The organism is Kitasatospora sp. NPDC058444 (genome assembly GCF_042721415.1).
Classification (GTDB): domain Bacteria; phylum Actinomycetota; class Actinomycetes; order Streptomycetales; family Streptomycetaceae; genus Kitasatospora.
The window spans coordinates 240,002-296,368 of sequence record NZ_JBHXLL010000001.1 but is presented as its reverse complement, the minus strand read 5'-3'; the positions used below and the strand labels follow the sequence as shown (position 1 = coordinate 296,368).

Annotated in this window: 46 protein-coding genes (2 of these 46 only partly in view); 21 read left to right on the top strand and 25 right to left on the bottom strand. The window is 73.5% G+C overall.

Annotated features, from left to right (window positions below; translation table 11 throughout):
* Nucleotides 1–485, bottom strand: partial view of a hypothetical protein gene (locus tag ACFWP2_RS01370; protein ID WP_380447066.1) — the 5' portion only. Its footprint begins 478 nt before the window's first position; 485 of the gene's 963 nt are visible here — the first part of the coding sequence; it begins with the start codon at nt 483–485; its stop codon lies beyond the left edge, outside the window.
* Nucleotides 486–675: 190 nt separating this feature from the next.
* Here ACFWP2_RS01370 and ACFWP2_RS01365 point away from each other — a divergent pair, with 190 nt between their 5' ends.
* Both ACFWP2_RS01365 and ACFWP2_RS01360 read left to right on the top strand, forming a co-directional pair.
* Nucleotides 676–2,088 (top strand): hypothetical protein, encoded by a 1,413-nt coding sequence (locus tag ACFWP2_RS01365; RefSeq protein WP_380447064.1) that lies wholly within the window; start codon nt 676–678, stop codon nt 2,086–2,088.
* Between the two features lie 201 nt (nt 2,089–2,289).
* Nucleotides 2,290–2,517 (top strand): hypothetical protein, encoded by a 228-nt coding sequence (locus ACFWP2_RS01360; RefSeq protein ID WP_380447062.1) that lies wholly within the window; start codon nt 2,290–2,292, stop codon nt 2,515–2,517.
* Nucleotides 2,518–2,686: 169 nt separating this feature from the next.
* Here the strand turns inward: ACFWP2_RS01360 and ACFWP2_RS01355 are convergent, their stop codons facing one another.
* Complete coding sequence (locus ACFWP2_RS01355; RefSeq protein ID WP_380447060.1) at nt 2,687–3,298, bottom strand: phosphatase PAP2 family protein; 612 nt, start codon at nt 3,296–3,298, stop codon at nt 2,687–2,689.
* Nucleotides 3,295–4,647 (bottom strand): diacylglycerol/lipid kinase family protein, encoded by a 1,353-nt coding sequence (locus ACFWP2_RS01350; protein ID WP_380447482.1) that lies wholly within the window; start codon nt 4,645–4,647, stop codon nt 3,295–3,297. The genes ACFWP2_RS01355 and ACFWP2_RS01350 overlap by 4 nt, the downstream gene beginning before the upstream one ends.
* A 234-nt stretch (nt 4,648–4,881) precedes the next feature.
* Here ACFWP2_RS01350 and ACFWP2_RS01345 point away from each other — a divergent pair, with 234 nt between their 5' ends.
* The gene (locus ACFWP2_RS01345) at nt 4,882–5,517 is read left to right on the top strand and encodes an exonuclease (protein ID WP_380447058.1); all 636 of its coding nucleotides are present in this window, start codon (nt 4,882–4,884) and stop codon (nt 5,515–5,517) included.
* On the opposite strand, the gene ACFWP2_RS01340 is transcribed toward ACFWP2_RS01345, so the two are convergent.
* Together ACFWP2_RS01340 and ACFWP2_RS01335 are read right to left on the bottom strand one after the other, a co-directional pair.
* The gene (locus tag ACFWP2_RS01340; protein ID WP_380447056.1) at nt 5,498–6,595 is read right to left on the bottom strand and encodes a PP2C family protein-serine/threonine phosphatase; all 1,098 of its coding nucleotides are present in this window, start codon (nt 6,593–6,595) and stop codon (nt 5,498–5,500) included. The two genes, ACFWP2_RS01345 and ACFWP2_RS01340, sit on opposite strands and share 20 nt — an antisense overlap.
* 157 nt (nt 6,596–6,752) lie before the next feature.
* Nucleotides 6,753–7,970, bottom strand: a complete 1,218-nt coding sequence (locus tag ACFWP2_RS01335) for a cytochrome P450 (RefSeq protein WP_380447054.1) — start codon at nt 7,968–7,970, stop codon at nt 6,753–6,755.
* A gap of 202 nt (nt 7,971–8,172) precedes the next feature.
* Here ACFWP2_RS01335 and ACFWP2_RS01330 point away from each other — a divergent pair, with 202 nt between their 5' ends.
* A complete protein-coding gene (locus tag ACFWP2_RS01330; RefSeq protein ID WP_380447052.1) occupies nt 8,173–8,529 on the top strand; it encodes an arsenate reductase family protein in 357 nt (118 codons plus the stop codon).
* Between the two features lie 24 nt (nt 8,530–8,553).
* Here ACFWP2_RS01330 and ACFWP2_RS01325 read toward each other — a convergent pair whose 3' ends face one another.
* Nucleotides 8,554–9,027, bottom strand: coding sequence for a pyridoxamine 5'-phosphate oxidase family protein (locus ACFWP2_RS01325; protein WP_380447050.1), 474 nt, complete (start codon nt 9,025–9,027; stop codon nt 8,554–8,556).
* Nucleotides 9,028–9,200: 173 nt separating this feature from the next.
* On the opposite strand from ACFWP2_RS01325, the gene ACFWP2_RS01320 reads away from it, so the two are divergent.
* Nucleotides 9,201–9,749, top strand: a complete 549-nt coding sequence (locus ACFWP2_RS01320; RefSeq protein WP_380447048.1) for a DUF1697 domain-containing protein — start codon at nt 9,201–9,203, stop codon at nt 9,747–9,749.
* A gap of 226 nt (nt 9,750–9,975) precedes the next feature.
* Complete coding sequence (locus ACFWP2_RS01315; protein WP_380447046.1) at nt 9,976–10,539, top strand: FHA domain-containing protein; 564 nt, start codon at nt 9,976–9,978, stop codon at nt 10,537–10,539.
* Between the two features lie 26 nt (nt 10,540–10,565).
* Here ACFWP2_RS01315 and ACFWP2_RS01310 read toward each other — a convergent pair whose 3' ends face one another.
* From ACFWP2_RS01310 to ACFWP2_RS01295, 4 genes are all read right to left on the bottom strand, one after another.
* Complete coding sequence (locus ACFWP2_RS01310; protein ID WP_380447044.1) at nt 10,566–11,528, bottom strand: DUF1152 domain-containing protein; 963 nt, start codon at nt 11,526–11,528, stop codon at nt 10,566–10,568.
* A gap of 128 nt (nt 11,529–11,656) precedes the next feature.
* Nucleotides 11,657–12,058 (bottom strand): hypothetical protein, encoded by a 402-nt coding sequence (locus tag ACFWP2_RS01305; protein ID WP_380447042.1) that lies wholly within the window; start codon nt 12,056–12,058, stop codon nt 11,657–11,659.
* A 240-nt stretch (nt 12,059–12,298) separates the two neighbouring features.
* The gene (locus ACFWP2_RS01300; protein ID WP_380447040.1) at nt 12,299–13,117 is read right to left on the bottom strand and encodes a hemerythrin domain-containing protein; all 819 of its coding nucleotides are present in this window, start codon (nt 13,115–13,117) and stop codon (nt 12,299–12,301) included.
* Between the two features lie 319 nt (nt 13,118–13,436).
* A complete protein-coding gene (locus ACFWP2_RS01295) occupies nt 13,437–14,492 on the bottom strand; it encodes an alpha/beta hydrolase (protein WP_380447038.1) in 1,056 nt (351 codons plus the stop codon).
* A gap of 397 nt (nt 14,493–14,889) precedes the next feature.
* On the opposite strand from ACFWP2_RS01295, the gene ACFWP2_RS01290 reads away from it, so the two are divergent.
* Complete coding sequence (locus ACFWP2_RS01290; RefSeq protein WP_380447036.1) at nt 14,890–15,633, top strand: SDR family oxidoreductase; 744 nt, start codon at nt 14,890–14,892, stop codon at nt 15,631–15,633.
* A 151-nt stretch (nt 15,634–15,784) separates the two neighbouring features.
* On the opposite strand, the gene ACFWP2_RS01285 is transcribed toward ACFWP2_RS01290, so the two are convergent.
* From ACFWP2_RS01285 to pulA, 3 genes are all read right to left on the bottom strand, one after another.
* The gene (locus ACFWP2_RS01285; protein WP_380447034.1) at nt 15,785–17,548 is read right to left on the bottom strand and encodes a carbohydrate-binding module family 20 domain-containing protein; all 1,764 of its coding nucleotides are present in this window, start codon (nt 17,546–17,548) and stop codon (nt 15,785–15,787) included.
* A gap of 205 nt (nt 17,549–17,753) precedes the next feature.
* Nucleotides 17,754–20,081, bottom strand: coding sequence for a M4 family metallopeptidase (locus tag ACFWP2_RS01280; RefSeq protein WP_380447032.1), 2,328 nt, complete (start codon nt 20,079–20,081; stop codon nt 17,754–17,756).
* A 580-nt stretch (nt 20,082–20,661) separates the two neighbouring features.
* Nucleotides 20,662–26,208, bottom strand: a complete 5,547-nt coding sequence (gene pulA / locus ACFWP2_RS01275) for a pullulanase-type alpha-1,6-glucosidase (protein ID WP_380447030.1) — start codon at nt 26,206–26,208, stop codon at nt 20,662–20,664.
* A 318-nt stretch (nt 26,209–26,526) separates the two neighbouring features.
* Between pulA and ACFWP2_RS01270 the strand changes: the two genes are divergently transcribed.
* A complete protein-coding gene (locus ACFWP2_RS01270; RefSeq protein ID WP_380447028.1) occupies nt 26,527–27,495 on the top strand; it encodes a phosphatase PAP2 family protein in 969 nt (322 codons plus the stop codon).
* Nucleotides 27,496–27,570: 75 nt separating this feature from the next.
* Here the strand turns inward: ACFWP2_RS01270 and ACFWP2_RS01265 are convergent, their stop codons facing one another.
* Nucleotides 27,571–30,612, bottom strand: a complete 3,042-nt coding sequence (locus tag ACFWP2_RS01265; protein ID WP_380447026.1) for a bifunctional [glutamine synthetase] adenylyltransferase/[glutamine synthetase]-adenylyl-L-tyrosine phosphorylase — start codon at nt 30,610–30,612, stop codon at nt 27,571–27,573.
* Nucleotides 30,613–30,913: 301 nt separating this feature from the next.
* On the opposite strand from ACFWP2_RS01265, the gene ACFWP2_RS01260 reads away from it, so the two are divergent.
* Nucleotides 30,914–32,113, top strand: a complete 1,200-nt coding sequence (locus ACFWP2_RS01260; RefSeq protein ID WP_380447024.1) for an acyltransferase family protein — start codon at nt 30,914–30,916, stop codon at nt 32,111–32,113.
* Here ACFWP2_RS01260 and ACFWP2_RS01255 read toward each other — a convergent pair.
* On the bottom strand, nt 32,080–33,324 hold the full coding sequence (locus ACFWP2_RS01255) for a hypothetical protein (RefSeq protein WP_380447021.1): 1,245 nt from the start codon (nt 33,322–33,324) through the stop codon (nt 32,080–32,082). The genes ACFWP2_RS01260 and ACFWP2_RS01255 overlap by 34 nt on opposite strands.
* A gap of 180 nt (nt 33,325–33,504) precedes the next feature.
* On the bottom strand, nt 33,505–34,866 hold the full coding sequence (locus ACFWP2_RS01250) for a glutamine synthetase family protein (protein ID WP_359829604.1): 1,362 nt from the start codon (nt 34,864–34,866) through the stop codon (nt 33,505–33,507).
* Nucleotides 34,867–35,088: 222 nt separating this feature from the next.
* Between ACFWP2_RS01250 and ACFWP2_RS01245 the strand changes: the two genes are divergently transcribed.
* Nucleotides 35,089–36,870, top strand: coding sequence for an NAD+ synthase (locus tag ACFWP2_RS01245; RefSeq protein ID WP_380447017.1), 1,782 nt, complete (start codon nt 35,089–35,091; stop codon nt 36,868–36,870).
* 44 nt (nt 36,871–36,914) lie between these two features.
* On the opposite strand, the gene ACFWP2_RS01240 is transcribed toward ACFWP2_RS01245, so the two are convergent.
* From ACFWP2_RS01240 to ACFWP2_RS01230, 3 genes are all read right to left on the bottom strand, one after another.
* A complete protein-coding gene (locus ACFWP2_RS01240; RefSeq protein WP_380447015.1) occupies nt 36,915–37,976 on the bottom strand; it encodes an endonuclease/exonuclease/phosphatase family protein in 1,062 nt (353 codons plus the stop codon).
* 237 nt (nt 37,977–38,213) lie between these two features.
* Nucleotides 38,214–38,843: a TetR/AcrR family transcriptional regulator gene (locus ACFWP2_RS01235; protein WP_380447013.1), complete on the bottom strand. Its 630-nt coding sequence runs from the start codon at nt 38,841–38,843 to the stop codon at nt 38,214–38,216.
* A 162-nt stretch (nt 38,844–39,005) separates the two neighbouring features.
* Nucleotides 39,006–40,622 (bottom strand): MFS transporter, encoded by a 1,617-nt coding sequence (locus ACFWP2_RS01230; RefSeq protein WP_380447011.1) that lies wholly within the window; start codon nt 40,620–40,622, stop codon nt 39,006–39,008.
* 322 nt (nt 40,623–40,944) lie between these two features.
* On the opposite strand from ACFWP2_RS01230, the gene panB reads away from it, so the two are divergent.
* From panB to ACFWP2_RS01215, 3 genes are all read left to right on the top strand, one after another.
* The gene (gene panB, locus ACFWP2_RS01225) at nt 40,945–41,814 is read left to right on the top strand and encodes a 3-methyl-2-oxobutanoate hydroxymethyltransferase (RefSeq protein ID WP_380447008.1); all 870 of its coding nucleotides are present in this window, start codon (nt 40,945–40,947) and stop codon (nt 41,812–41,814) included.
* A gap of 178 nt (nt 41,815–41,992) precedes the next feature.
* A complete protein-coding gene (locus ACFWP2_RS01220; protein ID WP_380447005.1) occupies nt 41,993–43,015 on the top strand; it encodes an ATP-binding cassette domain-containing protein in 1,023 nt (340 codons plus the stop codon).
* On the top strand, nt 43,012–43,845 hold the full coding sequence (locus ACFWP2_RS01215) for an ABC transporter permease (RefSeq protein WP_380447003.1): 834 nt from the start codon (nt 43,012–43,014) through the stop codon (nt 43,843–43,845). The genes ACFWP2_RS01220 and ACFWP2_RS01215 overlap by 4 nt, the downstream gene beginning before the upstream one ends.
* Nucleotides 43,846–44,037: 192 nt before the next feature.
* On the opposite strand, the gene ACFWP2_RS01210 is transcribed toward ACFWP2_RS01215, so the two are convergent.
* Nucleotides 44,038–47,445, bottom strand: coding sequence for a BTAD domain-containing putative transcriptional regulator (locus ACFWP2_RS01210; protein WP_380447000.1), 3,408 nt, complete (start codon nt 47,443–47,445; stop codon nt 44,038–44,040).
* Between the two features lie 230 nt (nt 47,446–47,675).
* Between ACFWP2_RS01210 and ACFWP2_RS01205 the strand changes: the two genes are divergently transcribed.
* On the top strand, nt 47,676–48,491 hold the full coding sequence (locus tag ACFWP2_RS01205; protein WP_380446998.1) for a site-2 protease family protein: 816 nt from the start codon (nt 47,676–47,678) through the stop codon (nt 48,489–48,491).
* Between the two features lie 22 nt (nt 48,492–48,513).
* On the opposite strand, the gene ACFWP2_RS01200 is transcribed toward ACFWP2_RS01205, so the two are convergent.
* The gene (locus tag ACFWP2_RS01200; RefSeq protein WP_360344282.1) at nt 48,514–48,699 is read right to left on the bottom strand and encodes a hypothetical protein; all 186 of its coding nucleotides are present in this window, start codon (nt 48,697–48,699) and stop codon (nt 48,514–48,516) included.
* A gap of 147 nt (nt 48,700–48,846) precedes the next feature.
* Nucleotides 48,847–49,539 (bottom strand): NADPH-dependent F420 reductase, encoded by a 693-nt coding sequence (npdG, locus tag ACFWP2_RS01195; RefSeq protein ID WP_380446995.1) that lies wholly within the window; start codon nt 49,537–49,539, stop codon nt 48,847–48,849.
* Nucleotides 49,540–49,586: 47 nt separating this feature from the next.
* Here npdG and ACFWP2_RS01190 point away from each other — a divergent pair, with 47 nt between their 5' ends.
* Together ACFWP2_RS01190 and ACFWP2_RS01185 are read left to right on the top strand one after the other, a co-directional pair.
* Nucleotides 49,587–50,282 (top strand): hypothetical protein, encoded by a 696-nt coding sequence (locus ACFWP2_RS01190; protein ID WP_380446993.1) that lies wholly within the window; start codon nt 49,587–49,589, stop codon nt 50,280–50,282.
* Nucleotides 50,283–50,378: 96 nt separating this feature from the next.
* Nucleotides 50,379–51,716 carry an MFS transporter gene (locus tag ACFWP2_RS01185; RefSeq protein WP_380446990.1) on the top strand — a complete coding sequence of 446 codons (1,338 nt, stop codon included), beginning with the start codon at nt 50,379–50,381 and terminating at the stop codon, nt 51,714–51,716.
* 34 nt (nt 51,717–51,750) lie between these two features.
* On the opposite strand, the gene ACFWP2_RS01180 is transcribed toward ACFWP2_RS01185, so the two are convergent.
* Nucleotides 51,751–51,978 (bottom strand): hypothetical protein, encoded by a 228-nt coding sequence (locus tag ACFWP2_RS01180; RefSeq protein WP_359896920.1) that lies wholly within the window; start codon nt 51,976–51,978, stop codon nt 51,751–51,753.
* Nucleotides 51,979–52,090: 112 nt separating this feature from the next.
* Here ACFWP2_RS01180 and map point away from each other — a divergent pair, with 112 nt between their 5' ends.
* Nucleotides 52,091–52,936 (top strand): type I methionyl aminopeptidase, encoded by an 846-nt coding sequence (gene map, locus ACFWP2_RS01175; RefSeq protein WP_380446988.1) that lies wholly within the window; start codon nt 52,091–52,093, stop codon nt 52,934–52,936.
* 45 nt (nt 52,937–52,981) lie between these two features.
* Here the strand turns inward: map and ACFWP2_RS01170 are convergent, their stop codons facing one another.
* Complete coding sequence (locus ACFWP2_RS01170) at nt 52,982–53,677, bottom strand: bifunctional DNA primase/polymerase (protein WP_360344261.1); 696 nt, start codon at nt 53,675–53,677, stop codon at nt 52,982–52,984.
* A gap of 509 nt (nt 53,678–54,186) precedes the next feature.
* Between ACFWP2_RS01170 and ACFWP2_RS01165 the strand changes: the two genes are divergently transcribed.
* Nucleotides 54,187–54,417 carry a hypothetical protein gene (locus ACFWP2_RS01165; protein ID WP_380446985.1) on the top strand — a complete coding sequence of 77 codons (231 nt, stop codon included), beginning with the start codon at nt 54,187–54,189 and terminating at the stop codon, nt 54,415–54,417.
* An 81-nt stretch (nt 54,418–54,498) separates the two neighbouring features.
* A complete protein-coding gene (locus ACFWP2_RS01160) occupies nt 54,499–54,696 on the top strand; it encodes a hypothetical protein (RefSeq protein WP_380446983.1) in 198 nt (65 codons plus the stop codon).
* Between the two features lie 78 nt (nt 54,697–54,774).
* Here the strand turns inward: ACFWP2_RS01160 and ACFWP2_RS01155 are convergent, their stop codons facing one another.
* Nucleotides 54,775–55,473, bottom strand: coding sequence for a PadR family transcriptional regulator (locus ACFWP2_RS01155; RefSeq protein ID WP_380446981.1), 699 nt, complete (start codon nt 55,471–55,473; stop codon nt 54,775–54,777).
* Between the two features lie 168 nt (nt 55,474–55,641).
* On the opposite strand from ACFWP2_RS01155, the gene ACFWP2_RS01150 reads away from it, so the two are divergent.
* On the top strand, nt 55,642–56,040 hold the full coding sequence (locus ACFWP2_RS01150) for an ACT domain-containing protein (RefSeq protein ID WP_224273954.1): 399 nt from the start codon (nt 55,642–55,644) through the stop codon (nt 56,038–56,040).
* A 95-nt stretch (nt 56,041–56,135) separates the two neighbouring features.
* Nucleotides 56,136–56,367: the 5' portion of a Prokaryotic metallothionein gene (locus ACFWP2_RS01145; RefSeq protein ID WP_380446978.1), read on the top strand. Its footprint extends 26 nt past the window's final position; the window shows 232 of its 258 coding nt (coding positions 1–232); its start codon is at nt 56,136–56,138; its stop codon lies beyond the right edge, outside the window.

Below are 56,367 nucleotides of genomic sequence, written 5' to 3'. Positions count from 1 at the left end.
CACACGTCCTCGGAGATGATCGGTTCGTGCGGGGCGGTGAGCCCGGGGGCGATCTGGATGGCGCTGAACGGGTTGACCAGGATGCCCATGACCATCTCGGGTGTCCACTTGCCGTCCTCACCACCCCAGCCGCTGTTGGCCAGTTCCTGGAACGACTTCCGGGCGCCCTTCTCTCCTTCGCGGGCCGCCCGCCACAGAAGCAGGAATCTCCCGACCTCGACTTCCTCGTCCCGAGGGGGGCTGCACAGCCCCGCCAGCACCCTGACGATGTCGTGCACCGTCTCCCAGCGCGGCATCTGCTTTCCGATGATCGCGGACCGCACTGTCTCGTGGCTGGGGCCGGACAACGGGTCCTCCCGCTCGCGGATCAGCGTGCTCACCTTGCGGGAACTCAGCTGACCTGCCGCCCGGTGCAATTCCTGCAACGCATCGACCAGTTCCTGGTGCCAGCCCTCCGGCCGGGACTCGTCCGGGGTGTCTACCACTTGGATCCTCCTGTTTCGGGGCCGGCGAACGGGCTCCGGCTGGGGTGTCAAGTTTCGCTGCCGCGGCGTACGACGCCGTCAGCTTCCGTCAAGTTCGGTGCCCAGTCTTCCGCTTGGTGACTAACGGCTGAACGCCCAGGTGAGCATGGTGAGGACACCAGCGGAGCACGACACCCGAGGAGTTCGCCCCGTGCACATCCCTGCCTACGCACACGGCACGATCCGTGCCGCCCTACCCGCCGTGCCAACGGGCCGGCAGATGGCGAGCGTGGACTGCTGCGTGTGCGGCGCCCCGTTCGGCCGGGATCTCGGGGCGGTGCCGCTCGGCCCCGCGCCGGAGGCCGGTCTGTCCGGGTGCCGCCCGTGTCTGAGCCGATTGGTCACCCGAGCGCGGACCACTCGGGATGCCGCCCTGTCACGGAACGCCGAGCAGGTCCGCAAGGATTCCGAGGCCTGGGAATCGCTCCGTGACCAGCACTTGGCCCAGCTCGACGCGGTCGGGCGAGCCGCGGAGGAAGTCGCCGAACTGGCCGGGAACGAGGAGATCCCGCCGTTGCGGGTCGCCTGGCTGTTGATATCGCTGGAGTCGGCCTACACCTGGATCCCTGACGCACCGGAGCCGCCGCCTGCGATCGATCAGGAGGACCACCTGCTGACGAGCGCAGAAATACGGTTGGGGAGCGCCATGATCACGGCCCGCGGAGCTGCGGCCGGCCGGCTCGCCTACCACCTGATCAACGAGGCGCAGTCCGACGAGCCGGAGATGTGTGAGGAGTTGGAGTGCCCCGAGGACTGTCCAGGACGACACGACGTGTCGAACATCGACTGCGGGCCGGAGGCCATCTTTGAAGGCCTCCAGCAGCACGGCGTCACCATCGAGGAGCCCGGTCCGCCTCCCCTGCCGTCGCGACTCGCCGCACTCCTCCCGCCACAGCCCGAGGAGCAACCCCCGCTGTTCCCGGGGCTGGAGGAGCAGGCCTCTACCGCACTCGCCCATCTCGGAATCGACGCCGACGACCCGGAGGTCCTGCTGAGCGCGGCGGCGGCCGGGCTAGCCGCCGAGGCCTTGTTGAATGAACCACTCGAAGCGATCCGCGCGGCACCCGGCGGGCCGAACGCCGGCGATGTCTTCGCGCAGGGCGTCGACTTGTACCGTCGGGCCCGCAAGGCGCTCATTGCCGCCCGCAACGACGGGCCTGAACGACTGGGCGCGTTCACGGCCGTCGCCACGGACCTGGACCTCCCGTGGGCAGGCGGCTCCCGTTTCACACTGCGAGCCGCGTCCGGTCCGGTGGCCGACTTCATCCGAAACATCGAGGAACAGGTCTGGATCACCGAGGAGTTGATGCGCCGACAGGGCTGGCGCGACGCCCTCCTGCACCGGGCTTTCACAGCTGTCTTCAAGGCTACGCACCACTTCGGCATGCCCGGCTGGCCCACCGTTGTCGACGCCGCGATGAAGCGTCTCGCCTCACTGGACCGGCTGTCCGCACCCCCGGAGCTCGTCGATCTCCGTGCTGTGGAGACCGCGCTGCTCCAGGAGCCGGACCGGTTGGGAGCGAACGCCCTCGAGTGGCTCGTCCGTCATGCCCTCCTCGGTTAGCGGCCGACGGCCTCACCGACCGCGAAACCAGCCGTGCCGGCAAGAGATGCGGAGTGTCGACATGTCCAGAGCCATTGCCGGATTCCTCCGCCTCACCTGGCCTGGCCCTTGTGGCGGGGAGTCGGCCGTATTCCTGCTCACGTCACGCCCAAGTGGGTCGGGTGCCTGGGGAGCGGGGGTGGCACGGTGAGCTGGGATCGGGTGACCCTGCTCGTTCTCGCGTCGTTCGGCTGCGTCACCTTGCTGCTGACGCAGATCAGCGAAGTGCTGTCGAAAGTGCCTCCGATCATCCGTGCTTGGCGGCGGGTCCAGGACGAGCTGCGCCGCGGCGGCCACGACCGCTCGGCCGCCGACCGGCCGGGCCTGGAGGAACCCGTGGAGGAGGGGGAAGAAGAGAGGGAAGCCGTGGCACGACGGCATGGGGGCTGAGGCGAGCGGTAGCCGGTGCCCCGCCCCGGCCGAGCAGTAACCGGTGCCCGCCCCGGCTCGGCTCGGCTCGGCTCGGCTCGGTAAGTCTGCTGGTTGCCGGGGCGGGGGTGCGGCGGCTGGGGAGGGGAATGTCCAGGGCGGGGGCTGGTCAGTTGCCCGTGCGGTCCGCTCAGGCGGGGAGGCGGGGGGGCAGGGTGCGGACGACGGCCAGGGATGTCACTGCGGCCGCGTAGCCGAGGAGTGCGCCGGCCGCGACGTCGCCCGGGTAGTGCACGCCGGTGTGGACGCGGGAGTAGCCGACCGCGACCGCCAGCGCGCCGAGCGGTAGCGCCAGTGGCGGCAGCAGCACGCCGACCGCGGTGGCGAAGGCCGTCGCCGAGGCCGTGTGCCCGGACGGGAAGGAGGCCGACTCGGGCATCGACACCTGCCGGCCGACGGCCACCCGTGCCAGCTCCCGGTCGGGCCGGGCCCGGTGGACCAGTTGCTTCCCGACCAGGTTCGCCGCCACCGAGGCCAGCGCCACGGCGCCGACCCCGGCCACCGCCGCCTGCCGGGGCCTGCCGGGCCGCAGGGCGAGCAGGGCGGCGACGGCCAGCGAGATCTTCGAGTGGTCGGCGGCCCGGGAGAGCCGGCGCAGCGCGGTGTCCAGGGTCGGGGTGGGGGTGGCGGCGACGGCCGCGTAGACGGCTCCGTCGAGCGCCCGCAGGTCGGTGAGGACGGCCTCGACCGGTGAGAGAGCGGGAGGGGGTGCGGGAGGGGGTGTGGAGGTGGGGTCAGTCACGGGGCGGCCCCTCGGTCGGGGTCGGTGCGGCCGAGTGCGAGGGCGGCCAGCCGGCGCCAGTTCACGGACGGCACCGGGGCGGGGACGCCGGGGCGGTCGCGCGGCACCAGGACCCGCAGGGCCCGCGGGCGCAGCGTGCACACGACCGGGACGGGCATCCGCAGCGTCTCGCCGTCGACCGCCACCGGGATCTCCTCCTCGTCCGCGGTCACCTCCACCCGCCGTGCGGTCAGCGCGCTCAGCCCCGTGGACTGGGTGCCCCGCACGGCCAGGTCCGCGGCCTGCGCCGCGCCCTCCACCCGGATGCCCAGGACACCGAGCAGGCCGCCGTCGAGCCGGGGCCGGCGGCCGCCGATGCCGAGGTCGTCGGTCGAGCCGTACGGGTTGTTGCTGACCAGCAGCGCCTGCTGGGCGGTGAGCACGGTGGTGTCGGCCCTGACGTCGATCCGCCGTACGCCCTCGCCGACCAGCAGGTCCGGCAGCAGGCTGAGCGCGGTACCGGCCTTGGCGTCGCGGTACTCGGGGCGCTGCACGACGTCGGCGTACACCCCGAAGGAGACGGTGTTGACGAAGGCCCGGCCCGCGACCTCGCCGAGGTCGACCCGCAGTTCCTCGCCGTCGGTGAGGGCGTCCAGGCAGCGGGAGGGGTCGTTGCGGTCGAGGCCGAGGTCCATGGCGAAGTGGTTGCGGGTGCCGGCGGAGACCACCAGGAACGGCAGGTCGTGCTCGGCGGCGACGGCCGCGACCAGCGCCTGGGTGCCGTCGCCGCCCGCCACGCCGAGCAGGTCCGCGCCCTCGGCCACGGCCGTGCGGGCCAGTTCGGCGACGTCGGCGGGGGCGCCGGGGTCGAGCAGGACCACCCGGGCGCCGAGGCCCTCCGCCCGCTCGACCAGCCCGAAGCGGCCGACCTTCCCGCCGCCGGACTTCGGGTTCATGATCAGGACCGGTCGCCGCGGCCGGGCCGCGGCATGCGCCCGCATCGCCGGCTCCGGGCGGGCCCGGCGCAACGCGGCGCGGGCGAGGGCCAGCGCGGCGACCCAGACCAGGACGAGGACCAGGGCCGTCAGCCACAGCCGGTGGTGGGCGAAGATCACCAGCACCGCGACCGGCGCCGCGATCGCGACGAGCAGCCCGAAGAACCGGACCGCGCCCCGGTAGGCCAGGAACCACCAGACGCCGGCGGCCCCGACGACCAGTCCGAGCAGCCCGGCCGCGAGCACCAGCAGCCCGCCCTCCCCCAGCGCGAACAGCAGCACCCCCACGGCCCCCGCGGCCGCCAGCAGGGCGCAGCGTGCGAGCAGCGGCGCGCTCGCGCCGCCGTCGGTGCCGGTGGTCCGTGTCCCGTCGATCTCGTCCTCCCGTGCCGCGCCCTCGGGGCCGTCCGCCCCCGGGCCCGGTCGGGCCCGGTCGGGCCCGGTCGTTGCCTGCAGCCTGCGCACTCCCGTGCCCGGAGGCATCCCGGCAGGCCCGTCCGGGTGACCGGGCGGCGGCGGGGCGACAGGAAGTGGCAGGCGGAAGACAGCGGGCGGCGGCAGCGGGCGGGAGCGCGGAAAAGCGGTTGCCGGGCCCGGTTGGATGGGGCCATGGGACAGCGGGCGAAGGTCACCCCGACGGTGTACGTGTCGGTGGACGTGGAGGCGGACGGTCCGATCCCGGGGCCGTACTCGATGGTGAGTTTCGGGGCCGTGGTGGCCGGGTGGCACGACGGGGAGGGGTTCCGGCGGCCGGCCGCGGGGGCGGCGGCGTTCTACCGGGAGCTGCGGCCGATCAGCGCGGAGTACGACCCGCGGGCGCTGGCGGTGTCCGGGCTGGACCGGGCGGCGCTGGAGGCGGGCGGGGCCGATCCGGCGGCGGCGATGCGGGAGTTCGGCCGCTGGGTGGAGGGGGTGCGGCGGGGGCCGGGCGGAGCGCGGTACCGGCCGGTGATGGTGGCCTACCCGGCCGTGTACGACTGGCAGTTCCTCTACTGGTACCTGGTGCGGTTCACCGGCTCCAGCCCGTTCGGGCACTCCGGCTGCCTGGACCTGAAGACGCTGTACGCGGCGCGGGCCGGCGTGCCGTTCGCGGGGATCGGGAAGCGGTCGATGCCGCCCGACCTGCTGCCCGACCTGCCGCACACTCACCACTCGCTGGACGACGCCCGGGAGCAGGCGGAGCTGTTCGCGAACCTCTGGGAGTGGGCCGGGCCCCGGCCAGGCCCTACGGAACGTCCGGAGTGAGGGCGAGGACGGCGAGGTCGTCGGCGAGCAGGCCGGCGTACCGGTGGACGTCCTGGGCCAGGAAGGAGACCACCCGGTCGGGGGCGGTGGTGCCGAGGGCGGCGAGGCGGACGGCCAGCGGGTAGAAGGCGCCGCCGGCGTCGCGGGCCTCGCTGACGCCGTCGGTGTAGAGCAGCACGGTGTGGCCCGGGGGCAGTGCCACGGCGATCGCCTTGCTGCGCTCGCCGACGGGGCCGAGGTGGCCGAGGCCGAGCGGGAGCTCGTCGGCTCCGGACATCGGGGTTATGCCGCCCCCGCCGAGGAGCAGCGGGGTGGTGTGACCGCGGTTGACGATCTCCACGCAGTCCGAGCCGGGCCGGTACTGGAGCAGGACGGCGGTGACGAACAACTCGTCGTCGCCGCGGTCGGCGGCGTCGCGCAGCACCGCGCGGTCCAGCTGGTCGGCGAGTTCGACCAGCCCGGGGGTGTCGTACGCGGCCGCGCGGAACGCGCCGAGGACGTCGGCGACGGTGCGGACCGCGCCCAGGCCCTTGCCCCGGACGTCGCCGAGCAGCACCCGCACGCCGAAGCGGGTGTCGCACACCTCGTACAGGTCGCCGCCGACCAGCACGTCGGCCTGGGCCGGGCGGTAGAGCCCGGCCACCCGCAGCCCGCCGGCCCGCTCGGGCACCGGGCGCAGCACGGTGCGCTGGAGGGTCTCGGCGACCGTACGGGCCTGGAGCAGGTTGCGGTTCTGCCGGGTGCGCTGCCAGGACAGCGCGGTGCCCATGACGCCGGAGAGCAGGGTGGCGATGTAGACCCAGACGTGGTGCTGCTCGTCGACGTGGCCCGCGCGCAGCGCCAGGACGAGCTGGAGCGCCAGCGAGCCGACCGTGGTGACGGCGGTCAGCACCGGGCCGTAGCTGAACGCGGCGACCACGGGCAGCGCGGTGAGCAGGAAGCCGGCGGCGACGGCGTCCGGGACGACGGCCTCGGCGACCAGGTCCAGCACCAGCAGGACCACCGGCAGCCAGGGCACCCACCGCGGCACCTTGGGCTCCAGCGCCGCGGGGCGCGGCGGGCGGGGTGCTGTGGGCACGGTGGGACCTCCTGGCAGGTGGCCGCCCCGGATGATCGGTCCGGATTGGCCGCTTTCGTCCCTCCATGCTCTCCCACGGACGGCCCGGCCACGAACGGCCGAACGTCCCGGTCCCCCGGGCCGGAGGAGCCATTCCCCCCGCCCCGGGGGCGGCGCGTCAGCGGACGATCACCGGCAGGGTCTCGTAGCCGCGCAGCACCAGGCGGTCCCGGCGGGTCGGGACGCCGCCGGGGGCGAGCCGGGGGAAGCGGTCGAGCAGGGCGGGCATCGCGACCTCGGCCTCCAGCCGGGCCAGCTGGGAGCCCAGGCAGAAGTGGGTGCCGCCGCCGAAGCTGAGCGGCTGGCTGTCGGTACGGGCGGGGTCGAACACCTCGGGGCGCTCGTACCGCGCCGGGTCGTGGTTGGCCGAACCGATCAGCAGGGTCACCGCGTGGCCGGGCGGGATCGGCAGGCCCTCGACGGTCAGACCCTCCTCCAGTGCGACCCGGCCGGTGGCCTGGACCGGGGAGTCGAAGCGCAGCACCTCGTCGGTGAACCCGGCCGGGGTGATCGCGCCGCTGCGCAGGCCGGCGGCCGCCTCGGGGTGGCGGAACAGCAGGGCCAGGCCGTTGCCGAGCAGGTTGGTGGTGGTCTCGAAGCCGGCCACCAGCAGCAGGACCAGGTTGGCCAGCAGCTCCTCGGCGGAGAGCCGCTCGTCGTCCGCGGCGGCGATCCGGGCCAGGTCGGTGACCAGGTCGTCCTGCGGACGGGCCAGGCGCTCGGCGGCCAGCTCGGTGAAGTAGCGGGCCAGCTCGTCCGCGGCCTCGTCGGCGGCGGCCAGCTCGTCCAGGTCCTGGATGATCTCCAGCGCGACGGTCAGGTCGGAGGCGAGGTCGCGGAAGCGGTAGCGGTCCCGCTCGGGGACGCCGAGCAGCTCGCAGATCACCCCGACGGGCAGCCGGAAGGCGAAGGCGTCCATGAAGTCCACCGGCGAGCCGTCGGCGCCCTGCTCGGCCATCCCGTCCAGCAGTCGGTGGACCGCCGCCTCCACGGCCGGGCGCAGCGCGGCGACCCGGCGGGCGGTGAACACCGAGGCGATCAGCGAGCGGACCCGGGGCTGGTCGGGGGCGTTGCGCTGGAGGATCGAGCGGCCGAACAGGGCGAGCGAGGAGTGCACGGCGTACTCGGGGGCCAGGCCGGCCATCATGTCGGCGGTCGCCACGCCGAAGGCGGGCGTGCGCAGCACCTTGTTGACCGCCGCGTAGCCGCTCACCACGAACATGCCGTCCCCGGCCGGGGCCACCGGACCCAGCTCGCGGGCCCTGGCGTACAGCGGGTACGGATCGGTCCTGACCTCCGTGGTCATCAGCTGTTCGATGATCTTCGCGCCGTCCATCCGGTGCTCCCCTCCCGAGATCACGCTTCCTGTCCGGTCAACCGCCCGTGGGCGCGGCGGAGTTCCCGCGCGGGCCGAACCGCGCCGCGAAGCCGCCCGAACCGCGCTGCGGGGCGGTTCGGGGGCCGGGCGGTTCGGGGCGGGCCGGGCGCGGCGGCGGGGCGGGCCGAGCGGGCGCGGACGCCTCGGTAGGGTGACGGGCATGGAGATCTGGATCAACCCGCGGTGCGGCAAGTGCCGGACCGCGCTCGGCGAGCTGGACGCCGCCGGGGTCGAGTACACCGTGCGGCGCTACCTGGAGGAGCCGCCGACCGCCGCCGAGCTGGTGCGGGTGCTGGAGCGCCTGGGCCTGGAGCCGTGGGACATCACCCGCACCGACGAGCAGGCCGCGAAGGACCTGGGGATGAAGAGCTGGCCCCGGGAGGCGGGTGAGCGGGACCGCTGGATCGCGGCGATGGCCGAGCACCCGATCCTGATCCAGCGCCCGATCATCACCGCGGACGACGGCCACGCCGTCGTGGCCCGTACCCCCGAGGCCCTCAAGTCCGTTCTGCCGTAGGCCGGTTGCGGCCGAATCGGCCGGTCAGTGGACCTGGATCCGCTCGACCGGCCGACCGGGGTGCCAGTTGAACACCAGCAGGTGGTCGCCCTCCACGGTGGTGTGCACCACCTGGTCGAGCTCCAACCGGAAGGCGTGGAACGGGCCGGGCGGCGGCGGCTCCGGCAGATCGGCGGCGAAGGCGGCGAGTTCGGTCTCGTCGGTGATCTCCACCGCCCGGCCGGAGACCTTGGAGTCCCCGCCGGTCATGGTCTCGTCCCCCGGGTGCGCGTGCAGCGCGTAGCGGGCGTCGCGCTGGAGGTCACGCGCCTTGACCGCGCCGTACATCGACCCGATCCAGAGGTCGGCACCGACGAACTCGACCTCCGTACCGCTCACCCGGGGCGATCCGTCCTTGCGCAGCGTCGCCAGGACGTGGTGCTTGTTCGCCTCGAACCGGGCCCGGACCAGGGGCGCCAGGTCGGGGGCCTCGTGCTCGAAATCCTGCCAGGTAGCCATGGCGCCAGTCTGGCACCCGGCACCGACAACCGCCGTGCGCGGACGACCGGACGGAGGGACGACCGGACGGAGGGACGACCGGACGGAGGGACGACCGGACGGAAGCGCGCGGGCCCGCCCCTGCGGGCCAGGGGTGCCGGGCCGTTGTCGGTGGCCGGTGCCAGACTGGCGGGGTGACCACCACGACCACGTACATCGCCTTCCTGCGGGCCGTCAACGTCGGCGGCCGGACGGTGAAGATGGAGCGGCTGCGGGCGCTCTTCGCCGAGCTCGGCCTGGGCGGCGTCCGCTCCTACATCCAGAGCGGCAACGTCTTCTTCACCACCGACGAGCCGGACCGCACGGCGCTGACCGGGCGGATCGAGGAGCACCTGGAGCAGGCGCTCGGGTACCCGGTGCCGGTGCTGCTGCGGACGGTGGACGAGGTGGCCGCCCTGCTCGCCGCCGAGCCCTTCCGGGACGTCGAGGTGACACCGGACGTCCGGCTGGTCGTCGCCTTCCTCTCCGAGCCGCTGCCGGCCGGGTTCGCCCTCCCCTACCGCTCGCCGAAGGGCGACGTCGAGGTGATCGGCGCCGACCCGGGGGCGGCGTACGCGGTGATCCACCTCCAGGACGGCAAGTGGGTCACCAAGGACATGTTCGGCAAGGCCTACCGGGGCGTCGCCACCTCCCGCTTCCTGCACACCACGGAGAAGATCCTGGCCGCCGCCCGCAAGGCCTGACGGCCCGCACGGCGCCCGGAGCGGGGTCCGTACGACGCCCGGAACGGGCCCGGCGGCACTGCCGGAGCGAGCCCGGAGGCGCCGCCGGAACGGCCGGCCCGGGCAGCCCGGAAGCCACGGAACCACCCGGCCGGAAAGGGCGTCTGGACTGCCGTGACGTACGAACCCCGCGCCCGCGCACGGCGCGACCTGGACAGCCGGAGCCGGCCGCGCCGACAATTCGGTCATGACGCCTCCTGAGCTGCCCACCGGCGCGGCCGGTCCGACCGGCGCGGTCCGACCCTCCGACGCCGAGCGGGACCAGGCGCTCGGGGTGCTGCGGGACGGCGCGGGCAGCGGGCGGCTCTCGCACGACACCTTCCTCGGCCGGATGGACATCGTCCTGCAGGCCACCAGCCGCGGCGAGTTGGACGCGGCCGTGGCCGGGCTGCCGACCGGCGGGCCGGTCGAGCGCCTGGTGCTGCGCACGGTCGGCCGGGTGTCCGCCTTCGGCGACCGGCTGGGCCGGGCCTGGCGCACCGAGCGGCTGCCGGGGCTGAGCCTGCCGCAGGCCGGGGCGGGGCAGTTGACGATCGGCCGGCTGCCCGGTTCGGGGCTTCGGCTGCACGACGCCTCGGTGTCCCGACACCACGCCGAACTGCGGCACGAGCAGGGCGGCTGGGTGCTGTACGACCTCGGCTCGACCAACGGCACCCATGTGAACGGGCGCCGGATAGCGGGCGGCGTGCGGGTCCGGCCGGGCGACCAGGTGCGGTTCGGGAACCTGGAGTTCCGGCTCGCCGCGTTCTGACCGGCGCCGCACCCGTGGCCCCCGGGTCAGTGCGGGAACTGCCGGGGCGGCCGCAGGTGCGGCAGTTCGTCCTGGAACTCCGCGATGACGGTGGCGATCTGACGTGTCATCTCCGTCCGCTCCAGCCGGTCCAGGTACCGGTGCTCGGCCGCCAGCGCCTCGACGGTGACGCCGAAGTAGAGCGTCATCAGCGGGTTGATGAAGAGCTGCTCGCCCTTGGTCCGCTCGGTGAAGCGGACGTCGCCGAACTCGCCGCGCAGCGCCGCCGCGACCGAGCCGTTGACGATGCTGGGGTGCTCCGGGAAGGCGGCCCTGGCGTGCTCGACGGCGTCCAGGTAGAGCACCCCTTCCCGGCTGTCGCGCGGCACGGAGAAGGCGCCGAGGTAGCCCCCGGCCCGGTCGATCGCGGCGAGGTTCTCCAGCACCAGGGAGTGGTTGACGCCGTGGTGGGCGTCGATGCCGAAGCCGAGGCAGGCGACCAGCCGCTCGGGCACCTCCGACAGGCCGGCCACCGCGGCCAGGCTCGCCATGTCCTCCTCCGGGGTGCCGAGTCCGGCCTCGTCGCCGCGCATCAGGATGTCGGTGCCGCCGTCCACCAGCAGGATCGCGTCCACCCCCAGGCGGGCGACCAGCCTGCGGTAGGCCTTGCGCAGCGGCCGCACGCCCACCGCCGGAAAGGCCCACACGGTGTCGGGCATCCGGTGCAGGTTCAGCCAGCGGGCCAGGGTGCGCTCCGGGAAGTAGCCCTCGGGGGCGGCGGTGTCCGGCCCGATCCGGGCCACGCCGGGCTCCGCCCAGACGTCGCCGGGCAGGCCGTAGAGGTGGGTGAAGGAGAGGTTGGCCAGGTGCACCTCCTTGCCCGCGGCCCGCAGGGCGAGGGCGATCGGCAGCCCCGCGTAGACGTCGAAGCCGCCGCCGGCTCCGGCGATCAGGATGCGCTCGGCGGCCAGCAGCCGGGTGATCAGCGGTGGTTGCAGCAGAGAGGTCACCGGCGGACGGTAGCAGGACGGCCCGGCGGGACGGCGGCGGTGGGACAGCGGCGGTGGGACAGCGGCGCCGGGGAGCGCGGTCACCGTCGGAGCGGGCGCCGGGAGCGCTTCGTCGCACCTGGGGACGGTCAGTCCCGCTCGACGCGCAACTCGGCGTAGTGGTCGGCCTTGTTCGCCTTGCGCAGGGTGACCCTGACGCCGCCGACGGAGGTCTCGGCGTCCTTGGTGGCGGTCTTCCGGACGTCGCCGATGGTCACCTCGGCCGAGCTGTCGCCGATGTGGCCGACGGTCAGCTTCATCGGGTTGTCGCCGCCGAAGACCTTGACGGTCTTGGTGCCGTCGGCCTCCTCGGTCGTGATGCCGACGGTGCACTTGTGGTCGTCCAGGCAGAGGGCCACGCCGCCCTCGCAGGCGGTCAGTCCGGCGCCGAGCACCAGGACGGCGCCGGCGGCGAGGAGCGCGGGGCCGCGCCGGAGGCGGGTCCCGGGGCGGGTGCGGTACGGGCGGGGAGTGCTGCGCGCTGCGGTCATGCGGTCGACGGTACGGCGGCGGGAACGGCCCGCCATCGACCGTCGGCGTGACGCCTTACCTGGTCCGGCCCGGAGCGGCCGGGACGGCTCGACCCCGAGAGCGATGGGTCGAATCCCCTAGGGGGCATGGGGAGTTGAGGATTCGGCCGGCACCGGGAGCCGTTCCGGCGCAGTCCGGAAGCTCTTGCCGGAGGCATATGCCACGCGCGTAGATCAACGGCCCGCGAAGAGGCCCCGCGGTCAGTCGGCGAAGTGCCCCAGGCTGCCGAAGCCGATGGCGGTGCCGTCGGCCGGACCGTCCGCCGGGCCCCACAGCGGCGAGGTGCAGCGCTGGTAGGTCGCGTGCCAGTGCGGCCAGTTGCGGGCCACGTCGTCGTCGCAGTCGGCCAGCAGCCGCTCGACCAGCGCGGGCTCCACGCCCTCCAGGAGCCAGGCCAGCGCGTCCGCCACGCCCGGGCCGTCGGCCAGCCGCAGCAGGTCCAGCAGCTCGCCCAGCCCGCCGAGCCGGGAGCCGTCCGTGATCACCCGCTCCATCCGGGGCAGCAACTGCCGCTCCTCGATCCGCAGATGGGTCTCCAGCCGGGCCGCGAGGTCCTCCATCGCGTACGCGACCGGCCAGGCGCTGCCGGTGTCCCGGCTGGCGATCCGCACCAGCGTGGTCACCCGGGTGAAGGAGTGGTCCAGGTTGTGGTGGTCGTCCTCCAACCAGTTGAGCAGCAGCCGCAGCTCGGGGGCGAACCGGCGCACGATCGGCCAGAGCCGGGTGTCCTGCTGCTCGTGGTGGCAGGTGAGCATCGCGGTGATGAAGTTCCAGTGCCGCAGCAGGGCCTCGCCCTTGTCGTCCTCCTCGGGCTGGAGCAGCCGCAGCGCGTTGGGCAGCCGGGCGAGGTCCCGGCGCAGCGCGGCGTGCACCAGGCGCAGCCCGGCGAACCGCAGGGTGGCGGGCTCGTCGGCCGCGGCCCGCCCGTACGGGGCCGCGGCCGGCGAGTCGGTTCCGGACACACCCTGGGCGGGCACGGTGGGGGTGGCGAGGGGCTGGGGCACCAGGTGGATCGGCATGGCACTCTCTTCACGGCTTGGGGCACGGCGGGTGGTGGCGGCCGGTTGCGGACCGCCCCAGCCAAGGTGCTCGCAGTCGATCAGAAGCGAATCAATGTCCGATTGACGCGCAGGTCACGGGCCTGCGGACGAGCGGCGCAACCGTCCGGCGACCACCCGCGACCACCCGCGACCACCGAGGATCATCGGCGGCCCCGCCGGAAAGCAGGACCGCCGGCGTCGGGAGCGCGAACGCGTCCCGGCACCGGCGGTACGGGTCAGAGCGGTGGAAGCGGCGGTGGAAGCAGCGGAAGGAACAGCGGAGGAGGGCGCCGGGGCCTCAGTCGGCCGCGGGCCCCGCCAGGTGGGCCGTGAGCCACACCAGGGTGTCCGGGATCATCTTCTTGAAGTCCGAGGTCAGGTGCTTGCCGCCGGGCTGCTCGTGGTACTCCAGGCTCACCGGCGGGACGGCCTTGGCCACCCAGCTCTTGACCACCTTGGTCTCGTACGGGTTGGCGCCGCCCGCGGTGACCAGCATGCTGACGTCGGCCTTGCCCTGGGCGACCAGCACGTCCGGGTTGTTGGCCGCGCGCTCGGCGTCGTGGCCCTTCCACAGCCCGGAGTCCGGGATGAAGTAGCCGTCGATCGGCACCGCGGCCTTGTAGACCTGCGGGTACTGGAGCGCGAGCTTGGCGCTGCAGAAGCCGCCGGTGGAGGCGCCCATCACGCCCCAGCCGTCACGGCCCTTCACGGTGCGGAAGTTGGCGCGGACGAAGTCCGGGATGTCCTCGGCCATCCAGGTGCCCATCTTGGGCTGGCCCGGGATGTCGGAGCAGTCCAGCGCGTTCTTCTCGTCGCTGTTGAAGTTCTGCACCGGCATGATCATGATGAACGGGTGGGACTTGCCCTCCTTGACCAGCTGCTGGTTCTCCTCCTGGATCGGGAGCTGGTTGTCGGTCCAGGTGTTGTAGCCGTTGCTCTGGCCGCCCGCGAACAGGGTGAGCACCGGGAAGCCGGTCTTGGCGAACTTGGGGTCGTTGTACTCGGGCGGCAGCCAGACCCAGACCTGGCCGGTGACGCCGGACTTCGCGCCGGTCACCTTGGTCGTCATGATCGGGCCGGCACCGGTGTCCCGGACCTTGTTGAGGGCGGCGGCGGGCCCGGTGGGCATCAGCACCTTGCCGGAGGAGGCCGTCGCGCTGCCGGTCGCGGCCGGGGTGGTGCCGGTGGCGCTCGGGCTGCCCGCCGAGCTGCTGCCGCCGGCCGGGGTGGCGTTCGCCGTGGCGCTGTCCCCCTTCCCACCGCCGGAACTCCCGCAGGCCGCGAGCGAGGCGGCCAGGGCGAGCACGGCGGCGCCGGACAGGACGGCGCGGGAACGGGACGACTGCCTAAGCACGGTGAGGACTCTCCGACCGATGTCGCGCCCGGTCCGTCTGACCGGGCGGCGGCCCCCCGGTGGGGCCGGACAGACCCGGGGGCACAGCGCTGGTGCGTCCCCCGGAGCGATGGCGCGCCGCCCCTCGCGGGGGTGCGCCTTCCTGCGATCTTATGACGTGGGCCGGGGTGGCCCGGTTGCGAGGTGGCCACCGGAAATCCAATGTTTGTTCGCGATCGGGTAAAGGCCTCCGCCGCTCCCGCCGGACGGCGGGGGCCGGATGGCGGGGGTGGCCGCCGGACTCCCGTCGAGCCGTCCGGATTTTGGCGGCTTTGACCAGTGACGGCGGGCCGCCGATCCGCGACGATCTCCGGAGCACGCCCGAGGCCGAGCGGGAACCGTCATCGAGGAGGGTGCCATGCACCAGCGGATCGCCGTCGTCACCGGAGCCGGGAGCGGCGTCGGCCGGGCCGTCGCGGTCGAACTGGCCGCGGCCGGCTGGCGGACGGTGCTGGCCGGCCGGCGGGCCGGGCCGCTTCGGGAGACCGCCGGGCTCTGCGCCGCCCCGGCCGACGTGGTGCCGACCGACGTCACCGACCCGGACGCGGTGGACGCCCTGTTCGCCGCGGCCGCCGGGCGGCACGGCCGGGTGGACCTGCTGTTCAACAACGCCGGCGCCTTCGGCCCGGCCGTCCCGCTGGAGGAGCTGTCCGTCGAGGACTGGCGGGCCGTGGTCGACCTCAACCTGACCGGCGCCTTCCTCTGCGCCCGGGCCGCGTTCCGGCAGATGAGGGCGCAGGACCCGCAGGGCGGCCGGATCATCAACAACGGCTCGATCTCCGCGCACGTCCCGCGCCCGCAGTCGATCGCCTACACGGCGACCAAGCACGCCGTCACGGGCCTGACCAAGTCGCTGTCGCTGGACGGCCGCCCGTACCGGATCGCCTGCGGGCAGATCGACATCGGCAACGCGGCGACCGACATGACGGCGGCGATGGGTGCGGGCGTGCGGCAGGCGGACGGCCGGATCGCCCCCGAGCCGACCATGGACGTGGCCGACGTGGCCCGTACCGTGCGGCACATGGCCGGGCTGCCGCTGGAGGCCAATGTGCAGTTCGCCACCGTGATGGCGACGGCCATGCCGTACATCGGCCGGGGGTGACGGACGGCCGTGAGCCGCGGGCCGGGCGGCCCCGCCCCGGAGCCGGCCCGGCGGCCCCGCCCCACCCCGGCCCGGCCGACCCGCCCGCCGACACGGCGGATCCCCGCCGGAGCGTTCCGACGGGGATCCGGGACGGACCGGGGCCTGCGGCTCACGGCCGCCAGGTGTCGTTCAGCGTGACCGTGCCGCCCGAGGGCACCGTCGCCGTCCGGTTGGCGCCGGACTCCCAGGTCACCGTGCCGCTCGCGTCCTTGCGGACGTACTTGTACTGGAAGGAGGTGCCGGCCGGCAGCGACAGCGCCAGCGACCAGACCGGGTAGCCGGCCGAGGAGAGCGGCAGGGCCTTCGCCGGGTCCCAGGCACCGAGCGCCGCGGCGTCGCCGACCACGTAGACGTTCTGCCCGGGGGAGGTGGTCGCGTTGACGTTGAACGAGGCGGCGGAGACGCTCGTGCCGGGCTGGACGTACAGCGCGACCGCGTCGCCCGCGCCGACCGTCGCGGTGAACTGCCCGTTGGCGCCCACCTGGTACGTCGGGCCGGTGCAGCCGCCGCCCGCCTGCGGGTCGCCGTGCTGGACGTCGCAGTAGGTGCCGGCCGGCAGCCCGGTCTGGAAGGTCCGGGTGATCGCACCGCCCTCGTGGTTGATCGCCACGTAGCCCCGGTTGCCGCGGCCGAAGGCGATCGCGTTGCCGCCGTTGGACCACCAGTCGGTCACCCCGGTGCCCGCCACCGCGTTGCGGAAGCCGACCATGTTGGCGACCTGCCGCCAGGCGTGGGTGCAGTTCCAGCCGTCCTGGTAGCAGGCGTTGACGGTGCCGCCGTTCGGCGGGCCGTCGTCCCTGGTGGCGAAGGAGTAGCCGGAGTAGACGTTGGGGGCGCCGTACGGCGAGGCCAGCAGGAAGACGTTGGCCAGCGTGTAGGTGTTGCCGTAGGTGTAGTTGAGGGTGGAACCGTTGCGCTCGGTGTCCCAGTTGTCGACGAAGGCGCGCGCCTGCCCGCTCGGCAGGTAGCCCCAGGAGGCGCCCCAGCCGCTGAGGTTGGCGAGCTTGTCGGTGGTGAACATCCGCTTGAGGTCCATGCCGACCCGGAACTCGTCCACGTCGCCGGTGCCGGTGTACTCGGTGGGCTGGACCGGCTCGCCGGCGCCGTAGATGACCTCCTGGACCCAGTAGGCCTTGGGGTTGGCCATCTTGGCCTTGATCGCCGCGAGGTCGGTGGCGGCGATGTGCTTGGCGGCGTCGATCCGGTAGCCGTCGACGCCGAGCGAGGCGAGGTCGTCCAGGTAGTGCGCGATGGTGCTCTGGACGTACGCGCTGCCGGTGTTCAGGTCGGAGAGGTTCTCCAGCTCGCAGTTCTGGACGTTGCCGCGGTCCTGGTAGTTGGTGATCGGCTGGCGGCAGGTGTGGAAGTCCTGGTCCTGGTACGTGCCGGGGTAGTTGTACTTGGTGTACGCGGTGCCGCCGGTGCCGGTGCCGGAGCCCGCCGACATGTGGTTGACCACCGCGTCGGCGATCACCTTGACGCCGGCCGCGTGGCAGGTGGCGACCATGTTCCCGAAGGACGTGCGGTCGCCGAGCCGTCCGGCGATCTTGTAGCTGACCGGCTGGTAGGAGGTCCACCACTGGGCGCCCTGGATGTGCTCCTGCGGCGGGGAGACCTCGACGAAGCCGTAGCCCTTGGGGCCGAGGGTGGAGGTGCAGGCCTGGGCGACGGAGTCGAAGCGCCACTCGAAGAGGGTGGCGGTGACGTCCTTGCCGTTGGTGGTGGGCGGGGCGGCCTGGGCGGCCGGGGCGCCGACGAAGGTGCCGAGCGAGAGCGCGAGCGCGGCCGAGGCGGCGAGCGCGCCGGCCGCGCGGGCGGGCCTGGGGGTCCTCCCTGCCGAAGGCCGGGGGCGGGTGGGGGCGGTGGTGACCACGTCGTCTCCTGGGGGTGGCTGGGGTGGGGCAGCCGGAGGTGAAGAGTGCAGGAAGTTTCTGAAACTTGCCGGAAACTTGCAGCGCCGAACCTAGAGGCGACCGCGGGGGCCGTCAAGACCTCGGGCACGACAAGGGCCCGGCAGCCGTAGCCACCGGGCCCCTCACCTGTCCTGGTTCACCGGCCCCTCAGGAGCCGGCCCGGGCTCAGCCGGTCTGGACGGAGGTGTCGTCGATCACGAAGCTGGTCTGGAGCGAGGCGTCCTCGGTCCCGGCGAACTTCACGGTGACCGTCTGGCCCGCGTAGGCCGACAGGTCGAAGGTGCGCTGCTGGTAGCCAGCCGCGGCGTCCACGTTGGAGTAGGTCTTCAGCGTGGTGCCGTTGACCGACACGGTCAGCTTGTCGTACTGGGTGCTGCCCGACTCCGCGGTGTCGATGTGCAGCCAGAAGCTCAGCGTCGCCTTGCAGCCCGCCGGGATGCTCACCGTCTGGGACAGCGAGTCCGAGTGGGTGGAGCCGTAGCCGTTCAGCCACGCCTTCCAGGAGCCGCTGTGGGCCGCCTGCGAGGTGCTGCTGTCCACCACGCCGCTGGACGCGGTCCACGGGGTGGCGGTGCCGGTCTCGAAGCCGGCGTTGCCCAGCAGCTGGGCCGGGGTGCAGCTGCCGCCACCGGTGGAGACGGTCCAGGTGAAGCTGGTGCTGCCGGTCTTGTTGGCCGCGTCCTTCGCCGTGACGGTCACGTTGTAGGTGCCCGCGGTGGAGGCGGTGCCGGTGATCGCGCCGGAGGAGGAGATCGACAGCCCGGTGGGCAGGCCGGTCGCGGTGTAGGTCAGCGGGGCGGTGCCGCCGGTGGCGCTGATCTGGAGGTTGACGGCGCCGCCGACGGCGGTGGACTGGTTGCCCGGGTTGGTGACGGTGACGCCGCCCGAGGGCACCGTGCCGACGTTGACGCCCGCCCAGGCGGTGCTGACCGCGGTCACCTCGGCGCTGCCGGCGCCGTACAGGTCGGTGGCCGCCTTCTCCGTCGCGACGCGCGCCGCGGCGTAGTTGGTGCTGGAGGTCATGTAGGTGGTCAGCGCCTTGTACCAGACGGCCGCGGCCTTGTCCCGGCCGATGCCGGTGACCGTGATGTTGCCCTGGGTCGGCGAGTCGTAGCTGACGCCGTTGATCACCTTCGCGCCGCTGCCCTCGGCCAGCAGGTAGAAGAAGTGGTTGGCGACGCCGGAGGAGTAGTGGACGTCCTTGTTGCCGACGGTGGAGGACCAGTAGTCGGCCGAGGCACCGTCCTTGGACGGCTTGTCCATGTAGCGCAGCGGGGTGCCGTTCCCGTTGATGTCGATCAACTCACCGATGAGGTAGTCGGGGTTGTCGCTCGGGATGTTGGCGGAGAACTCGACCATCGAGCCGAAGATGTCCGAGGTGGCCTCGTTGAGGCCGCCGGACTCGCCGGAGTAGGTCAGGTTGGCGGTGGCCGCGGTGACGCCGTGGCTCATCTCGTGGCCCGCGACGTCCAGCTCGGTCAGCGGCGCGGTGTTGTTGGAGCCGTCGCCGTACGTCATGCAGAAGCAGGAGTCGTCCCAGAACGCGTTCACGTAGTTGTTGCCGTAGTGGACGCGGCTGTAGGCGCCGACACCGTCGTTGCGGATGCCGTTGCGGCCGAAGGTGTTCTTGTAGTAGTCCCAGGTGGACGCGACGCCGAAGTGGGCGTCGACCGCGGCGGACTCGCCGTTGCTGACGGTGCCGTCGCCCCAGGTGTCGGTGGCCTTGCTGTACAGCGTGCCGGCGCCCGAGGTCCCGTGGTTCAGGTTGGTGGTGTACCCGTTGCCGCGGGCGGCGTCCTTCATCTGGAAGGTCGACCCGGACTGGGTGGTGCCGATGGTGACGTTGCCGACGAAGACGCCCTTGCCGGAGCCGGTCTCGATGCCGTCCCACTGCTGGATGACCTGGCCGCTGGTGGCGTCGGTGACGACGTGCATCTTGCTCGGGGTGCCGTCGGACTTGGTGGAGGAGACGACGGTCTCCCAGGCCAGCCGGGGGCTGTTGTCGGCGGCCCAGACCACCAGGCGCGGCGCGGTCTCGACCGCGGTGCCCGCCTCGGCGGCGAGGGCGGCGCTCTGCGCGGCCGGCGCGGCCAGCTTCGGCGTGGTGCTCACACCGCTCAGCGAGGCGGTGCTGGCCCGGTCAACGCTCTTGGTCGCACCGGTGGGCGCCTGGTGCACCACCAGGTCCCCACCCAGGACGGGCAGTCCGTTGAGGGTGCGCTCGTACCGCAGGTGGCGGGTGCCGTCCGCGTCCTGGATGACGTCCTTGGTGACCAGCTGCTCGCTGCCGCTCAGGCCCAGGCTCTGGGCGAGGGAGGCGGTCTGCTGGTTGGCGACGGAGATCAGCTGGGCGCGGCTCGCCTGCTGGGCCGCGACGGCGGCCGGCGCGTCCGGCGTGGCCGCCTGGGCTATCACCGGGAAGCCGGTGACCAGCAGCGCGGTGGAGGCGGCCATGACAACCGCCGCCTTCCGGGCGTGAGCGTAACGGGACATGCGGACTCCTTTTCCGACCGGCGCTGGGTCGCGCACGGTGGAGAGAAACCTGGGCCGCGGTTGCGGCGCAGTGGGGGCCCCCGCCGGGTACGACGGGAGTGCGGATGCGGGCTCACAACTCGTTTGCAGGGGTTGGGACGCGCTGCACCTGAACCGAACGGCTGCACCGGGGGGTGGGGCCCCCTCGTCTACAGCCGGGGGAATCGTGGCAGCAAACGAGCCGTTAATGACAGATGCATGCCACGGATTGGCCGATTCATTACCGAAACCGTATGCGGGCCGCTCCGTCAGTTGTGTTACCCCGTCACGAACTCGTGAACACGGTTTTCATGCCCCGGATAAAGTTCGATCACTGCCGGAGGTCGATGACCAGCACTCAGAACCGCGGTCGGCACCGGCGGGTGGCCGACAGCGCCCGGCAGGCCCGGCACGTCACAGTTCCGGCCGTGCCATCGACGGTTTCCGGCCATTCGCGTCCGGAACGGAACCGCGCCGTCCACGGACCGCACCCGCGACCGCAACCGGGCCCCGCACCACCTGAACGGTGGTACGGGGCCCGGACGTTGGCGCGGTGTACGAATCAGTGCTGGACGAACACCGCCACGGTGCGGCCCGGCACGGTGAAGGTGCCGGTCGCGGCGTCGAAGCCGGACCGCTGCACCACCCGGTCCGCCCCGCCCGCCTGGACGGGGTGCAGCGCCTGGCCGGTGCCCCGCAGGGCCGACACGGTCTGCGCCTGCGCGGTGGGCGTGGCGTTGAAGACCACCGTGACGCCCTTCTCCGCCCCCGGCAGGCCGGTGCCGTCCAGGTGCAGGGTGATCACCCCGGGGGTCTCACCGGCGGTGCCGGAGAGCGGGTAGGAGAGCCGCTGCTGGACGGCGGCCAGGCTCGGCAGCGAGAACAGCGGCGAGGACTGCTTGATCCGCAGGAACTCCCGGTACTGCGCCGAGGCCGACCGGATGTCGGCCGCGCCCACCGTCAGCGCCGGGTTCGCCAGCAGGGACCGCGCCGCCGTCCACTGCTCCTGGTTGTCCTTCGCCATCGGCAGGCCGCGGCCCCAGCCGTTGCCGGCCGCGGCGTCCCAGTGGATCGCGTTGAACCAGTCCCCCGAGTCGTAGGAGTTGGAGTCGAGCGACTTGGAACGCAGCAGGTCGCTGCCGGCCTGGGCGAAGCCCGCGCCCTGGGTGAGCGCGGTCAGCGAGAGCCCGAGGGCCTGCATCCTGGCCCGGTCGGCGGGCGCGGTGCCGGTCGGCAGCTTGTACGCGAGGGCGTCGAAGAGGTCGGTGTTGTCGTGGGCGTCCACGTACTCCACCGCCTCGCCGGGCTTCGCCGCGTACCCGGTCGGGGCTCCGTTGTAGTCGACCTGGGCGCCGGTGACGGACTTTCCGGAGCTGTCGGTGAAGGAGTAGCCCGCCAGGTTGCCGGTCAGCCCGACCTTCAGCTGGTCCATCTGGTGCAGCAGCCGGGCCTTCTGCTCCTCCGGGGTGCCGTTCGCGGCCGAGCCGTTCGGGTCGGTGTACAGGCCCGAGGCGAAGCCCTGCTGCGGGGCGGAGTTCAGCATGAAGTTGCCGCCGCGGGCGGCGTCCCGGATCCGGTCGTCGAAGGTGGCGATGCCGGTGCCGGCCATGTTGGCCTGGGTGGCCTGCTCGAACCGGGCGTTGTTCGCGACCACGCCGAAGTTCCAGCCCTCGCCGTACAGGAGGACGTTCTTGCCGTCCACGCCGTCCGAGTCCGGCGTCATCCGCCGCAGCGCGGACTGCACGTCCAGCATGGTGGACTTCGGGTCCAGGCCCATCAGGTCGAAGCGGAAGCCGTCCACCTTGTACTCACGGGCCCACAGCGTCACCGAGTCGACCACCAGCCGGTTCATCATGGCGTGCTCGGGCGCGGTGTCGGCGCAGCAACTGTCCGTCGTCACCTTGCCGTTGGCGTCGAGGCGCTGGTAGTAGCCGGGAACCACCCGGTCCAGCACCGAGTGCTCGGCCTGGCCGGCGGCGGCGGTGTGGTTGTAGACCACGTCGAGCACCACCCGCAGCCCGGCCGCGTGCATCGCCTGCACCATCCGCCGGAACTGCACGGTGCGCGCCGTGCTGTTCGGGTCCGTGGCGTAGGAGCCCTCCGGCACGTTGTAGTGCAGCGGGTCGTAGCCCCAGTTGTACGCGTCGTCGGCGGCCACGGCCGCCACGCACTCCTGCTGCTTCGGGCCGTCCGCCGGAAGGGACTTGAGGTCGCAGGCGGGCAGCTTCTGGTCCGCCCGGTTCTCCCGGATGGTGGCGATGTCGAAGGTCGGCAGCAGGTGCACCGTGGTCACCCCGGCCGCGGCGAGCTCCCGCAGGTGCCGCATCCCGGCCGAGTCCGACTCGGTGAACGCCAGGTAGGTGCCGCGCTCGGCGGCCGGGACGGTGGGGTCCTCGACCGAGAAGTCCCGGACGTGCAGCTCCTGGATCTGCTCCCGCGCGGGCGGGACGGCCTGCGGTCGGGCGTGGTCGTCCCAGCCCTGCGGCTTGAGCTCCTTGGCGTCGAGGTCGGCGACCAGGCTCCGCCCGGAGTCGGTGGACAGCGCCACCGAGTACGGGTCGGTGACGGTGTTGACCACCAGCTGCTGGGTCGAGGGCGCCCAGACCTTCACCTGGTACAGGTAGTACTTGCCGTCCAACTCGCGCTTGTCGCGGACGACTTCCCACACCCCGGTCTCGTCGTCGAGCTTCAGCGGCAGGGTCTTCGGGGTGCCGCCGGTGGCGCTGTCGAAGACCTGGACGGAGACCTCCTGCGCGGTCGGCGCCCAGAGCGAGAGCGCCACCTTGCCGTTGTAGTGGGCCGGTCCGAAGTCCACCTTGCCGGTCCGCCCGGCGTACAGGTCGTCCAGCACGCCCGGGATCTGCACCCCGGTGGCGGCCAGGACGGCGCCGCTGGGCAGGTGCTCGGTGAACAGCAGCTGGGCGCGGAGCGCGGCCGGCACGCGGGCGGCGTCCCGGCCGTCCACGGTGAAGGCCCGGTAGCCCGCCAGGTGCGGGTACCTGACCTTCTGCGCGTCGGTCAGCCCGCCCTTGACCGGGGTGAGCCGCAGCCACCGGCCGGGCTTGGTCAGCGCGCCCTTGTCGGCCTTGATGCCGCCCGCCGGGTCGTACACCAGCTGGGCGCTGGTGCCGCCGGCCAGGGCGTCGTCGCCCGCGCCGTAGTTCGCCGGGACGACGACGGTCCTCGCGTCGATCCACTGGGCCTTGGCCCCGGTGAGGTCGATCTGCGAGGTGGCGGCCGGGTTCTGCGGCAGCAGGTAGCCCTCGCGGCCGCCGAGGATCCAGACCTCCCGGCCGTTGACGGCGAGGTCCAGCGACTGGTCGGCGGGCAGGTCCTTGTCGTTGCCCTTGTGCAGGATGTAGCTGAGGCTGGTCGCCCCGGGGGCCAGCGGCACCTCGAAGACGGCGCCGAAGGCGTCGCGGCGCACCGGCGCCAGCGGCTTGCCCCAGTCGGTCGGGGTGGCCGCGCCGGTCCAGTCGTGCAGGCCCCAGCCGTCGTAGTCGCCGTCGGCCCGGTTGTAGTGGATGACGGCGGTGTTCGCGGGCTGGCTGTTCGGCGGCCCGGGGTCCGCGGTGCGCACGGCCGGGTCGCCCTGCTTGAGCCACACCTCTCCGGCGCTGCCGACGTCGAGGTGCCGGTCGGCGTCGACGTCCTTGACGCCGTCCTTCTCCACGATGAACCCGACGTCCGAGGCGCCGGGCTTCAGCCGGACGTACGCGAAGGCGCCGTAGGCGTCCCGCCCGGTGAAGGCGTGCCCGGCCGGCCACGGGGTGGCCTCGCCGTCGGCGAGGTCGCCCCAGGCGTAGAGGTTCCAGCCGTCGTAGTCGCCGTCCGGCCGGTTGTAGTGGACGACGGCGTACGGGCGGGAGCCGGCGGTGGGCGCCGGCTCGGGCGCGGGGGTGCCGGTGGTGAAGCTCGCGGTGGCGGAGCGCAGGTGGCCGCCGGAGTCCCGCACGACGGCCTTGTAGCGGACCACCGTGCCGGGGGCGACGGCGCCCAGGTCCTGGGTGACGGCGAAGAGCCGTCGGCCGTCGGAGCCGGACTTGCCGGTGTCGGCGGTGCCCAGGGTCTGCCAGGGCCCGTTGCCGATCTGGGCGGCGAAGCTCACCCGGTCGAAGCCGTTGCCGTCCACGCCGGCACCGACCGTGACGAGCCCGGTCGAACCGTCCGCCGGCGGCCGCACCGAGAGCTGCGGCGCCGGACCGGCGGCCGCGAGCTTCCCGCCCGCCTTGAGCACGACGGAGGAGAGCGCCGGCACGGTGACGGTCACCCGGCGGTCGGCGCCACTGGTGATCCGCTCCCCCGTGGACGGGTAGATCCGGTCGAAGCCCATCCCCGCCGAGAAGGTGTCCAGGGTGACGGTCTTCGCCTCGGTGGCGTTGTTGACCGCGACCAGGTACTCGACCTGCTGGCCGGCGTCGATCCGGGAGAAGGCGTACACGCCCGCGCCGTCGGCGGCGTACCGCTCGATCTGGGCGCCGTCGGCCAGTGCCGGGTTGTCCCGGCGCAGCCGGGCCAGCCCGGCGATGCCCTGGTAGAGCTCGCCGCCCTGCCCGTAGCGGTCGGCCGGGCCGGAGGGGCCGCCGAGCACCCGGTCGCCGTTGTAGGAGGCCGTCTTCGAGGCGAACAGGTCCTGCCGGGCGTCCTTGTCGCCGCCCGGGCCGGTGAAGCCCTGCTCGTCGCCGTAGTAGACGACGGGCTGGCCGCGGGTGAGGAACTGCAGCTCGTTGCCGAGCCGGTCCTTCCTCAGCAGCGTGGCGTCGTCGGCGCCGGGGTTGTCGGCGAGCAGGAAGGAGCCGAAGCGGCCCATGTCGTGGTTGCCGAGGAAGGTCGGCAGCTCGTACGCGTCGGTGTCGGCGCTCGTGTAGCGGTAGTCCTGGGCGTAGACGTCGGCGAGGCCGCGCGCCGAGCCGCCCTGCGAGACGTAGGAGCGGGCCGCGCCCTGGAACGGGAAGTCCAGGGTGGCCTGGAGCCGGCCCTTGGTGACGTACGGCGAGGTGACCGCGGGGTCCCCGGAGTAGACCTCGCCGAACATGAAGAACTTCTTGTTGCCCTGCTTGGCGGCGAAGTCCTTGAGCGCGGGCGCCCACTGCTGCCAGAAGGCCATGTTGACGTGCTTGACGGTGTCGATCCGGAAGCCGTCCACGCCGGCGTCCTTGACCCACTGCTGGTAGACCTTCTCGAAGCCCTTCACCACCTTGGGGTTCTGGGTGTCGAGGTCGTCCAGGCCGCTGAAGTCGCCCTCGGTGGCGGACTCGCCGACGAAGGTCGAGTCGCCCCGGTTGTGGTAGAGCGCCGGGTCGTTGAGCCAGGACGGGGTCTTGGCGGTGGCGTCGGCCGGGGCGCGCAGGACCGGGGTGTAGGGGAAGGAGTCCTTGGTGGTCCGCGGCCAGGGGGCGCCCGCGTCGGCGACGGCGGTCTCGTCCACCGGGTTCCCGTCCGCGTCGAGCGTCGGGTAGGCGCCGGCGGAGCGGTAGCCGTACTGCTTCTCGGCGTAGTCGATGACGTCGGCGGTGTGGTTGGTGATGACGTCGAAGAACACCTTGATGCCGCGGGCGTGCGCCTTGGCTATCAGCTCCTTGAGCTGCTCGTTGGTGCCGAAGTGCGGGTCGACCTGGGTGAAGTCGGTGATCCAGTAGCCGTGGTACCCGGCCGAGGCGTCGGCCCCGCTGCCCTGCACCGGCTTGTTCTTGAAGATCGGGGCCATCCAGATCGCGGTGGTGCCGAGGTTCTGGATGTAGTCGAGCCGCTGGATCAGCCCGGCCAGGTCGCCGCCGTGGTAGAAGCCCTTGTCGGCGGGGTCGAAGCCGTTCTCCAGCCGCCCGCCGGTGATGCCTCCGCCGTCGTTGCCGGCGTCGCCGTTGGCGAAGCGGTCGGGCAGGACGAAGTAGAACTGCTCGCGGGTGAGGTCGTGCCGCCCGGCGGTGGCCGCCAGCGCGGCGTCCGAGGGCGGGGCCGGCGGGGCGGCGGCGAGGGCCGCGGGGGCGCCGCCGAGGGTGGCGGCGGTCAGGGCGGCGGCCAGCAGGACGGCCGTACGGCCCGGCGGTCTGCGGCGGCCTGTGGTGCGTCGGGCGGTGCTCCGTCGGGGACGGAGCGGGGCATCGGCCACTGAGGGCTCCCTTAGGGGGAAGGGGCGGTCGGGTTCCCAGGAAGCTAGCGGCCTGCAATATGTTTCAGCAAGATGCAGAAACCGTTTCGTGCCGGGAAATTCCAGGTGGGCGACCCTCTCCGACCACCCCGATTACTCCCCCGGAGCGACGGGCGTGACAATGGGACACATGTCCGTCCCACCGGTACGCACCGAACCCCAGAGCACCCCCTACCCCGGTGGGAGCCGGCCCCTAGCCCTCAAGGGGGACAGCCGGTGAAGAATCCACTTCCAGAGGATGAGCGGACGGCTACGAGCGGTCTGGCAGACTTGCCGTCCATGGGGGAACCGACCGAGATCCAGCGAGGCGACGCCGGGCGCGCCGACGCGGCCAGTGGTGGCGGTTCCGAAGCAGCGAAGGCCCTCCCCGGCCGCCTGCCCGATGGAGCCACCCGTGCCGCCCAGTCCCGTACCGCCGTCCTGCGCGGCCGCATCAGCGCCCAGCGCCGGTCGCCGGCCAGGCCGCGGATCTGGTTCGAGCTGGCGCTGATCGGGATCAGCTACTGGATCTACTCGATCGTGCGCAACGCGGTCCCCGAACAGGAAGCGATAGCCCAGAAGCACGCGAGCTGGATCTGGAGCCTGGAGCAGCACCTCGGCATCGCCGTCGAGCACTCGATCAACCACGCGGTGGACAGCGTCGGGTGGCTCATCACCGGGATGAACTACTACTACGCGACGCTGCACTTCGTGATCACGATCGGCGTGCTGGTCTGGCTCTACCGCCGCCACCCCGGGCGCTACGTCGCGGCCCGCACCGTGCTGTTCGTCACCACCGGGATCGCCCTGGTCGGCTTCTACTTCTTCCCGCTGGCCCCGCCCCGGCTGATGACCGACGGCGGCTTCATCGACACCGTGAAGACCCACGGCACCTGGGGCTCCATGGCCTCCGGGCCCGCCGCGCACGTCTCCAACCAGTACGCGGCGATGCCCTCGATGCACATCGGCTGGTCGATGTGGTGCGGCCTGGCGATCTTCTTCCTGGCCCGCCGGACGTGGGTCAGGGTGCTCGGCCTGCTGTACCCCGCCGCCACCCTGGTGGTCATCGTCTCCACCGCCAACCACTTCTGGATGGACGCCGTCGGCGGCGAGCTCTGCCTGGCACTGGGCTTCCTCACCGCCCGCTGGCTGTACCACGAATGGGTCTACCGGCTGCCCAGGGTGCCCGCCCGGGAGACGGCGGCGGAGCAGCCGATCACCGTGCCCGAGCAGTGGAGCGAGCCCGCGGTCAGCAGCGCGCGCCGCTAGCCCGGAACCCCGGAGGGGCCCCTGTGCAGGGGCCCCTTCCGCGTCCCCGGCGGCTCACCCCGACGGCGGGAACCGTCAGCCGGAGCCCCCGTAGAACAGCCGGTCCACCACCGCCCGCGCCCGCCGGGTGACCCTCCGGTAGTCGTCCAGCAGCTCGCCGCTGTGCCCGGAGCCGTACCCGAGGTAGCGGGCCACCCCGGCCAGCTCCCGGGCCTCCCCCGGGAAGCTGTCCCCGGGCCGCCCGCGCACCAGCATGACCGCCGCCCGCACCCGCGAGGCCAGCACCCAGGCCGCGTCCAGCACCTCGGCGTCCTCCGGCCCGACCAGCCCGGCCGCCACGGCGGCCGCCAGCGCCGCCCTGGTCCGGGTGGTGCGCAGGGCCGGCACCTCGTGCCCGTGCCGGAGCTGCAGCAGCTGCACCGTCCACTCGACGTCCGCCAGCCCGCCCCGGCCGATCTTGGTGTGGGTGGTCGGGTCGGCCCCGCGCGGCAGCCGCTCGGCCTCGATCCGCGCCTTGATCCGGCGGATCTCCGTCAGGTCCCGCTCCGGCACCCCGCCGCCGGGGTAGCGCAGCGGATCGATCAGCTGCCGGAACCGCGCGCCCAGCTCCTCGTCCCCGGCCACCGGCTCGGCCCGCAGCAGCGCCTGGCTCTCCCAGGCGTGCGACCAGCGCCGGTAGTACGCCGCGTACGAGGCGAGGGTGCGCACCAGCGGACCGCTGCGGCCCTCCGGCCGCAGGTCGGCGTCGACCAGCAACGGCGGCTCGGTGGAGGGCGCGCCCAGCCGGCTGCGCAGCTCGTGGCAGACCGCCTGGGCGGCCCGGGCCGCCTCCTCCTCCAGCGAGCCGAGCAGCGGCTCGTGGACGAAGAGCACGTCCGCGTCCGAGCCGTAGCCCAGTTCGTGGCCGCCGAAGCGGCCCATCGCGATCACCGAGATCCGGGTCGGCAGGTCCCCGTGCTCGGCCTCCCACCCGGCGACGCAGGCGCGCAGCGCGCCGCCCAGGGTGGCGGCGTTGAGCGCGGTGAGCGCCTCCCCCGCGGTGTCCAGCGCCTCGGCGGGGTCCTCCCCCAGCCGCCCGAGCACGTCCGCGGCGGCGGTGCGGAACAGCTCCCGGCGGCGCACCGACCGGACGGCGGCCACCGCGGCGTGGGTGGAGCCGGCCCGGCCGACGGCGGCCAGCATCTCCGACTCCAGCGCCGCCCGACCGCGCGGCTCCAGGCCCTGCGGGTCGCCCAGCATGGCCACCGCCTCGGGGGCGCGCAGCAGCAGGTCGGGGGCGAGCCGGCCGGCCGACAGCACCCGGGCCAGCTGCTCGGCGGCGGCGCTCTCGTCCCGCAGCAGCCGCAGGTACCAGGGGGTACGGCCGAGCGCGTCGGAGACCTGGCGGAAGTTGAGCAGTCCGGCGTCCGGGTCGGCGGACTCGGCGAACCAGCCGAGCAGCACCGGCAGCAGGGTCCGCTGGATCGCGGCCTTGCGGCTCACCCCCGAGGCGAGTGCGCTGAGGTGGCGCAGCGCGGCCGCCGGGTCCGCGTAGCCCAGGGCCTCCAGCCGGGCCCGGGCCGCGTCCGGGCTCAGCCCGGTGGCGCCCGGCGGCAGTTCGGCGACGGCGTCCAGCAGCGGCCGGTAGAACAGCTTCTCGTGCAGCCGCCGGACCTCCATCGCGTGCCGCTTCCACTCGCGCTGCAGCGCGGCCACCGGGTCGGCGCGGGTGTCGTCGTTGATCAGCGCCGCCAGCGAGCGGGCCAGCCGGCGCAGGTCCTCGTCCGCGGTGGGCATCAGGTGGGTTCGGCGCAGCCGGTACAGCTGGATGCGGTGCTCCAGCGAGCGCAGGAAGCGGTACGCGGCGTCCAGCGAGGCGGCGTCCGCCCGGCCCACGTACCCGCCGCGGGAGAGCGCGGCCAGCGCCTCCAGGGTGTTGCCGCTGCGCAGCGCCGGGTCGGTGCGGCCGTGCACCAGCTGGAGCAGCTGGACGGAGAACTCGACGTCGCGCAGCCCGCCCGGGCCGAGCTTGAGCTGGCGGTCCAGCTCGGTGGCCGGGATGGAGTCGACCACCCGGCGGCGCATCTGCTGCACGTCGGCGACGAAGTTCTCCCGGGCGGCGGCCTGCCAGACCATCGGGGCGAGCGCCTCGACGTAGGCGGCGCCGAGCTCCGCGTCCCCGGCGACCGGGCGGGCCTTGAGCAGCGCCTGGAACTCCCAGGTCTTGGCCCAGCGCTGGTAGTAGGCGAGGTGGCTGGCCAGGGTGCGCACCAGCGGGCCGTTGCGGCCCTCGGGGCGCAGGTTGGCGTCCACCGGCCAGATGGTGCCCTCGCCGGTGGTGTCCGCGCACAGCCGGGTGAGGGCGGCGGCCAGCCGGGTGGCGGCCCTGACCGCCTCCTGCTCGTCCACGCCCTCGCGCGGCTCGGCGACGAAGACCACGTCCACGTCCGAGACGTAGTTGAGCTCGCGGCCGCCGCACTTGCCCATGCCGATCACGGCGAGCCGGCAGGCCGCGGCGGCCTGCGGGTCCAGCTCGGCGGCGAGGTCCAGGGCGGTCTGGAGGGTGGCGCCGGCCAGGTCGGCGAGTTCGGCGGCGGTCTGCGCGAGGTCGGTGGTGCCGGTGAGGTCGCGGGCGGCGATGGCGAGCAGGCAGCGGCGGTAGGCGACGCGCAGCGCGTTCGCGGGGCCGAGGGCCCCGCCGTGGCCGTCGGCCCGGACGCCGTCGGCGAGGGCGCGGCGGAAGTCCTCCGGTCCGGGGTGCATGTCGCGCAGTTCGAAGGTGACCAGCGCGTGCCAGTCGTGCGGGTGCCGGGCCAGGTGGTCGCCGAGCGCGGTGGAGACGCCGAGCACGCCGAGCAACCGGTCGCGCAGCGGCTTGGAGGTGGTGAGGGTGTCGCGCAGGGTGTGCCGGTCGGACTCGTCGGCGGCCTCCAGCAGCCGGGCCAGGCCGAGCAGCGCGAGGTCGGGGTCGGCGGTGGCGCCGAGCGCGTCCAGCAGCAGCGGGTCGTCGGCCAGGCCCTCCAGCCCGGGGCCCTCCAGCAGCCGCACCGCCCGCGCCGGATCGGTGAACCCGCGCCGGACCAGCCGGTTCTCCGGCCGGCTGACCCGGCTCCCGGCCCGCTGCTCCTCGACCGCCATCGACCCCTCCGTCCGTCCGTTCGGGGACCGTCCTCGCACCCGCCGCCGCGGAGCCCGCCCGCCGGGCGAACGGCGGGGGTCCGGGACGGGCCCGAGGGTGGATCCGACACGCCCTCGCAGGCTACGCGCCCGGGCGGCCCGCCGCCGGACGCGCCCACCGGGTGGACACCGCCGTCCGCTCGACCGCCGCAGGCGTGACCTCGTCCCCGCCCCACTCGTTCACCCGGGCGCCACGGCAGTCCCCGCAGTCCCGCAGCTCTACAGTCCCGCAGCCCCACATCCTTACAGCCCCGGAGCGCCGATGCCCCCGACCGGCCCCGCCCGCCTGCCCTCGCTCACCGGGCTGCGCTTCTGGGCGGCCCTGCTGGTGGTGCTCTACCACCTCTCCCGCAAGGTGGGCGGGCTTGCGCTGCTCGGCCCGCTCGCCTGGTACGGCCGCTCGGGCGTGACGTTCTTCTTCGTGCTCTCCGGCTTCGTGCTGGCCTGGACGTACGGGGCCCCGCCCGCCCAGGCCGGGGCGCGGACCTTCGCCCGCCGCCGCTTCGCCCGGATCTGGCCGCTGCACGCGCTGACCACGGCGCTGTCCCTGGGCGCGGACGCGGCGATCGGCGCGGTGCTGCCGGTGGCGGCCGCGCTCTGGTCGCTGGCGCTGGTGCACCCCTGGGCGCTGCCCACCGTGTACGGCGGCAACCCGGCCTCCTGGTCACTGGGCGCCGAGGCCTGGTTCTACCTGCTGTTCCCGCCGCTACTGCGCCTGCTGGCCCCGCGCCGGCGCGCCTGGCTGCCGCTCGCCGTCCTGTGCGCCGCACTCGGCCCGGTGCTCTGGGCGGCCGGCGCCCTGTTGCCCGCCGACCCGGCGGTGCGCGGCTGGCTGCTGGACTACCTGCCGCTGACCCGGACCCCGCAGTTCGTCCTCGGCGTGGTCACCGGCCTGGCCGTGCGGCACGGCGCGCTCCCCCGGGCGCGGTGGCGGCGGCCGGGGCTCCTCCCGGCGGCCGCCGCCGTGGCGCTCTGGCACGTGCTGCTGGTCCCCTGGCACGCCGCCGTCCCGGACTCCCTCTGGTACGGCCCGTACAGCGCCTCCCAGTTGTTCCCCGCCCCGCTGTTCGCCGCCCTGCTGGCGGCCGCCGCCCGGCGCGACGCCGCCGGGAGCGCGCCCCGGCTGCTGGCGGGCCGCACGGCCGTCCGGCTGGGCGAGTGGTCGTACGCCTGGTACCTGGTGCACGAGATCGGCATCCGCTGCTGGCTGTCCGTCCAGGGCCGCCCGGCGCCGGGGGTCGCGGCGCTCGGGGTCTGGCTGCTGCTGGCCGGCGGCTCGCTGGCCGCCGCGGGCGCGCTGTACCGCTGGGTGGAGCGTCCCTGCGAGCGGCTGCTGCGCGGCGCGCCCCGGGGCCGGGACGCGGCGGCGCCGCTGCCGTCCCGCGCGGTGCGGGTGGTGCGGCAGCGGCGCCGGGGCACGACGGGGGATCAGGCCTCGCTGGAGCCGTCCAGGTTGACGTAGGCGTAGAAGACGCCCAGGTCGTAGCCGTCCTTGTCGGTGTCGAACAGCACCTTGATGTCGGTGTCCCCGTTGCGCAGGAACGGGGAGATGTCCCAGCGGTTGGAGTCGTAGCCGAAGTTGTTGCGGTTGTACGGGGTGCGGACGAACTGGTCGGCCGGGGTCAGCTCCTCGATGGTGGAGTTGAACGCGTCGTCGGAGGCGTGGTTGACGTCCGTGAAGAGCGCCTGCGGCCCGTTGGTGGACTTGATGGCGAGGGTGTCGCCGGTCCACTTGAGGTCGCCGTCGTAGACCACGAAGCCGAGCTTGCCGGCCACCGGGCCGTTGGCGGGGGTCCGCAGCCCGGTGAGGTCGAACTCGCGCGGCGGGCTGTCGGGCAGCTCGACCTTGAAGCCGTCCCAGAGGTGGAGGTGCCGGTACGGCTTGCAGTCGTTCTCGTACGCGACCACGATCGTCCAGCCGCCCCAGCTGTGCGGCTTCACCACCGAGTCCATGTTGGCGACGGTGTAGGTGCCGTTGCCGGCCCGCCTGACCAGGTCGGTGATGTCGGCGGAGGCCTGGTAGCTGCTCTCCACGTCGGTGGTGATGTAACCGATGGAGGGCTGGTCGTTGGCGATGTTGCGGTACTGGCCCTCGCCCGGGACCTTCAGGTACACCTCGTCGATCTGGTTCTCCGGCAGCACGACGTCGTCGATGCCGCGGGTGCCGCCCCAGTACAGCCGGGCGTACTTGACGTGGGAGCCGTCGATCAGGCCCAGGTCGGCGGAGCTGGCGGAGTAGATCGCGTCACCGAGCGGGCCGACCGAGCCCGGGTCGATGTTGATGTACTTCATCTCGTACTTGTTGTTGATCGGCCTGGTGCCGAGGCCCTTGCGGGCGTCCAGGCAGGACGGCTGCGCCGGGTCGAGCGGCGCCTTGGTCTCGTCACAGGTCATCAGCGAGTTGCTGATCCGGGTGATGGAGCCGTGGAAGTCCCCCTCGAAGCGGGTGGTGAACGGCAGCTGGTTCTCGGCGATCGTGAGGGCCCGGTGCTTCGCGCGCTTCACGTGCTGGGCACCCGCGTCCGGCCCGGAGTCCGTGCCCGAACCGCGGGCGTCGGCGACGGTCGGGGCGGCCAGCAGCTGACCGGCGACGGCGGCGATGGCGGCGCCCGCCACGCAGGTCCGGCGGACCAGCAGGCGGGCGGAGGCGGCACGGCTGGCGGAGGAGATCATGTGATCCTCTTTCAGGATGGAACGAACAATCGGACCAATCGGACCACAACGCTCCGTCACACAAGCATCACATTCCGCCACCGGTGCGGCGATCCGCCCCAGATCCACCCCATAGGAGGGCCCGCTGCCGTCCTCTCGGACGACAGCGGGCCGACGACGGTTTGAGCGGCCGTCACCCGCTCAGAGCACCTGGAGGTTCTTCCGCAGTTCGAACGGGGTGACCTCGGACCGGTACTCCTCCCACTCGTGCTTCTTGTTGCGCAGGAAGAAGTCGAACACGTGCTCGCCCAGGGTCTCGGCGACGAGCTCGCTGCGCTGCATCAGGTCGATGGCCTCGCCGAGGTTCTGCGGCATCGGCTGGATGCCGAGGGCGCGGCGCTCGGAGTCGGACAGCGCCCAGACGTCGTCGTCGGCGCCGGGCGGCAGCTCGTACCCCTCCTCGATGCCCTTCAGGCCGGCCGCGAGGGTGACGGCGTAGGCGAGGTACGGGTTGCAGCCGGTGTCCAGGGAGCGGACCTCGATCCGGGTGGAGCCCTGCTTGCCCGGCTTGTACATCGGCACCCGGATCAGCGCCGAGCGGTTGTTGTGGCCCCAGCAGATGTAGGACGGCGCCTCGCCGCCGGCCCCGGCGGTGCGCTGGGAGCCGCCCCAGATCCGCTTGTAGGAGTTCACCCACTGGTTGGTGACGGCGGCGGTCTCGGCGGCGTGCTTGAGCAGGCCCGCGATGAAGGAGCGGCCGACCTTGGACAGCTGGTACTCGGCGCCCGACTCGTGGAAGGCGTTGCGGTCGCCCTCGAACAGCGAGACGTGGGTGTGCATGCCGCTGCCGGGGTGCTCGGAGAACGGCTTGGGCATGAAGCTCGCGTGCACGCCCTGCTCCAGCGCGACCTCCTTCATGACCAGCCGGAAGGTCATGATGTTGTCGGCGGTGGACAGCGCGTCGGCGTAGCGCAGGTCGATCTCCTGCTGGCCGGGGGCGCCCTCGTGGTGCGAGAACTCGACCGAGATGCCCATCGACTCCAGCATGGTGATCGCCTGGCGGCGGAAGTCGTGGCCCACCCCGCGCGGGGTGTGGTCGAAGTAGCCGGACTGGTCGGCGGGGATCGGCGGGGTGCCGTCGCCCGGCAGGTTCTTCAGCAGGAAGAACTCGATCTCCGGGTGGGTGTAGAAGGTGAAGCCCTGCGCCGAGGCCTTCTCCAGGGTGCGCTTGAGCACGAACCGGGGGTCGGCGTAGGACGGCGATCCGTCCGGCATCAGGATGTCGCAGAACATCCGGGCGGTGCCCGGGGTCTCCGAACGCCACGGCAGGATCTGGAAGGTGGTCGGGTCCGGCTTGGCGATCATGTCGGACTCGTACACCCGGGCGAAGCCCTCGATCGCCGAGCCGTCGAAGCCGATGCCCTCCTCGAAGGCCTGCTCCAGTTCGGCCGGCGCCACCGCGACCGACTTCAGGAACCCGAGCACGTCGGTGAACCACAGCCGGACGAACCGGATGTCACGCTCTTCGAGCGTCCGAAGCACGAACTGCTGCTGCTTGCCCATGGGGACAGTCTCACCTCTGCTCTTTACGCTCGTGTTACGCCCCGGAGGCCACGGAAAGACCTCGTAAAGCGGTTGCCCCCATCATGGCCGATCCCCGCCCGGCCCGGCAGCGCCGACCCCTCCTCCGGCCTCGCCGCCGGCCTCGCCGCCGACCCCGCCACCGAGCCCGCCGCCGGCCTCCGCCCAGGACATCGCGTCAGTTAGACGATTACACTCGGAGGCATGCCCACTCTCCGTCTCGCCCTGTGCCAGATCGACCCCTGGGTCGGCGACCTCGCCCGCAACGGCGCCGAGGTGGTGCGCTGGACCAAGCGGGCCGCCGAGGCCGGCGCGCGGCTGGTCGCCTTCCCCGAGATGGTCCTCACCGGGTACCCGGTGGAGGACCTCGCCCTGCGCCACTCCTTCGTCGAGGCCTCGCGCGCCGCGCTGGTCGAGCTGGCCGGCCGCCTGACCGCGGAGGGGCTGGGCGAGGTCCCGGTGGTGGTCGGCTACCTCGGCCGCTCCGAGCACCCCTCGCCGCGCTTCCACCGCCCGGCCGGCTCCCCGCAGAACTGCGCCGCGGTGCTGCACCGGGGCCGGGTGGTGACCAGGTTCGCCAAGCACCACCTGCCCAACTACGGCGTGTTCGACGAGTTCCGCTGGTTCGTCCCGGGCGACCAGCTGCCGGTGCTGCGGGTGGACGGGGTGGACGTCGCGCTGGCCGTCTGCGAGGACATCTGGCAGGACGGCGGCCGGGTCACCGCCGCCCGCGAGGCCGGCGCCGGGCTGCTGCTGGTGGTCAACGGCTCCCCGTACGAGCGGAACAAGGACGACCAGCGGCTGGAACTGGTGCGCCGCCGGGCGGCCGAGGCGGGCTGCGCCCTGGCGTACGTCAACATGGTCGGCGGCCAGGACGAGCTGGTCTTCGACGGCGACTCGATCGTGGTCGGCCCGGACGGCCGAGTCCTGGCCCGCTCCCCACAGTTCGAGGAGCACCTGCTGGTGCTGGACCTCGACCTGCCGGCCGCCGCGGGCGACGACACCGACGGCCTGCTGCTGAGCGACGGGCTGCACCTGGTCCGCACCGAGCTGGGCGGCGAGCCGCAGGCCGCGCCCGCCATGGGGGTCCCCCCGGCCGAAGGCCGGGGGAGGCTCACCGCCGAGGTGGCGCCGCGGCTGTCCGACGAGGCCGAGATCTGGGCCGCGCTGGTCTCCGGCACCCGGGCGTACGTGACCAAGAACGGCTTCACCTCGGTGCTGATCGGCCTCTCCGGCGGCATCGACTCGGCGCTGGTGGCCGCGATCGCGGTGGACGCGGTCGGCGCGGAGAACGTGCACGGTGTCTCGATGCCCAGCCGCTACTCCTCCCAGCACTCCCGGGACGACGCGGCCGAGCTGGCCCGCCGCACCGGGCTGCCCCTGCGGACCGTCTCCATCGCGCCGATGTTCGACGCCTACCTGGCGGCGACCGAGCTGACCGGCCTGGCCGAGGAGAACCTCCAGTCCCGGCTGCGCGGCACCCTGCTGATGGCGATCTCCAACCAGGAGGGGCACATCGTGCTCGCGCCCGGCAACAAGAGCGAGCTGGCGGTCGGCTACTCGACCCTCTACGGCGACTCGGTCGGCGCCTACGGGCCCATCAAGGACGTCTACAAGTCGCTGGTGTTCCGGCTGGCCCGCTGGCGCAACGAGGAGGCCGTCCGGCGCGGCGAGGTGCCGCCGATCCCGGAGCACACCATCACCAAGCCGCCGTCCGCCGAGCTGCGGCCGGACCAGGTGGACACCGACTCGCTGCCCGACTACGAGCTGCTGGACGACGTGCTGACCCGCTACATCGAGGGCGACGAGGGCCGGGACGCGATCGTGGCGGCCGGCTTCGACCCGGCCGTGGTGGACCGGGTGGTCCGGCTCGTCGACACCGCCGAGTACAAGCGGCGCCAGTACCCGCCGGGCCCGAAGATCTCGGTCAAGAACTTCGGCCGGGACCGCCGCCTGCCGATCACCAACCGCTGGCGGCGCGGCTGACGGACCGGCTGACGGACCGGCCGACGAACCGGCTGCCAGGCCGGCTAGCGGACCGGCTGGTAGCGGTAGGTGGCGGCCACCGCGAGGTGGTCGCTGCCGTCCCGGGGCAGGGTGCGGGAGTCGAGCGGGTCCAGCCCGCCCTTGCTCATGATCTGGTCGATCCGGGCCATCGGGAAGGCGGCCGGCCAGCTGAAGCCGAAGCCGTCCCCGGCCGCGCCCTGGGCCGAGCGCATCTGCGAGGTGACCGGGGCCAGGCTGCGGTCGTTCATGGTGCCGTTGAGGTCGCCGAGCAGCAGGACCTTCTTCAGCGACTCGGCCTCGATCGCGTCGCCGAGCGCCTGCGCGCTGACGTCCCGCTGGTTGACGGTGAAGCCCCCCTCGGCCTTCAGCCGCACCGAGGGCAGGTGCGCCACGTACACCGCGAGCGGGCCCTGCGGGGTGGTGACCTTCGCCCGGAAGGCCCTGGTCCAGCCCATCTTCAGGTCCACCGGGGAGACGTCGTCGATCGGGTACTTCGACCAGAGCCCGACCGTGCCCTCCACCGTGTGGTACGGGTAGGCGCCGGCGAGCCCGGTCTCGTAGGAGCGCAGCTGCCGGCCGGCCAGCTCCTGCAGGGCGACGATCTGGGCGCCGGAGTCCACCAGGGTGCGGACGGTGCCCGGCACGTCGGTGTTGGCGGCGGCGACGTTGTGGCTGACCACCGTGAAGTCGCCCGGGCCGCCCCGCTTGTCGCTCAGCAGGCCGCCGAACAGGTTGGCCCAGAGCACCACGGGCAGCAGCAGGGCGATCAGCGCGGTGGCGGAGCGGCGCAGCAGCGCGGGCACCAGCAGCACCGGGACGGCCAGGCCCAGCCAGGGCAGGAAGGTCTCCAGCAGGCTGCCGAGGTTGCCGACGCCGTTGGGCACCTCGGCGTGGAAGGCGAGCAGCCCGGCGGTGAGTACGGCCAGCACGGCGATCACCAGGCCGCGCCGCCAGGGGCCGCTGCCGCGGGTGTCCCGGCCCCAGTGGCGCAGGCCGAGGAAGCCGCCGCGACGCACCGCGGATGCCGGGCCGTCGGCGGCGCCCCCGGGGGCCGCGATCCGCTCGGTCCTGTCCGCCTGCGCCATGTAGTGGCTCCCGTCGCTCGTGCCGTCGCCGCTCCGTGCCCGGCCCGTGGAAGGTGCGGGCGCGTACGAAGCGGTGCCGGTTTGATCGGATACCCGGCTCAGCCTATGCCGGGACAGACGTCGGTCCCGCGGAGCGGGTTCCGGCGTGGCCCGGTTTGGTGAGCGAGGCCACGTCCGGCGCACGGTCGGGCGGTCGGCGCGCGTCGGGCGTCCGGGGCCGGGCCGGGCCGGGCGGGGTCAGCGGGGGGCGAGGCCTTCGAGCACGGAGTCGACCATCTTGCGGGCCAGGTCCGGGTCCTCCAGGTCGGAGTCGTCCCAGAGGATGCTGCGGTAGAGGATCGGGCCCATGAGCAGGTCGCCGAGCAGGTCCACGTCGAGGTCGGAGCGGAGCACGCCCTCGTCGATGGCGCGGCGGACGAGGTCGAGCCCGGCGTCGCGGCGCGGCTTGATCACCCGTTCGCGGTAGGCGCTGTGCAGCTCGGGCAGGCTGTGCATCTGGCCGAGGGCGGCCTTGAGGAGCCAGCGGGTGCGCTTGGCGAGGCCGCGGCGGCGCATGTAGTCGATCATGGCGATCAGGTCGTCCCGGGCGCCGTTGCCGGTCGGCTCGGGCAGCGGCTCCTCCAGTCGGCCGACCACGTCGACCAGCAGGGCCTCCTTGTTGGGCCAGCGCCGGTAGATGGTGGCCTTGCCGACCCCGGCGGCGGTGGCGATGCCCTCGACGGTGAGCTCGGAGAGCGTGGTGCCGCCCGCCAGCAGGTCCTCGACGGCGGTGTAGATGGCCTGCTCGGCGGCCTCGCTGCGGGGCCGGCCGCGGCGCACCGCCGCGCAGGGCTGCCCGCTGTCGGCGCTCGGCGTGTCCGTCGTCATCCCCGCTGTCTCTCCCTCGCTCTCCCCGGCCGCGCTGGCGCCGTGGGGTGTCCCTCGGTGGGTCCGCGGCGGGGGCCTGCCCCGGGCCGGGGCCCTGCCACCCGGTGCGTACCCGGATGACAGGGCCATTGTCACTCAGTCACGGTGCGACCCGGCCGCTGGTCAGGCGTCCGCGACCGCGGCCTCGCGCTCCTGGCCGCGCGGTTCGGGGGCCGAGCCGACCGGGCCGGCCGGGCCCGCGGGGGCGGCCTGGCGGCGCGGCAGCAGGAACCAGGCGACGACGGCGCCGATCACCGAGACGCCCGCCGAGAGCGAGGCCACCACGTGCATGGCGTGGACGAAGGAGTCGTTCGCGGGGGCGATCAGCGCCTGGCCGCCGGGGATGCGGTCGGCGATGGCCAGGGTGGCCTCCAGCGACTCGCCGGCCTTGTCGCGCAGCCCCTCGGGCAGGTGGGTCAGGGTGTCGGCCATCCCGTCGCGGTAGACGGTGGAGAGCACCGCGCCGAGCACGGCGACCCCGAGCGAGCCGCCGACCTGGCGGAAGGTGTTGTTGACGGCCGAGCCGGCGCCGGCCTTCTCCCGGGGCAGCGAGGCCATGATCGCGACGGTGACCGGCGGCATGACGTGCGCCATGCCGGCGCCCATCACCAGGCCGAGCACGACCAGCACCCAGATCGGGGTGGTGGCGGTCAGCACGACGTAGCCGAGGAAGCCGACCGCGACCAGCAGCATGCCGCCGGTCGCGGTGGCGGCGACGCCCAGGCGGTCGACCACCAGCCGGGCCCGCGGGGCGAACACCAGCTGGGCGGCGGCCAGCGGCAGCATCAGCACACCGGCCTGGAGGGCGCTGTAGCCGCGCACGCTCTGGATGTAGAAGACGCCGAAGAACGAGACGCCCATCAGCGCGAAGAAGATCACGCCGACGACCACCACGGAGGCGCTGAACACCCTGTTGCGGAACCAGGTGACGTCCAGCGCGGGGAAGGCGGTGCGGCGTTCGAACCAGACGAAGGCGACCAGCGCGACCACGCCGACCAGGATCGGCACCCAGGCCTCGGCCGAGGTGAAGTCGGCCAGCTCGCCGCCCTTGATGATGCCGTAGATCAGCGCGACCAGGCCGACGATCGACAGCAGCACGCCGACCGGGTCCATCCGGCCCGGGTTGGGGTCCCTGGACTCGGGGACCAGGATCACCATCGCGATCACCGCGACGACCACGATCGGGACGTTGATCAGGAAGACCGAGCCCCACCAGAAGTGCTCGATCAGCAGGCCGCCGGTGATCGGGCCGATGGCGATGGCCAGGCCGACCGCGCCGGCCCAGATCCCGATCGCCTTGGGCTGCTCGGAGCGCTCGAAGACGTTCATGATGATCGCCAGCGTGGCGGGCATCGCGAGCGCGCCGCCGACGCCCATCAGGGCGCGGAAGCCGATGAGTTCACCGGGCGAGGAGGCCATCGCGGACAGCAGCGAGGCGATGCCGAAGACCGTCATGCCGGCCAGCAGCGCGCGCTTGCGGCCGAACCGGTCGCCGAGCAGGCCGGAGGTGAACAGCAGCCCGGCGAAGACCAGGGTGTAGGAGTTGATCGACCATTCCAGATCGCTCTGGGTGGCGCCGAGGCCGACCGGCGCGGGGGTCGCGATGGTCTTCATCGCGACGTTGAGGATCGAGTTGTCGAGCACGACGACGAGCAGGGCGAGCAGCAGGGTGCCGAGGATCGCCCAGCGCCGACGGTGGATGGCTTCCGGCACCCGGGGTGGCGCGGCTGCGGTGGTCATTGGTGTTTCCCGTCCGTGTTGGTGTGGCACTGGCGGGCAATTCCGAGCCGCATACGTCTCGTTACCCCCCGCACCAGAGTAGCGGGCGATACGATACGAGACGAATCCGTTTCGTAAAGACCAGGCAAATTCGGGCCTCCACCGCACCCCGGCGCGGGCCTCCCCCACACCCGGCACGGACCTCCACCGCGCCCGGTGTGTCCTGGATCGCACCGGGACGAAGGCACCCCTCTTTGCGCGGGCGCCGGGGCGTGCAAGCATGGAGGGGATCCGGGGACGCCGTACGGCGCCACGAGACGACAACCCTTCAGGAGTCCGTTCGATGAACGCTTCTACGCCTTCGCCTGCCCAGAACCAGGCGTCGACCGCCACCCTCTACGGCGGGGTCGCCAACCGCCGTGTCACCGTCCGCGACCTCGCCGCCGCCAAGCAGCGCGGCGAGAAGTGGTCGATGCTCACCGCCTACGACGCCCTCACCGCGGGCGTGTTCGACGAGGCCGGCATCCCGGTGCTGCTGGTCGGCGACTCGGCGGGCAACTGCCACCTCGGCTACGAGACCACCGTCCCGGTGACCATGGATCAGATGGTGATGCTCTCCGCCGCCGTCGTCCGCGGCACCAAGCGGGCCATGATCGTCGCCGACCTGCCGTTCGGCTCGTACCAGGAGTCCCCCGCGCAGGCCATGCACAACGCGGCCCGGCTGATGAAGGAGGCCGGGGTCGGCGCGGTCAAGCTGGAGGGCGGGGAGCGCAGCGCCCGCTCGATCGAGCTGCTGGTCGAGGCCGGCGTCCCGGTGATGGCCCACATCGGCCTCACCCCGCAGTCCGTGCACGCCCTCGGCGGCTACCCCGTCCAGGGCCGCGGCGACGAGGCGGCGCACCAGCTGCTGCGCGACGCCAAGGCCGTCCAGCAGGCGGGCGCCTTCGCGGTGGTGCTGGAGGCCGTCCCGGCCGAGCTGGCCGCCCAGGCCACCGAGCAGCTGGCCATCCCGACCGTCGGCATCGGCGGCGGGCCGGACACCGACGCCCAGGTGCTGGTCTGGACCGACATGGCCGGCATGACGGCCGGCCGGGTGCCCAAGTTCGTCAAGCAGTACGCCGACCTGCGGACCGTCCTCGGCGACGCCGCCCGGGCGTACGCCGAGGACGTGCGCACCGGCGCCTTCCCGGCGGCGGAGCACAGCTTCCACTGACGCTCCCCTCACGGCCCCGCTCCCCCCGGGAGCGGGGCCGCTGCCGTTCCGGGGGCGGGGCCGCCGCCGTTCCCCCTCGCCGGCGTTCCCCGGCCCTCCGGCGGCCGGTGACAGCGGCGTGACAGCGCAGCCCGCCCCGTGACAGGGGGCTGACAGCCGGGGCGGACACCCTGGGGGCATGACACGAATCGCGACGGCCCCGAACGACCGGGGAACCACCTCCGGGAACGCCGTGGAGGTGCACGGCATCGTCAAGCACTACGGCACCACCAAGGCCCTCGACGGGGTCGACCTGACCGTCAAGGAGGGCACCGTCCTCGGCGTGCTCGGCCCCAACGGCGCGGGCAAGACCACCCTGGTGCGCATCCTGTCCACGCTGATCAAGCCGGACGCCGGCACCGCGCACGTCGGCGGCTACGACGTACTGCGCCAGCCCAGGCAGCTGCGCCGCGCGATCGGCCTCACCGGCCAGTACGCCTCCGTGGACGAGCTGCTCTCCGGGTACGAGAACCTCTACCTCATCGGCCGGCTGCTCGACCTCCCCCGCCGGGAGGCCAGGGCCCGGGCCGCCGAGCTGCTGGAGCGCTTCTCGCTCACCGAGGCCGCCAAGCGGCCCGCCAAGACCTACTCCGGCGGCATGCGCCGCCGCCTCGACCTGGCCGCCAGCATGATCGGCCGCCCCCGGGTGCTCTACCTGGACGAGCCCACCACCGGCCTGGACCCTCGCACCCGCAACGAGGTCTGGGACGAGGTGCAGCGGATGGTCGCCGAGGGCAGCACCGTGCTGCTGACCACCCAGTACATGGAGGAGGCGGAGCAGCTCGCGAACGAGCTGACCGTCATCGACCGCGGCCGGGTGATCGCCAACGGCCTGGTGGCCGAGCTGAAGGCCAAGGTCGGCGGGCAGACCCTCCAGGTCCGCCCGGCCCACCCGGCCGAGCTGCCCGAGATGGCCCGCTGCCTGCACGAGAGCGGCATCACCAACGCCACCGTCTCCACCGACACCGGCCTGCTCGCGGTGCCGATCACCGGCGAGGAGCAGCTGACCAGGGTGATCGGGGTGCTCGGCACCCGCGGCTTCGCCGTCGCCGGCATCGACACCAAGGTGCCCAGCCTGGACGAGGTCTTCCTCGCCATCACCGGCAAGCCCGCGTCCGCCGCGGAGCCCGCCCCCAGCCTCGCCAAGGAGCCCGTCGCATGACCACCGCCACGCTCACCCCCTCCCGGGCCCGGGACACCCGGCCGCCGGTGGAGGACTCCCGGATCGGCCTGGCCGGCACCCTGCGGCACGTCGGCGCGCTGACCCGGCGCAACCTGATGCGGATCAAGGCCGACCCGGAGTCGATGTTCGACGCCGTGCTGATGCCGATCATCTTCACCGTGCTGTTCGTCTACGTCTTCGGCGGCGCGATGGCCGGCAGCCAGGACGACTACAAGCAGTACCTGGTCCCCGGCCTGCTCGGGCAGACCGGCCTCACCCTCGCGATGGCCGTCGGCACCGGCCTCAACACCGACTTCCAGACCGGCGTGATGGACCGCTTCCGCACCCTGCCGATCGGGCGGGCCTCGGTACTGCTGTCCAAGATCGTCGCCGAGACCCTCCGCGGACTGGTCTCCTTCGCGATCCTGATCGGCTTCGCGATGCTGATCGGCTTCGAGGTGAAGACCGGCCTGCCGGAGGTGCTGGCCACCATCGGCCTGGGCCTGCTGTTCGGCATGTCGATCGTCTGGATCTCGATGCTGCTGGGCATGGCGCTGCGCAGCGCCCAGGCCGTCCAGGGCGTGGCCATGCTGGTCCTGATGCCGATGCAGTTCGGCAGCTCGATCTTCGCCAGGACCGACACCATGCCGGGCTGGCTGCAGTCCTTCACCAAGATCAACCCGCTCTCGGCGCTCGCCGACGCCTCCCGCGCCCTGCTCAACGGCGAGGGCGCGGTGGCCCACCCGGTGATGATCGTGCTGATCTGGTCGGCCGGCATCACCGCGGTCTTCGCCCCGCTGGCGGTGGCCCGCTTCCGCAAGCGGACCTGAGCCGACGCGACCACCGCCGGCCCCCGTCGGGGGAACGCCGGCGGACGGCCGTGCGCCCGGGACAGGCGCCGGCCGGCGGACGGGCCGTGCGGCCGGTGACCAGGGGACGGGCACCGGCCGCACGGGCCCAGCGGCTTGTCCGGGCCCGCCGGCTTGCACGGGCCCAGCGAACGTACGGGCCCACCGCGCGGGCTAGCCGATCAGCGACTCCAGCAGCTCGAAGGCCTGCTCCTGGGTCATCCCGACCCCGCCTTCCCGGGTCTCCTCGAACTCCGCGTCGCCCATCAGCTCCCGCAGGATCGCCTCCGAGCGGTCGCGCTCGACCCGGTCCAGGTAACCGCCCTTGGGGCCGTTCAGCCCGCCGTGCGCGCCGGTCAGCACGGCCGCCGCCCGGGCCCGCTCCAGATCCCCGTCGCGCCGGGCGAAGGCGCACAGCACCGCCGTCACCGCGGGCACCACCATGACCGTCATGTGCTCGGCGAAACCGCTCGCCGCCGTCACCGCCCGCAGCTGCCGCCAGCCGTCGCGCAGCATCTCGAACCCCGCCTCCGGATCGCCGGCCCGGGCCGTGATCCAGCCCCGGGCGCTCAGCAGCATCCCGGTCACCAGGCTCGGCGCGAAGCCGCCCACCCGGACGGTGTCCAGCTCGTCCAGCTCGGCCAGCGCCAGGTCGAACTCGCCGCGCTGGGCGTGGATGCCGCAGAGCGTCAGGTGGCCGAACATCAGCGCCCCGGTGGTGGACTGGTTGAGGCCGGGGGCCTCGATGGAGGCCAGCGCCTGGCGGATGACCCGCTCGCCGCGCTCCATGTCCTGCTCCAGCAGGGCGGTGCCCAGGTTCACCTGAAGGATCGGCACCTCCAGGTGCGCCCCCAGCTCCTCGATCAGCTCGATCGCCCGCGCGTACGCCTCCGCGGCGGCCGCGGACTCGCCCCGGTTCGACAGCGACTCGCCGTGCGCGGACAGCGCCTGGGAGATCCCCCAGAGGTCGCCCGCCTGCTCGTACAGCTCCAGCGACCGCGCGCCGTCCCGGATGCTCTGCTCCGCGCCGCTCGGCCAGTCGTTCATCATCCTGGCCCGGACCTGCAGGATGAACGCCAGGTCGCTCGGCCCGCCGTGCTCCTGGCAACCGCGCACGGCGTCGTCCAGCAGGCCCTTCATCATGTCCAGGCGGCCGGCCAGGAAGGCGCCGAACACCCGCATCAGCGCCGGGAAGCGGTAGGACTGCGGCAGCTCCGGGGTGTAGACGTCCATCAGCCGCTGGGCGACCTCGATCGCCTCCGGATCGCCGAGGACGTCCAGGTTGCCCTCGAACAGGCCGATCAGCCGGTACATGGAGAGCAGCCGGCGGGCCTCCTCGACCACCCCCGCGGGCAGCGGCAGGTCGTACGCGTGCACGCTGCGGCTCAGCGGCACCGGCCGCGGGGCGTCCGGGGCGAACGGGTCCGGGCCGAGCGCGGCGACGGCGTTGTACCAGGTGCGCGCCTCCAGGCTGTAGCCGCGCAGCGACCAGTACCAGCTCATGCCGAGGGCGAGGAGCAGCGACTGCTCCTCGTCGCGCAGGTCGACGGCGCGGCGCAGCGCCGTCCGGATGTTGTCCTGCTCGCGCTCCATCACGGTCAGCCAGTGCAGCTGCCGGGGGCCGTGGATCTGCGCGTCGGCGAGCGAGAGCATGGTCCGGAAGTGCGCCAGGTGGCGGCCCTCGGTGGCGGCGCGCTCGGCGGCGGACTCGGCGAGGCGCTCGGTCGCGTACTCGTGGATGGTCTCCAGCATCCGGTAGCGCGGCAGGCTGGCCCCGTCCAGATCGGCCACCAGCAGGGACTTGTCGACCAGCGACAGCAGCAGGTCGGCGACCTCGCCGGGGGCCACCCCGACGCCGTCGGCGCAGACCGCCTCGGCGTCCTCCAGCTGCCAGCCGCCCGCGAACACCGCGAGCCGGCGCAGCACCGCCCGCTCCCGCTTGCCCAGCAGGTCCCAGCTCCAGTCGACCACCGCGCGCAGCGTCTGCTGGCGCGGCAGCAGGGTGCGGCTGCCCGCGGTGAGCAGCGTGAACCGGCCGTCCAGCCGGTCGGCTATCTGGCGCGCGGTCATCACCCGCAGCCGGGCGGCGGCCAGTTCGATGGCCAGCGGCAGCCCGTCCAGCCGGCGGCAGATCTCGGCACAGGCCTCCGGGTCGCTGCGCGGGTCGAAGCCGGGACGGGCGGCGGCCGCGCGCTCGGCGAACAGCCGCAGCGCGACCGGGTCGGGCAGCGGCTCGACCGGCAGCACCGTCTCCCCCGGTACGCCCAGCGGCTCGCGGCTGGTGGCGAGCACGGTCAGCCCGGGGCACTCGGCGAGCAGGACGTCGGCGAGGTCGGCGGCGGCCTGGATCAGGTGCTCGCAGTTGTCCAGGACGAGCAGCATCCGGCGGTGGCCGCAGTGTTCGACCAGCCGGCGCACCGGGTCCTCGGCCCGCTTGTCGATCACCTCGGCGACCATGTTGGTGCTGTGCAGCACGATCTCGCGCAGGCCGAGCGCCGAGACCACGGCGGCGGGCACCGCGTCCGGGCTCTCCAGCGGGGCGAGTTCGGCCACCCAGACGCCGTCCGGCCAGGCTCCGGCGGCCTGCTCGGCGCGGCCGGCCTCGGTGGAGAGGCTGGTCTTGCCGGAGCCGCCGGGGCCGGTCAGGGTCACCAGCCGACGGTCCGTCAGCATCGCGCGCAGCGCGGCGAGATCGTCCTCGCGGCCGACGAAGCTGGTCAGCCGGCCGCGCAGATTGCCGCCGGAGCGCGGGAGTTGGGGCGTCGCGGTGGGCAGGGGGGCGGGGTCGGGCCCCGGCCTCGACTCCTCCTGGGGCGCCGGATCCGCCGGGGGTACCGGGGACACCGAGGACACCGGGGCCGCCTGGGGCGCCGGGGCGAGCAACTCGGCGTACAGGGACCGGAGTCCGCGCCCCGGGTCGACGCCGAGCTCGTCGGCCAGGGCCCGCCTGGTCCGCTCGTAGTGGCGCAGCGCCTCGGCCGTCCGCCCGCTCTCGTGCAGCGCCCGGATCATCAGCAGCTGCAAGGGCTCGTCCAGCGGCTGCCGTTCGCACAGCTCGGCCAGTTCGGCGATCAGCTCGGCGGCCCGGCCGAGGCCGAGGTCCGCGGTGATCCGGTGGCGGCGCACCTCCTCGCGCTGGGCCTCCAGCCGGACGGCCGGGCCGCCGCGGTCCGGCAGGTCGGCGAGCGCGGGGCCGCGCCACAGGGCCAGGGCGGCGCGCAGCCGCTCGGCGGCGAGCGCGTGGTCCCCGGCGTCCAGGGCGCGCCGGCCCTCCCCGGTCAGCCGCTGGAAGTCGGCGAGGTCGGTGGCCGGGCCGGTCAGCCAGTACCCGGCCGGGCCGGAGCCGACCTCGTCCCGGCCGATGGTGCGGCGCAGCCGGCCGACCAGGGTCTGGAGCGCGGCGGAGGAGTCCTGCGGCGGCTCGGCCTCCCACACCTCGTCCACCAGCAGGTCGGCCGGCACCGGCCGGCCCTGCCTCAGTGCCAGGGCGGTGAGCAGGGCCCGCAGCCGGGCACCGCCGATCGCCACCGGGGTGCCGTCGTCGTGCTGGGCGGTCGTCGTCCCGAGGATGCCGTAGTACACCCGGACCATTCTGGTCGATGCGCGGGGGAAGGGCCGCACAATTGTGCTGGGCCCGCCCCGGCCCGGCACGTAGGGTGGAGCGCCACCGCGGGTGGGGCGCCTCGGCCGGTGGAACGCCGCCGCGCGCCCGGACGTTCACCCGGGGCGGCTTGTCCGGTCACCGGCCCGCCCGGCATGATCGACCCGGCCCGCGTCCGCCCACCCCCCTCTGCCCACGGAGCACCCACACCATGACCTTCGCCGCCACGCCGCGCTCCCGCAGCGAGGACCGCCGGATCAGCCCGGTGTTCTGGGTGCTCCTCGCCGTCCTCGGCACCTCCGGTTGGGCGGTGTACCAGGGCTACGGCAACGCCTCGTTCGGCGTGTTCCTGTTCGTGGTCGCGGGCTGGATGGTCTCGCTCTGCCTGCACGAGTACGCCCACGCGCGCACCGCGCTGCACGGCGGCGACATCACCGTCGGCGCCAAGGGCTACCTCACGCTCAACCCGCTGAAGTACGCCAACGTGCTGCTCAGCTTCGTGCTGCCGATCGTCTTCGTGATCCTCGGCGGCATCGGCCTGCCCGGCGGCTCGGTCTGGATCGAGCGGAACCGCATCCAGGGCCGGCTCAAGCACAGCCTGATCTCGGCGGCCGGCCCGCTGGTCAACCTGCTCATCGCGGCGGCGCTGCTGATCCCGATCGGCGCGGGCTGGCTGGACGACCCGACGGTGCACGCGTTCTGGAACGGCTACGAGCTGCCCTACTCGCCGTTCTCCGGCGCGCTGGGCTTCCTCGGCTTCCTCCAGCTGAGCGCGGCGGTGCTGAACCTGCTGCCGGTGCCCGGGCTGGACGGCTACGGGATCGTCGAGCCCTGGCTGTCGTACCGGACCCGGCGCGCGGTCGAGCCGTTCGCGCCGTACGGGATGCTCGCGGTGTTCGCGCTGCTGTGGCAGCCCCAGGTGAACCAGTTCTTCTTCGGCATAGTCCACGGCCTGATGACCCTGTTCGGCGTCGACCAGGACTACGCGGCGCTCGGCCGGTACCTGTTCAGCTTCTGGAAGAACTAGCCTGTACGGCCAGGCCCGGGCTTCAGCCCTGTTCGGCGGCCGCCGCGGCGATCCTGGCCCGGCGGCGGTCCATCCACAGCACGTTGCTGGCCACGCCGGCCAGCGGCAGCCAGATCAGGCCCAGCCAGAAGCCCTGGACCAGCGACACCACCAGGGCCACGAGGGCGAGGACGACGGCGGCCAGGGCGAAACGGGACGTGCGAGGCATGGCGGGAGGCTCCTAGAACGGGTGCGGGCGGCCGGTTCACGGCCGCCACCCATTGTCGCCGACCTCACCTCCGGAGCCGGGCCAGGGGTGAGGTCGACACGACGGGCACCGGGCGTGTCGGGCACGCCCTGGATCAGACGCCCTGGATCAGACGTCGGTGATCCGCAGGCCCGCGTGGGCCTTGTAGCGGCGGTTGACCGAGATCAGGTTGGCGACGAGCGACTCCACCTGGTGGGCGTTGCGCAGCCGGCCCGCGTAGATGCCGCGCATCCCGGGGATGCGGGCGGCCAGGCCCCGCACGATGTCGGTGGCCTCCCGGTCGTCGCCGAGCACCATGACGTCGGTGTCGATGCTCTCCACCGACTCGTCCTGGAGCAGCACCGCCGAGAGGTGGTGGAACGCGGCGGTGACCCGGGAGTCCGGCAGCAGGGCGGCGGCCTGCTCGGCGGCGCTGCCCTCCTCCGGCTTCAGCGCGTACGCGCCCTGCTTGTCGAAGCCCAGCGGGTTGACGCAGTCGACGACGATCTTGCCCGCGAGCTCCTCGCGCAGCGCGGCCAGCGTGGCGGCGTGGCCGTCCCACGGGACCGCGATGATCACCACGTCGCTCTCCCGGGCGACGGTGGCGTTGTCGGCGCCGCGCACGCCGAGGCCCAGCTCGGCCGCCGAGGCCTCGGCCCGGGCGGCGGCGCGGGAGCCGATGATCACCTGCTGGCCGGCCTTGGCCAGCCGCAGGGCCAGTCCCCGCCCCTGGTCGCCGGTGCCGCCGAGGACACCGACCACCAGCTGCGAGACGTCCGGTACTTCATGGGCCGGGTTTGTCGCTGAATCGAGGGAAGTCATGGGCCGATCCTGCCAAATCCCCGGCCCGGCGGGACATCCTGGCCCGCATGGACGCGGTGAGAGTTTCGGCACTCCGGGAACGGCTGACGGGAACGGGCTGGTTGGAGGCGGTCGGCGGCTTCGCCGGGGCGCTGCGCCGTTCTGTGGAGCGGCGCGGGGCGAGCGGGCTGCTGCTGGTCGGCACCGAGGCGTACGAGCCCTGGCACCTGGCCGCCCACCTGGACGACGAGGCCGTGTGGTCGGACGTCCCCCGGCTGGCGCCCACCCTGCTGCGGCACAGCCCGCCGGCCGGCGCCCCCGCCCACCTGACGCACGACCTGCGGCGGCTCGCCGAGGTCGGGCGCGGCGACACCGTGCTGGTGGTGGTCCCGGAGGCGGCCGGCGCCCCGCTGCTGGAGCGGGTGCAGGACGCCCGGCGGCGCGGCGCGACCGTGCTCGCGCTGGACGGGGGAGCGCCGGGCGGGCCCGCGGGGGCGGGCGGGGCGGACGGGCTCGGCGGGCCGGCGGGGCGCGGCGGGCCTGATGAGCTCGGCCGGCCGGCTGGGTCCGGCGGCCTCGGCGAGCTGCGCGGGCTCGCGCACGAGCGGCTGACCGTCGGCACCGCCGCCGAGGGGCCCTTCGACCTCGCCCAGCACCTGGTCAGCGTCGCCGCCGGGCAGCGGGCCGGCCGCCGCTCCGTCCGGGAGCGGCTCGTCCGACTCGCCGGGCGGCTGACCTCGACGCCCGCGATCAGCCGCTGGTGAGCCGGGCGTCCGCGGCACCGGCGGGCTCGCCCCGGCCGTCGACGGGGCGGAAAACCCTTTGCGGAGGCGGTGACCGCCGTCCGAGGATGACGATTCGTGAACGTCGACGAACCCCCGCATCCCGCCGTGCCCGGCCGTGCCCGGAGGCTGCTGCGCTCGCTGACGCCCGACCTGTCCCCCTGGCGCGCCTCGCGCGACTTCCGCTACCTGTGGACCTCCGGCTGCGTCACCAGCTTCGGCGGGTTCCTGACCCTCGTCGCCGTGCCGATGCAGATCAAGGAGCTCACCGGCTCCTCCTTCGCGGTCGGCCTGATCGGCGCCGTCGAACTCGTGCCGCTGATCGTCTTCGGCCTGTGGGGCGGCGCCCTCGCCGACGCGCTGGACCGCCGGAAGCTGGTGCTGCGGGCGGAGGTCGCGCTCGGCCTGCTGGCCGGGCTGCTGCTGGTCAACGCCCTGCTGCCGCACCCGCTGCTGTGGCCGATCTACCTGGTCGCCGCGCTGGTCGCGGCCGCCGACGGCATCCAGCGCCCGGCGCTGGACTCGCTCCTGCCCCGGCTCGTCCCGCACCAGCACCTGACCGCCGCGTTCGCCCTCAGGTCGCTGTACCACAACGCCGCTTCGGTGGCCGGCCCGGCACTGGCCGGGGTCGTGGTGGCCTTCGCCGGGGTGCAGACCGCGTACGCGCTGGACCTCCTGTCCTTCGCCGTCTCGCTGCTGCTGCTCGTCCGGATCAAGGCGGTGCCGCCGCGCACCGGCGCCGAACGGCCGTCCGTCCGGGCGGTGCTGACCGGCGTCCGCTACGCCTGGAGCCGCAAGGACCTGCTCGGCACCTACGCGATCGACCTCTGCGCCATGCTGTTCGCCTACCCGGTGGCCGTCTTCCCGTTCCTGGCCTCGGAGTTGGGGGCGGACTGGGCGCTCGGCCCGATGTACGCGGCCTCCGCCCTGGGCGCCCTGCTGGTCGGCGCGACCAGCGGCTGGACCTCCCGCGTCCACCGGCACGGGCGGCTGCTGGTGGCCGCCGCCGTCGGCTGGGGCGGGGCGATGGCGCTCGCCGGACTGACCGAGCACATCGGACTGGTGCTGCTCGGCCTGGCACTGGCCGGCGGCGCCGACGAGATCAGCGGGCTCGCCCGCTCGACCATGTGGAACCAGTCCATCCCTGACGAACTGCGCGGGCGGATGGCCGGCGTCGAACTGCTCAGCTACTCCGTCGGCCCGCAGCTCGGCCAGGTCCGGGCCGGCACCATGGCCGGGCTGGTCGGCGTGCGCGCCGCCGTCTGGGCCGGCGGCGCCGCCTGCGTGGTCGCCGTGCTCGCGGTCGCCGCCGCCCTCCCGAAGCTGCTCGCCTACGACGACCGCACCGACCCCAACGCCGCCGCCGTCCGCGCCCACCACGAAGCCACCGAACGCGAGGCCGCCCAGCCCGCCTGACACCGCCCCCGCCGCACGCCCCGCCGGCCGGGGGCTACTCGGCGTCGTCCTTCGGCTTGTCGCTCCAGCGCGGGTCGTTCTGCCACTCCCGGTTGCGCTCGTCGGCGATGCGCAGGGCCTGGGCGGCCTCCTCGGGGGTGGCGTACGGGCCCAGGCGGTCCTTCGCCGGGCACTCCGGGCCCTCCTCGACCTTGTTGTGCTTGATGCAGTAGAACCACTCGCCGGGTTTGCCGGTCGGCTTGCGGTTGAATCCGAGGGGCATCGCGCTCTCCCGTTCAGAAGGCCGGAGGGATGGGTCGGTACCGATCATTCCCCGCCCCGGGCCGGGCCGCACACCGCCCGGGGGCCCGGGGACCGGCGACTAGACTCGCGGCATGGCTCTCGTACCCGGCATCCAGTCCCCCACCCGCAAGGTCCCGGCGCACATCGCGCGCCCCGAGTACGTCGGCAAGCCCGCGCCGACGCCGTACACCGGGCCCGAGGTGCAGACCGCCGAGACGATCGAGAAGATGCGGATCGCCGGCGGGATCGCCGCCCGGGCGATGGAGGAGGCGGCCAAGCTGATCGCCCCCGGCGTCACCACCGACGCGCTGGACGCCGTCGCCCACGCGTACATGTGCGACCACGGCGCCTACCCGTCCGACCTCGGCTACCGGGGCTTCCCCAAGTCCGTCTGCACCTCGATCAACGAGGTGATCTGCCACGGCATCCCGGACTCGACCGTGCTCCAGGACGGCGACATCGTCAACATCGACGCCACCGCCTACATCCACGGGGTGCACGGCGACCTCAACGCCACCTACCTGGTCGGCGACGTGGACGAGGAGTCCCGGCTGCTGGTCGAGCGCACCCGGGAGTCGCTCAACCGGGCGATCAAGGCGGTCAAGCCGGGCCGTCAGATCAACGTCATCGGGCGGGTCATCGAGTCCTACGCCAAGCGCTTCGACTACGGCGTGGTGCGGGACTTCACCGGACACGGCATCAACACGTCGTTCCACTCCGGCCTGATCATCCCGCACTACGACAGCGAGCGGGCCACCGAGGTGATCAAGCCCGGCATGAGCTTCACCATCGAGCCGATGCTGACCCTGGGCACCTACGACTACGAGATCTGGGAGGACGGCTGGACGGTCGTCACCAAGGACCGCAAGCGCACCGCCCAGTTCGAGCACACCCTGGTGGTCACGGCGGACGGCGCGGAGATCCTCACCCTGCCGTGACGCGGTGACGCGGTGCCCCCCGGCCTTCCGCCGTCCCGGGCGTCGTCAGCCGATCAGCCACTGCTCCTCGGCGACGGCGCCCACCTCGGTACAGGCGTCGGTGAGCACGTCCAGGACGCGCAGCGGGTCCGGCAGCGGCTGCTCGGGCCCGCGCAGCCACCTCACCTGGGAGCCGTCCGGCAGCGCGGCCGGCGGCAGCAGGGTGTACGAGCCGCGGCAGTGCCAGCGCAGGCCGGGGTGCTCGGACATGGTGTCCGGGGTGGAGTCGAGCGCGCTCGGCCACCACTCGTCCTCGTCCTGCGGGGTGCCGCGGGTGGCGGTGAAGAACAGGTAGCGGTCCCCGCCGACGGCGGCGACCGGGCCCTCGACGCCCAGCGCGGTCAGCCGCTCCAGGGCGAGCCGTCCGGCCTCCGCCGGGACGTCCAGCACGTCGTGCACCCGGCCGGTGGCGGTGATGAAGTTGGCCTGGGGGTCGCGGGCGAGCCAGCGGGAGAGCTGCTCGGGGTCGGTGGTGGCCTGGGTCTGCCAGGCGAAGGAGACCGGGTGCTGGGCGGGCGCCGGACAGGCCACCCGGTCGCAGGAGCACCGGTAACCGGAGGGGTGGGCGGCGGGCGCGAGGGGGAATCCGGCGCGCACCGCGCCGAGCAGCTGATCGAGTCCGGCGGCCGGGTCGTCGGCGCCCCCCGCCCGCTGACGATCACGCTTCTGCCACCAGGTCGTCCACCTGCTGCCGGCTTCCATCGGGCCCCTTCCGCGCAACTGCCGTGCCTGGTGCGACACAGCGTTCGACGTACATCCGACGCAACGCACGGCGCCCCCGGCTGCTTCCCGGGGTGCTCGGCCCTGACGTCCGCGCCCTGCCGGCCGTTGCCCGGGGTCACCGGACGGCCGACGCCCGGGTCACGGTACGCAGTCGCGGCAGCACGCTGTCCGCGCCAAATCGGCCGGAGGGCGCGCGGATTCGCGCCTCGCCCGGCCCGTACGGGGCCCGCTGACCCGGGTGGACCCCGAGGGCGTAACAGGAAGGATAAGGGTGCGGAGGGCCTCCGGATGACCGGGGGCGGTGCCTCTCCGGTCACACTCGCGGTGACGCCCGCGGCGCACCCCGGGCACACTCCCGGCACGCCGCCCTCACGCGACCTCCGCCCGCCCTCCCGCCCGGGAGCCCCCCGACAGCCCCGGCGCTCCCCCTCCGGCGCTCCCGGCACGGCCCCGTCCGGGGTGTTCCGCGGAGGTGAGACCCTGGAGGGATGAAGAGCGCGGACACCGAATTCGTGGGCGGCCCCCTGGACGGGAAGATCCTGCCCATCCCCCTGGGGCCGATCCTCGGCGTGCCCAAGAAGTACAAGGTTCCGGTCCCCGCGCACGGCGAGGCCCCCGCGCGCACACTGGTGTACGTCCGGAGCAAGCAGGTTCGGGGCCTGAGCTGGTTCTGGCGCTACGAGTACGACGAGGCGGCCACCGCCCGCGCCTCCGGCTGACGGGCCCGCGCGCTTCCTCGCCGCCCGCGGCGCCCTGCACTGCCCGGCGTTGCCCTTCGTTCGCCTTCCGGGGAGGTCGGCATGGCGAGGACGGTACGGCACCCGAGGAGCCGCTCGCGGGCGGTCGCCCATCACAACCGGCAGGTCGCCGGCGTCACCGGTGTGCTGCTCCTGGTGGTGTGCCTCTACAGCGTGGCGATCGGGCCGAACGCCTGGCTCTGGTTCGGCTGGGCGGTACTGCTGCTGGTGTGCGCCGCACTGTTCGCGGTCCGGCCGTGAGCCCCGTGGGACCGCACGGCCGGCCGCGGCACCCGTCCCGCTCCCCCGCGGGTCCTCCCCCGGCTCCCCCCGGGTCGGTCAGTCATCCTCGGCGAGGATGAGGTACAGCTTCTTGCGGGCCTCGGTCAGCACGGCGAGGCCCTTGGTGCGCTGCGCCTCGGTGCCGGTGGCCATGACCTGCCGGATCGCCTGGTCGACGGCGGCGAGCGCCTGGCCGACCTCCTGGACGGCCTCCCAGTCGACCTCCCGGCCGGCCTCCGCCCACGGCTCGGCCGGCCCGGCGTCGGCCTGGGCCCGGCCCGCCTCGGTGAGCGAGACCAGCCGCTTGCCGCCGACCTCCTCCGCGGTGATCAGGCCCTCCTCCTCCAGCAGCTGGAGGTTGGGGTAGATCGACCCCGGGCTGGGCCGCCAGGCCCCGCCGGTCCGCTCGGTGATCTCGGCGATCATCTCGTAGCCGTGCATCGGCCGCTCCTTGAGCAGCGCCAGCAGCGAGGCCCGGACGTCACCGCGCCGGGCCCGCCCGCCGCGCCGCCCGTGCGGACCACCGCGCCGGCCGCCGTGGCCGCCGTAGCCGTGCCCGAACGGGCCGCCCATCGGCCGGCCGGGGCCGCCGCCGCCGAACGGCGGGCCGAACCCGCCGAACGCCTCCCGGCCCTCCATGCCCTCCCCGGGCATTCCCCGGAACTCCGGGCCCGGGCCGCGGCGCCGGCCGCCGCCCGCTCCGCCGCCGCGCGGGCCGTCCCAGCGGAATCGCTTCCCCTGACGTTCTGAGCGCATCGCGCCCACCTCCTGCGTGTGTCTCCGATGTTCGACGAGCCAGTCGAGTTACTGTCTCGATAGTTCGACGATATATCGGTGACTGTCGCTCGTCAACGGATTCCGACACGCCCGCGGAGCACGGCGCATCCCCGGTGCATCCCCCGTCCAGCCGCTACGGTGGCGGGCATGGCCGCAGAACGAGACCTCGCGACACTGCTGCGCGGAATGAGCCCGCAGCTCAACCCGGGGCGGTACGTCTACTGCACGCTCCCCGCACGGGTGCCCGCCGGCATGCGGCCGGTGGTGACCGTCGCCGAACCCGAGGGGGTGACGATGGTGGTCGCCCAGGAGGAGGCGGACGCGCTCGGGCTGCGCTACGAGTACGTGGCGGCCTGGATCACCCTGCGGATCCACTCGGCGCTGGAGGCCGTCGGACTGACCGCCGCGGTCTCCGGCCGGCTCGCCGAGGAGGGCATCAGCTGCAACGTGGTGGCCGGCTTCCACCACGACCACCTGTTCGTCGCCGCCGACGACGCCGACCGCGCCGTCCGCGCCCTGGAGGACCTCGCCGCCCGCTCCGCCTGACGTCGACGCCGAGTGGCCGTCTCCCCGGCGGCCTCCAACACTGGAGGTGACCGCGCGGCCACCCCGGGCCGCCCCACCGGAAGGAGACGGCCGCCATGGCCATCTGCGTCACCTGCGGCAACGACTACTGGCTGGCCTTCGAGATCAAGACGGTCACCGGCGACACCTACACCTTCGACAGCTTCGAGTGCGCCATGGAGAAGCTCGCCCCGCGCTGCGAACAGTGTTCGGTCCGCATCGTCGGCCACGGCGTCGAGGTGGCCGGCATGTTCTTCTGCTGCGCCAACTGCGCCCGCGTCAACGGCGGCCTCGGCGACCAGATCCGCG

What these genes read in the sequence shown, in the direction of transcription:
- ACFWP2_RS01245 (WP_380447017.1), top strand. Translation starts at nt 35,089, where the DNA reads ATGCCCACTCTCCGTCTCGCCCTGTGCCAGATCGACCCCTGGGTCGGC.
- npdG (WP_380446995.1), bottom strand. Translation starts at nt 49,539, where the DNA reads ATGACTTCCCTCGATTCAGCGACAAACCCGGCCCATGAAGTACCGGAC.
- panB (WP_380447008.1), top strand. Translation starts at nt 40,945, where the DNA reads ATGAACGCTTCTACGCCTTCGCCTGCCCAGAACCAGGCGTCGACCGCC.
- ACFWP2_RS01220 (WP_380447005.1), top strand. Translation starts at nt 41,993, where the DNA reads ATGACACGAATCGCGACGGCCCCGAACGACCGGGGAACCACCTCCGGG.
- ACFWP2_RS01240 (WP_380447015.1), bottom strand. Translation starts at nt 37,976, where the DNA reads ATGGCGCAGGCGGACAGGACCGAGCGGATCGCGGCCCCCGGGGGCGCC.
- ACFWP2_RS01345 (WP_380447058.1), top strand. Translation starts at nt 4,882, where the DNA reads ATGGGACAGCGGGCGAAGGTCACCCCGACGGTGTACGTGTCGGTGGAC.
- ACFWP2_RS01190 (WP_380446993.1), top strand. Translation starts at nt 49,587, where the DNA reads ATGGACGCGGTGAGAGTTTCGGCACTCCGGGAACGGCTGACGGGAACG.
- ACFWP2_RS01315 (WP_380447046.1), top strand. Translation starts at nt 9,976, where the DNA reads ATGACGCCTCCTGAGCTGCCCACCGGCGCGGCCGGTCCGACCGGCGCG.
- ACFWP2_RS01150 (WP_224273954.1), top strand. Translation starts at nt 55,642, where the DNA reads ATGGCCGCAGAACGAGACCTCGCGACACTGCTGCGCGGAATGAGCCCG.
- ACFWP2_RS01280 (WP_380447032.1), bottom strand. Translation starts at nt 20,081, where the DNA reads ATGTCCCGTTACGCTCACGCCCGGAAGGCGGCGGTTGTCATGGCCGCC.
- ACFWP2_RS01300 (WP_380447040.1), bottom strand. Translation starts at nt 13,117, where the DNA reads ATGCCGATCCACCTGGTGCCCCAGCCCCTCGCCACCCCCACCGTGCCC.
- ACFWP2_RS01155 (WP_380446981.1), bottom strand. Translation starts at nt 55,473, where the DNA reads ATGCGCTCAGAACGTCAGGGGAAGCGATTCCGCTGGGACGGCCCGCGC.
- ACFWP2_RS01235 (WP_380447013.1), bottom strand. Translation starts at nt 38,843, where the DNA reads ATGACGACGGACACGCCGAGCGCCGACAGCGGGCAGCCCTGCGCGGCG.
- ACFWP2_RS01330 (WP_380447052.1), top strand. Translation starts at nt 8,173, where the DNA reads ATGGAGATCTGGATCAACCCGCGGTGCGGCAAGTGCCGGACCGCGCTC.
- ACFWP2_RS01200 (WP_360344282.1), bottom strand. Translation starts at nt 48,699, where the DNA reads ATGCCTCGCACGTCCCGTTTCGCCCTGGCCGCCGTCGTCCTCGCCCTC.
- map (WP_380446988.1), top strand. Translation starts at nt 52,091, where the DNA reads ATGGCTCTCGTACCCGGCATCCAGTCCCCCACCCGCAAGGTCCCGGCG.
- ACFWP2_RS01260 (WP_380447024.1), top strand. Translation starts at nt 30,914, where the DNA reads ATGCCCCCGACCGGCCCCGCCCGCCTGCCCTCGCTCACCGGGCTGCGC.
- ACFWP2_RS01250 (WP_359829604.1), bottom strand. Translation starts at nt 34,866, where the DNA reads ATGGGCAAGCAGCAGCAGTTCGTGCTTCGGACGCTCGAAGAGCGTGAC.
- ACFWP2_RS01270 (WP_380447028.1), top strand. Translation starts at nt 26,527, where the DNA reads ATGGGGGAACCGACCGAGATCCAGCGAGGCGACGCCGGGCGCGCCGAC.
- ACFWP2_RS01265 (WP_380447026.1), bottom strand. Translation starts at nt 30,612, where the DNA reads ATGGCGGTCGAGGAGCAGCGGGCCGGGAGCCGGGTCAGCCGGCCGGAG.
- ACFWP2_RS01230 (WP_380447011.1), bottom strand. Translation starts at nt 40,622, where the DNA reads ATGACCACCGCAGCCGCGCCACCCCGGGTGCCGGAAGCCATCCACCGT.
- ACFWP2_RS01305 (WP_380447042.1), bottom strand. Translation starts at nt 12,058, where the DNA reads ATGACCGCAGCGCGCAGCACTCCCCGCCCGTACCGCACCCGCCCCGGG.
- ACFWP2_RS01325 (WP_380447050.1), bottom strand. Translation starts at nt 9,027, where the DNA reads ATGGCTACCTGGCAGGATTTCGAGCACGAGGCCCCCGACCTGGCGCCC.
- ACFWP2_RS01165 (WP_380446985.1), top strand. Translation starts at nt 54,187, where the DNA reads ATGAAGAGCGCGGACACCGAATTCGTGGGCGGCCCCCTGGACGGGAAG.
- ACFWP2_RS01170 (WP_360344261.1), bottom strand. Translation starts at nt 53,677, where the DNA reads ATGGAAGCCGGCAGCAGGTGGACGACCTGGTGGCAGAAGCGTGATCGT.
- ACFWP2_RS01215 (WP_380447003.1), top strand. Translation starts at nt 43,012, where the DNA reads ATGACCACCGCCACGCTCACCCCCTCCCGGGCCCGGGACACCCGGCCG.
- ACFWP2_RS01180 (WP_359896920.1), bottom strand. Translation starts at nt 51,978, where the DNA reads ATGCCCCTCGGATTCAACCGCAAGCCGACCGGCAAACCCGGCGAGTGG.
- ACFWP2_RS01255 (WP_380447021.1), bottom strand. Translation starts at nt 33,324, where the DNA reads ATGATCTCCTCCGCCAGCCGTGCCGCCTCCGCCCGCCTGCTGGTCCGC.
- ACFWP2_RS01205 (WP_380446998.1), top strand. Translation starts at nt 47,676, where the DNA reads ATGACCTTCGCCGCCACGCCGCGCTCCCGCAGCGAGGACCGCCGGATC.
- ACFWP2_RS01290 (WP_380447036.1), top strand. Translation starts at nt 14,890, where the DNA reads ATGCACCAGCGGATCGCCGTCGTCACCGGAGCCGGGAGCGGCGTCGGC.
- ACFWP2_RS01335 (WP_380447054.1), bottom strand. Translation starts at nt 7,970, where the DNA reads ATGGACGGCGCGAAGATCATCGAACAGCTGATGACCACGGAGGTCAGG.
- ACFWP2_RS01160 (WP_380446983.1), top strand. Translation starts at nt 54,499, where the DNA reads ATGGCGAGGACGGTACGGCACCCGAGGAGCCGCTCGCGGGCGGTCGCC.